Consider the following 57,671-nt stretch of genomic DNA (forward strand, 5'->3'; position numbering starts at 1 on the left):
CAATTCCTGCGTGCGGGTGGGATGGGGCGCAGACCTTGCGCCCTGGGTGTTTGAGCGCGTGCGCCGCGGCGGGGGGCATGGCAGGCTTGGGGGCCCTCACCTTCGAATCGTTGATGCCCGACCCGTCCGTACTCGCCACCTGGGGCCTCCCGGGGCTGTTCCTCATCGCGATGCTTGCGGGCTCCGTGGTGCCAGTGCCGTCGGAGGCGCTGCTGGCCGCGCTCGTCTACGGCGGGACGGCGCCTGTCACCGCCATCGGAGTGGCCACCATGGGCAACGTGCTGGGCGCGCTGTCGCTCTACGTGCTGGGCCGGTGGGTGGCGGGCGGTGGTGGAGGCGCCTTGGGGCGCTGGTACGCGCGGCGCCGTGAGAAGGAAGGGCCGCGCATGCAGCGCGTGGAGGCCTGGACGCGGAAGTGGGGCGCGCCCGCGCTCGTCATGTCCTGGATGCCCGTGGTGGGTGACGCCTTCGTCATCGCCGGCGGAATGCTGGGGGTGCGCCCGCTGCCTTTCGTCTTCTTCGTCACGCTCGGCAAGGGCCTTCGTTATCTCGCCGTCGCCCTGTCCGCCGCCGCCGCGCTGTAGTGCCCGTCCCGGACGGTTTCACCGATGTTTCACGCAACGTGTCTGCGTTTCGCTCGATAAAGGAGACGGGTGAGCATCGCATTCCCCGTGAATCGGGTAGCGTGTGGATGTCTCATCCGACCACTCAACAGCTCCTTGTCAGGGGGCAGGACCGGACATCATGCGTGACGACGCAACTCCTTCAAGCCATGTGCAGTCGAACTGGCGGCGACATGTCGCCGCGCTGTTGCTGGCGGTGCTCGCGGCGTGTGGTGGCGAGGACTTGGCGCTGGAGTCCGTGGGGCTCGACGGCGCGGAAGTCGGGCAGCGGCAGGACGCGCTGGGCGAGGTCCGTCTTCGCCTGCTGGCGGCCAACACATCCAGCGGCAACGGGCAGGACTACGACCCGGGCCACGGCATCCGCATCTTCCAGGGCACGGACGCCGACGTGGTGATGATTCAGGAGTTCAACTACAAGTCGAACTCCGCGGCGGACATCCGTGGCTTCGTGGACACGACGTTTGGCACGCAGTTCCACTACTACCGCGAGGGTGGGGCGCAGATTCCCAACGGCATCATCAGCCGCTACCCCATCATCGCCTCGGGGGAGTGGGATGACCCGTACGTCTCCAACCGCGACTTCGCCTGGGCGCGCATCGACGTGCCGGGCCCGAAGGACCTCTGGGCGGTGAGCGTGCACTTCCTCACCACGGGCAGCAGCAACCGCAACGCGGAGGCCAGCAATCTGGTCAGCCGCATCAAGGCCAACATCCCCGCGGGCGACTACCTCGTCATCGGCGGAGACTTGAACACCGGCAGCCGCAACGAGTCCGCGTTCAGCACGCTGTCCCAGGTGGTGCGCACGGCGGGCCCGCACCCGGCGGACAAGAATGGCAACACCAACACCAACGCGAGCCGCAACGCCCCGTATGACCACGTGCTGGTGGACAGCGACCTGTTCGCGTACCAGACGCCCGTCGTCATCGGTGGCAGCACCTTCACCAACGGCCTGGTGGTGGATACGCGCGTCTACTCGCCGCTGAGCGACATCGCGCCCGCGCTGTCCGGTGACAGCGGGGCCTCTGGCATGCAGCACATGGCCGTCATCAAGGACTTCATCATCCCGGGCGACAGCTCGCCCGGCGACAATGCCTCCGTCACGGTGACGTCGCCCAACGGCGGTGAGAGCTGGGCGGGCGGGAGCGTGCGAAACATCACCTGGACGTCGACCAGCGTCACGAACGTGAAGCTGGAGTACACGCTCAATGGCAGCACCTGGAGCACCCTGGCCGCCAGCACGGCAGCCTCCGCGGGCAGCTACGCGTGGACGGTGCCGTCCAGCGCCACCACCACCGCGCGGGTCCGCGTCAGCGACGCGTCCAACGCGAGCGTCAGCGACCTCAGCAACGCGGCCTTCACCATCACCACGGCGCCGACGGGTGGCACGGGCAAGGTCATCATCAACGAGGTGATGGTCAACGAGCCGGGCTCGAACGTCGTGGGCGAGTTCGTGGAGTTGGTGAACACGGGCACCGGGGCGGTGGACCTGAGTGGGTGGACGGTGTCCGACGCGGCCAGCCTGCGCCACACCTTCCCCAGTGGCACCTCGCTGGCGGCGGGCGGCGTCATCGTGGTGTTCGGCGGCGCGGCGGGCATCCCGGCCGGCACGCCCAACGCGGTGTCCGCCTCCACGGGCACGCTGGGCCTGTCCAACAGCGGTGACACCGTCACCGTGAAGACGGCCACCGGCACGGTGGTGGAGTCCGCGGTGTTGTCCTCCGGTGTGAGTGGCACGGATGGCGTGTCCGCCAACCGCAGCCCGGACCTGGGCGCCACGGCGACCTTCGTGCTGCACACCAGCCTGTCCAGCCTGCAGTCCTCGCCGGGCCGTCGCGTCAACGGCTTGGCGTTCTGAGCCTCCCTGTTTGAAGTGTCGCGGCCCTGCTTCCCGTTCGCGCGGGAAGCGGGGCCGTGTTGTTTGAGCGGAGCCTCAGTGGTTCTCCGGCGGCGTGGGGGACAGGGGCACGCGCGCGCGCGTCTCCGCCGACAGCACGGACGGGCGGATGATGAGGCTCTCGTCGCCGCTGGGACCTCCGGGCGTGGCCGGGTCTCCGGGGCGCGGCGTGGGCCGGCCGTAGTCGCGCTCGTAGATGCGCAGCAGGGCCAGGAAGAAGGCCACGATGAGGGGCCCCAACAGCAGGCCCACCGTGCCAAACGCGGCCAGACCTCCGAGCAGCGCGAAGAAGACGATGGCCGCGTGCTGGTGCATGCCGCGCCTGGCCAGCAGCGGCTTCACGATGTTGTCCACCAGCCCCACCACCACCGTGCCCCAGATGGCGAGGAACAGCGCCGCCCACGGGTGGCCGCTGAAGAACATCAGCGCCGCGGCGACCAGCACCACGATGGCGGCGCCCACGGCGGGGATGAGCGCCATGAAGAACGCCACGCCCGCGAAGAAGAGCGCCGCGGGGACGCGGGCGATGAGGAACCCGACGAGCGCCGCCACCGCCTGCACGCCCGCGGTGGCCACCGACGAGACGAGCACCGCCACGGAGACGCTGCGGAACTCCCGCAGGATTTCATGCGTCTGGCCGCGCCGCAGGGGCGAGACGCTCTCCACCCAGCTCACCAGCCGCGCGCCCTCCGTCAGCAGGAAGAAGAGGGCGATGAGCATCATCACCGTCTGGAACGCGATGGAGCCCGTCGCGGCCACCGCCCCGGTGACGGCCCGCGCCGCTGTGCCGCCCTGCGTGCTCACCTGTTGCTGGAGCGTCTCGTCGAGCTGGGCCTGCTCCAGGGGGATGCGCTCCAGCAGCCCCTCGACCGGGCCTCGCACGGGGCTGGGAATCTTGCCAATCAGTCCTTCCACCCCTTCCCGCTGCACCGTGTCGGAGACGAACTTCACGCCGTCCGACACCTCGGTGACGATGAAGGCCGTGAGACCTCCCAGAGGGAGAAGCAGGGCCAGGATGACGCCCGAGACGATGACCCCCGCCGCCAGGTTGGTGTGTCCGCGGAGCTTCCGGCTCAGCCGCGAGTAGACGCCGTAGAAGGTTCCCGCGAGCACCGCCGCCAGGAAGAAGGCCTTGGCGAACGGGCGGACAACCAGGGCCAGCAGGATGATGGAAAGAATGATGAGGCCAGTGAACACCCGCCGGGCGGTCTGCTCGGTTGCCATACCCGTCAAGGTAGGGCGGCCATCACAGAAGGGTAGGGACGGGCGGCACTTTTGTCTGCCTGCCTGCTGTCTTGCCAAGAAGGCTTGGGCCCGGCCTCAAGGCGGCTAGAGTGGCCGCGCCATGCCGCCCTTCGAATCCACCCAATTCACTGTCTGGCTGCTCCAGGCGCTCTGCGCCGTCTTCCTGGCCATCCTCTTCCTCCAGTCTGGCCTCGACAAGGTCATCGATTGGAAAGGCAACCTGGGCTGGCTCACGGGCCACTTTGCCAAGAGCCCCCTGCGCGGCGTGGTGCCGCTGATGCTGGCCACCGTCACCGTGCTGGAGCTGGCGGCGGGCGCGCTCAGCGCCGCGGGGCTGGTGTCGCTGGTGGCCACGGGCAGCGCGACGCTGGCCTTCTGGGGCGCGCTGCTCTCCGCGGTGTCGCTGGTGGCGCTCTTCTTCGGCCAGCGGATGGCGAAGGACTACGCCGGCGCGGGCGGGCTGGTGCACTACTTCCTGCTGACGCTGGTGGCGGTGTACGTCACCCGCCTGGGCTGAGTCAGAGCACCTTGCGCGTGGGGACCAGGGCGTTGGCGGACAGCAGTCCGGCCACCAGTGCCACGGCCACCATCAGCATGGAGAAGGCCGTGTCCACGCCGGCCACCACGTCCCGCTCCAGCAGGGATGACAGGCTGCGGAAGCCCACGCTTCCAGGCACCAGCAGCATGAGCCCGGGCACCAGCGTGGTGATGGAGGGCTTGTTGCGCAGCCGGGCCAGCGCGTTGCTGCCCATGGCCAGCAGCAGCGCGCCGACAAAGGCACCCAACTGCGCCCCCAGCAGCAGCGAGCCCAGACGGGCCCCCGCGAAGGCGAAGGTGCAGGCTCCGGCAATCCAGCCCCAATCCCTGGGGCGCGCGCGGAAGAGCACGCACACCGCGAAGATGGCCACCAGCAGCATGGGCAGCTGCGTCCAGTCCGGCAGCGCGGGCGGCAGCGGCGCCACGGGCGGCTCGGGCAGCACCACGGACAGCCGGCTGCCCAGGGCCACGCCGAAGCCCAACTGAAGGAAGACGAGCGCCGCCGCCGTGAGCCGTGAGGTGCCGGAGATGAGGTTGCGGGTGGCCAGCTCGTTGATGGCCACCGTCAGGGACAGGCCGGGGAGCAGGACGATGAGGCCCGCCAGCGTGGCCACCTGCGCGGACAGCGGCCCCATCAGGCTCGCGGCCAGCGCGGCGACGGCGGAGGACAGGATGGCGGCCACCGGCTCCAACACCCGGGCCGTGGAGGGCTGCTTCCGGGTGAGCACGTTCAGGGTGCCGATGAGCAGGCTGCTGAACGCGGCCACCGCCATCTCCTTGAGGCCTCCGCCGAACAACCGCCCCGCGGCGCCGCCCGCGAGCGTCCAGCACAGGAGCTGGAGCGCGGGGCCGAAGCGATCGGGCTGCGCGAGGATGGCGTCCACGCGCTGGGCCCCTTCCGTCGGGGGCACCTGACCGTGGATGACGTCGTCCGCCAGCGTGTCCAGCAGCGTCAGCCGTTCCAGGTCCATGTCCCCCGGCTCCACGCGGATGAGCGAGGTGCGCAGGGCCTCCGGCGGTCCGAAGGACGAGAAGATGGACGTGGGGGTGGAGAAGAAGCGCCCCTCCAGTCCGAAGCGCTCCGACACCCGCTGCATCAGCAGCTCCAGGCGATGTGCGGGCGTGCCGTAGCGGTGCAGCGCCTCGCCCAGCCGGATGGTGAAGGCGACGGCGGGGCCCGGCGGCGGGGGATGACTGACGGCGGTGCGGAGTTCAGGAGGGACGGCCACGGCGGCGCACATGGCAGAGGCTCCGGGCTGAGTCAAACGGCAGTGAGGCACACCCCTGGTGCCAGGGGCGCAGCCCGCCTGCCTGGGCCCGGCGCCTCGCACCTTCAACGTCGCGGGTTCGGGTCAGCCTCCTCCTGGGAGTTCCGCCCATCAGCGCGTTTTTCCTGAATCCTCCACGCGGGTCGTTTCGATGTGGCTCGCGCTGACGCTGGAGGTGTCGGACGCTGCCTGATTCGAGCTCCCTGGACCGCCAGGCGCTTGCTGTTCCTCCTCCCGCAGTTCAGCGCGGACCAGGCGGCGTGCCTGCTCGGTGAACTCGGAGAAGCGCGCTCCGAAGCGGTCTCCGTCCCGATGGGGAATCGTGGGTTCCGTTCTGGGTGCTCCCCTCAGGACTTGATGAGCCGGCCGAGTACGAAGCCCGCGGCCACGCACCCCGCGATGAAGAGTCCGGGCCGCTCGCGGACCTGTGTCTGGGCATCCGCGAGCAGCTCTTCGGTGGTTTCGTTCTCCAGCCGGTCGGACGTGCGGCGAAGCAGTCCCGCCGCGCTGCCGAGCAACGGCCGCTCCACTTTCGCCTCGTCCCTGTCCGAGATGCTCTCCAGCGTGGAGACGAGTCCCCGCATTCCCTTGGCCACGTCACCCCGGCGGCTCTCCACCTGGTGGTAGATGCGCTTCTTCGCGGCGCTGCTCAGTTGCTTCGCCTGCTCCTTGCCGGCCTGCGCGATTCCGGATGTACCGGGCTCGTCACGGGCGAGGCGGGAGCCCTCTTTCGAGCGCTGCCCGTACCCGCTGCCTTGGATGCTCCCGTCAATGACGCTTCCCATGCTGACTCCTTCAGGTTTCGAGGGGGAAACTGTCGCGAGGGCTTCACAGGTCATCGTCCCCGCGTGTCTTCGCCTCAGAAGGTAGACATGCTGCATGGCTGGCCTGGACGGAGCCTGGTACGCAGGCAGGGTGGGCGGTGGAGGGCGCGGGCGAAGGTGGGTGGAATGAGAGAGGACGTGGGGAGATGGCGCGGAAGCAGCGGACCCCGAGGTGGCTGGAAGCGGCACGACGGAGGGGGCCGGAGGACGTGCAAGCCTCCGGAAGGTCGGACTGGTTGGCGAGGGCCCTGGGGAAGGCCGGAGTGATGCCTCGCGCCCAGGCGGAAGCGGCCATCCGCGAGGGACGGGTGACGCTCGATGGGCGGGTGGAGCACGAGCCCTTCGCGCCGGTGCGTCCGGGGATGGAAGTGCGGGTGGACGGGCGGGTGCGGCACCTGGAGGCGCCCGTGTTGGCGCTGATGTTCCACAAGCCAGCGGGGCTGGTGGTGCACGGCTCGGACGCGGAAGGCGTGGGCACCGTGTTCGAGTGTCTGCGTGAGCGGCTCACCCATCCGCTGCGCGACTATGAGTGGCTCGCGGTGGGCCGTCTGGACCGGGACACCACGGGGTTGCTGCTCTTCACCAACGACGAGCGTCTGGTCCAACACGGAACATCGCCCGAGCGGCACCTGCCCAAGCGCTACGTGGCGGCCGTGGTGGGGCCGCCACCGGAGGATGCGCTCCGCCGGCTGCGTGAGGGCCTGGTGCTGGAGGACGGCCCGACGCGGCCCGCGGGTGCCCGACTGCGCGCGCCGGACGTGGTGGAGCTCACCCTGACGGAAGGGCGCAACCACCAGGTGAAGCGGATGCTGGCGGCGGTGGGACATCCGGTGCGGACCCTGCACCGCGAGGCCGTGGGCGGCGTGACGCTGGACGTGCCCGAGAGCGCGTGGCGGTTGCTGACGGACGAGGAAGTGTCCCAAGGGTTGTCCTTCTCCGTCGTCTCCTGAGGCCGCGCCCGCCGCGTGTAGACTTCAGGGCCATGGACGATTCCGCGGCCCGTGAGCGTGGCGGCTTCCCCGCTCGGGCCTTCTGTCTCGGTGTCTTCGGCGTCACGGCGGCCTTCAGCCTCTTCTGCCTGGGCGTCGAGTACACACCGGACTCGTTGCACTACCTCTCCGTGGCGCGTGGGCTGCTGTCGGGCTCAGGGCTGTCGGGCACGCTGCTCGCGGTGGACACGGACGTGCCCCGGCCACTGGATTTGTGGCCGCCCCTGTTTCCCATGGCCTGGGCCGCCCTGTGGTAGCTGGGGCCGCAGCTCTGGTGGGTCCATCCTCCCTTCTCACGTGCCCCGTGGTGGCGGATGGCTACCCCGAGCGAGGTTTCCTGACGCGGCAGACACTGGGGGCCTACCTGCTGCGGCACGGCGCCGCCTACGAGCGCTTCTTCTGGTTCGATACCAGACCTCCGCCCGTCGACGCGGCTGCCTTCGAGGCCGTCGAGGTCGCCTCCTTGGAGACGAACGCCTACTGGTCCACCGTGTGGAGCACTGTCTGGGAAATCCGTCCCGTGGACCGCGCGTCTCCCGTGGACGGACGCGAGGCGGTCCACGCGCCGTAGACATCCGCCGCGTGGGCCTCAGCGCTCGCGCGCCGCGACGGCCTCGACGAGGCTCCGGATGTCCTGGGCCAGCGCCAGACTGGTGGGGAGCGGTCGGCCGAGGAGGCTTGGTACACCGGTGGCCACCTGGGCGGAGTTGGTGAAGACGCAGGCGCTCACCTGCGCGAGCTGGGCGAACGAGACAGGCCGCTCCACGATGGGCAGCGTCCCCACTTGTCCGGCCTCCAGAAGCACTTCGCGGATGATGCCGGGGAGACACGGCGCGGACAGCGGCGGCGTGACGAGTACCCCGCCGCACTGGAAGAAGACGTTGGCCGTGGGCAGCTCGCAGACCTCGCCGGCCTCATTGCCGAGCAGGGGCAGGCGCTCCATCAGGCTGTACTGCCGGAAGTAGGCGAGGCCTTTGTGGTTCAGCGTGGGCTCGCCGCGGCGGTATGCCCCCGGCTCCTGGCTGTCCAGGGCCCGTCCCTCGCGGTGCATCCGCTCCAGGTCTGGGGCGTGCTCGCGGAAGGTGAGCAGCACCCGGCCATCACTTGCCGACAACTTGCCCACACCTCGGAACGTGGGGCCCAACGCGGCGTCGGCTCGCAGGCAGCGCTCAATCGCTTCGCGCACCGCGGCTTCAGCGAGGTGCTCCGACGGTGGCGTGCGGACGGCGCCGGGGAAGGCGGCCAGGCTCGCGCGCAGCCGCGCCAGGTGCCGGGCGAGGAACCAGGGCTCGCCGGCCTCGATGCGGAAGGTGGTGAAGAAGCCCGCGCCGAAGAAGAAGCCCTGCGCGAAGTCCCGCAGGGGCAGTTCTTCCCAGCGCCGTACCTCACCGTCCACCGCAACCGTGGAGAACATGGCGGCCTCCCGTGCGCTCAGTGCGCCGGCTCCAGGAAGTTGGCGAGCAGTTGGGGCCCCTGGGGCGTGAGGAACGATTCAGGGTGGAACTGGACGCCTTCCAGGCGCGGCAGCTCGCGGTGCTTGAGGCCCATGATGAGCCCATCCTGCCACGCCGTCACTTCCAGGCACGCTGGCAGGCTCTCCGCGTCCACGACCAGGGAGTGATAACGGGCCGCGGTGAAGGGGGCGGGCAGTCCTCGGAAGACGCCCTGGCCCGAGTGCTGGATGGCCGCCGTCTTGCCGTGCACAGGCACCGGAGCGCGCACCACCTTCGCGCCGAACACCTGGCCCAGGCACTGATGCCCCAAGCACACCCCGAGCACGGGCACCCGCCCGCCCAGGGCCCGGATGACGTCCATGGACACGCCCGCTTCGTGGGGCGTGCAGGGGCCGGGCGAGATGAGGATGTGGTCGGGCCGGAGCGCTTCGACCTGCGCGACAGTGATGGCGTCATTGCGCACCACCTTCAGCTCGGCGCCCTGGGCACCCAGCGCCTGCACGAGGTTGAAGGTGAAGGAATCGAAGTTGTCGATGACGAGAATCATCCCTGCCTCCCCACCGATGCCAGGGCCAGGAGCTGCGAGCGCGCCTTGTTGAGTGTCTCCTTGTATTCCTGTCGGGGCTGCGAGTCGTGGACGATGCCGCCTCCCACCTGCGCGTAGGCCTGGCCGTCCTTCACCACCAGCGTGCGGATGACGATGTTCAAATCCAAATCACCCGTGAAGGACAGGTACCCCAGCGAGCCCGTATAGAGCCCACGCGCATGTGGCTCCAGCTCGGTGATGATTTGCATCGTGCGTATCTTCGGCACGCCCGTAATCGTCCCGCCTGGGAAGAGCGCGCCCACCACGTCCAGCGGCTCCACGCCCGGCGCGAGCTGGCCGACGACCTCCGATTCAATGTGGAGGACGTGGGCGTACTCGACGATGTCCATCAGCTTCGTCACCTCGACCGAGCCATAGGTGCACACCCGGCCCAGGTCGTTGCGCTCCAGGTCCACCAGCATGGCGTGCTCGGCGCGCTCCTTCTCGTTGGTGCGCAGCTCGTGGACGAAGCGCGCTTCCTCTTCGGGCGTGCCCCGTCGGCGCGTTCCGGCGATGGGCCGCGTGGTGGCTCGGCCGTTCTCCACGCGCACCAGTCGCTCCGGTGAGGCGCTGACGACGTGGAACCCGTCACCTTCGAGATAGCTGGCGAAGTGGACGGGGTTGATGGCGGACAGCGTCTCGTAGAGCGCGAGCGGCTCACCGGGAAAGTCCACCTCCAGCCGCTGTGAGAGATTGACCTGATACGTGTCACCGGCGCGGATGTACTCGCGCACGCGCTCGACCGCGTCAAGGTAGGCATCGAGGGTGAAGTTGGAGCGATACGCCGAGGTGGGCCCGTCCATCGCGGGTGGCAGGCGTGGCGCCGTGGGCGTCGCGGTGCGGACGTGGGCCTCCAATGCGTCCAACCTGCGCTCACAGTCCTCCCAATCCGAGCCCGTGGCCACCGCGAGCAATTGGCCCTCGTGGTGGTCCACCGTCAGGAAGGTGTCGATGAATGACAGGTCGATTTCGGGCAGGTGCAGGTCGTCCCGTGGGTGTCGGGGCAGGGACTCGAAACAGTGCGCGGCCTCGTAGCCGAAGAAGCCCACCGCGCCGCCGCAGAAGTGCGGCATTCCGGGATGACGCACGCCACGCCACCGGCGCAGCAGCGAGCGCAGCACCTCTCGCGGCGTGCCCTGCTGGAGCGCGCCATCAATGAAGCACTGTCCTTCTTTCGCGGTGAAGCGCAGGAAGGGCTTCGCGCCGACGAACGAATAGCGCCCCTCGGCGCTGACCCGGGTGCTCTCCAGCAGGAACCGGCTTTCCGCTGGGAGGGCTCGCAGGAGGTCCACGGGACGCAGCGCCCCGAGCGGAAGCCGCCGCACCACAGGCACCTGGTTGTAGCCCTGGGCCACGAATGTCTCGAAGGACGTCCGGTCCGGGAAGCGCGTGGGGGAGGGCGGGCGGCTCATGTCGAGGCGCTTGATACCAGGAACGTTCCGTCCAGTTCGAGTCGTCCATGGCCCCGGACGGGGGGCCCGGTGGAATGAACGCTCCGTGCGGTCAGCGTGAGCCGCGTTCCAGCGTGCGGCGTGCCTCCTTGAGGATTTCGTCCTCGGAGAGCTGGTCGGTGCGAATCGCGGAGCGGTCCGCCTTCAGTTGCTGGACCTTCCCTTCGCGCAGGACATGGAACTGGCCCGGCTTCTGGCCGGGGAGGCGGGTTTCGGCGTCGATGCGGGCCTCGGTGAACATGGGCTTGAGCTTCTTCAGGGCGTTGTCTTCCTTCACCCCGCCGACGAACCAGGTGCGCACGTTCTCCCGGCACTTGTAGTCCAGGTCTCCCGGGCTCTGCGTACCCAGCATGACGCCCACGCCCGCCGAGCGCGCGCGCTTGAGCAGGTTCTCCATCGGCTGCTTCGTCGCGGGCTTGCTCGTCGCGGGCAGATAGATGTCGGCTTCGTCGAAGAGCATGACCGCCTGGAGCCTGGAGGCGGGGTGCTGGCTGGTCCAGCGGTTCGCCTCCTGCAGCAGTTGAGACACCCAGAAGCGGACGCGGCTGAGGTCTCCCAGGTACTTGGTGCTGATGATGCTCAGTCGCGTCTTGCCCGGTGTGCTCGCGGCGCCGAGCCCCAGCAGTTCGCTGAAGTCCAGGCGTTCTCCACCCGTTGCCAGCAGGGGGCGGAGGTCGAGCCGGAGCACTTCGAGGTCCTGGGCGAGCTTGGCGAACGTCTTGGTTGGCAGGCCCCCTGTTTCCTGCCGGAGCGACTCGTCCTGCTCCGCGACGAACTTCTGGACCATCTCCAGAGTCAATTCAGTGCCCGGAGGCCGCTGGACCAACAGGCGCAAGGCCTGCGTGAGCAGCGCCCGGGCTGCCTTGTCATTGGGACTTGTCCTGTATTCGAGCATGCCCGCGATGGCGTCCGCGGCCTGCTGCACACCTTGTTCACGCTCCTCCGGCGACAGGCTTTCAAGGCCGCGTGGAATCACAGGGATGGCCAGCGGCCGTCCGTCGGAGCGGCCCGGCGTGTAGAGCGCGACCTCGACGCGCTCGCGCAGCAGCCGGCGCCGCTCGATGAGGGCGGGGTCGTCCAGATGTTCCTCCCAGGAGAGGTCCCGCGCGTACGCGGCGAGGTCCCCCTTCCGGTCGACGAGGATGGCGGGCACGCCGCGGAGGAGCAGTTGCTCCAGGACGTTGAGCGCCAGCGTCGTCTTGCCGCTTCCCGTGGTGCCCAGGAAGGCGCTGTGGCGGGTCAGCTCGGAGGGGTCCACGGTCACCACCTGGCTGAACACACCTTCCGAGGAGCCAATCCGCAGCGGCCCTGTGAGTGTTTCCGGGGGACGTGGGGAGGGCGTCGGAGCGGCGGGGCTCGCGTTGCCCCTGAATCCGATGGGGAGCTTCATTCCCTGGGGCGGTGTCATGGTGCGGCCCGTCAGCATCGGCGATTCGATGGTGATGTCCTGCAACGGGTCATCCGAAAGGGATTCGGCCCGGCCTTGTCTGGTCCCCTGGCAGACGATGGGCTCGCGGGCGGGGCGCACGCCTCTCGCCTCCAGAGCGCTCGTTTCGGCACGGGCAGGAGGGGTGGACTTCGCTCCCGAGAGGACTTCGGCCGGGACAGGCGTTCCATACGGCAACGTCGGTGGGCTGTTGAACAGCTCCGTCTGTGCCTTGGTTGCGGTGCTCCGGGCGCCGACATTGGCCGTCGGGACACCCGTGCCACCCCTGGGTGTGGTCTTGGACGTCTTGGGCCCGGAGGACGGGGGCGTGGCGTCCGGCTTCTCCAGCCCCAGGATGTCGCTCACGGACTTGAGCCGGGTGATGGGGCGAGCCGTCCGGCTCCATTCCAGGAGGGCGGCTTCACCCGCATGCCTCTCCCGGAAGGTGCGCAGGGCCATGAGGTCCCGAAGCTCCGTGTCTCCGACGACGACCCGGCGTCCGCCCTTGCGGAGCAGCGCGCCCAGTTGCTCGGCGACGACCCCGCCGGGGCGGGCTGGAGGGAAGTCGGTGGTCCGCACCACCACAGGTGTCTTTCCCGAGGCTTTCTTGAGCGCTTCGGTCATCTGCCTGCCGAGGCCGCCGCCACGCGAGTCCCGCTCACACAGCGCGACGAGGAGCTTGCTTCCCTCCGGGTGGACCTGGACGTCCAGCATCTCCTTGTCCTTGGGCTTGACGTCGAAGCGCTTCGCGTCTCCGAGCTCCTTGCCGCCGGCTTCAATGGCCCAGGCCAGCAGCTCCGCGACATGCGCGGGCTCTTCGGGTGGGTCGATTCGCAGGGTGGCGCGGAAGTCCGTCCACAGTTGGTCCATATCCAGCTTGGAGGCTCGCGGCTGCTGCGCCACGGGTGGCGTCGCCACGCCCGGGTCCTGGGGACGTTGCAGCGGGAAGCTGGCGGGCAGCTTGCCGTCCTGGATGGCGCGGTCGCGGTAGCGGCGGCACTCATCCAGGACGTTACGGGGGCGGTGTCCGCCCAGCGCGTCGAAGCCTTTCGCCGGAATGGGCCAGGTCGGGTCCGACGGGGAGACCGTGAAGCCTCGCTGTTCGAACAGGTCTTGAAGTCGCCGCGCCGCGAGGTCCCTGGCCGTTTCGGCCGTCACCGTCCGCTCCAGCGTCACGGGCTCGGGGTCGTTCTCGATGCGATCCACCGTTCCCTGGTTGAGCAGGGGCTTCATCTTCGACCAGTAGTCGGCGAGGCAGCAGAAGACCACGACCGCGCGAGGCACCTTGCTCGCGATGGCCGCCAGGCTGTTCATCGCGCGCCGGAAGGAGTTCTCCATCTGTGGGCGCTGCTCGAAGTCGCTGACGTCCTCGACCTGGTCGACGCAGAGCACGAGCGCCTGGCCCAGGCCGCCCATCAGCCGTCCAAGGTGCTCCACCATCCGCGCCGGCGCATCGTCGGCGGTCCGGGGGATGAGGTTGCCAATGACGCGCTGGTCCGCCTCGGACAGTTTCTCGCAGCGCAGCCAGTGGAAGATGCGGCGGTTGAGCCGAGGGTCTCTTCGATGCAGGTAGATGAGGGCGCGCAGCAGGTCGACTTCCACTTCCCGGAAGCGAGGGTCCAGCAGCAGCTCGTCCGCCACGGCCCGGATGGTGCCGTGCAGCTCCTCATCCTCCAGAATCTTCTCGTCCTGCAGGTGCAGCACGAATGCGCTGTTGCACTGGGCCATGAGCGCGTCCGAGAGGCGCATCAGCCCGCTGTCGTCATCGCCTCCCGCCCGAATGAACGGCTTGTCCAGGGAATCGATGAGGTTGGACAGGATGTAGCGGTCGTACTGGGTCGCATCGACGGTCATCGGCATGTAGCCGACGAAGCCCTTCCGCTGACCATGCGCGAGGTTGCGGAAGGCGCGCACCAGGTGCGTCTTGCCGCTGCCTGATTCACCGAGCAGGAGCAGCAGCTTTCCGGCGCTCGGGGGCGTGTCCGAGGAAGCCTTGTCGAGCAGCCGCTTGAAGGAGCGGCGAGCCGGCGCGTTGAGGGCCTCCACGTCGAACGGGTCCGCCTGCCAGATGTGCTGGCCCTGTTCGACGCTGGTGAAGACCTCGCGAGAGTCATCAAGGAAGATATCGAGGCGGGGGTCGTTGGCCACGGGACGCTCCTGGGTTCGGGCTAGACGACGACGAAGTGGAAGCTGGCGCCGAAGGACCGGACCTCGGATTCGGCGACGTCTTTCGGGTCCATGGCGGACACGAGGTCCGCGCGCGTCAGGGACAACTGGCGGGTTCGGTTGGCCTCCAGGAGCGCCGCGTCGAAGGCCTCACGGGTGCTCCACTCCGGCTGGAGGGCCTTCCACACGTGGGAGATGAAGACCTTGTTCTCGCCGAAGCGGCCCGTGGGAAGGGCGCGGGCGACCGACAGCACGCGCTCGGCGAAGGCGGCCGGAGAGGGAGGGGCGTCTGGACTCGTGGGGGCACGGTCCGCCGGCGCGTCCTCGGAGGCGTCGGCGTCCTGCGCGACAGCCCACCGTCGCATCAGTGACAGGCGCACGGCCTCCGCATCCACGCGGGGGGCGCCAGCCGCACGTGCCGCGAGCTGCTCCACGCCCTTGCGTGGGTCCGTCGTTTTCGCGTCCAGCATCTGCCCGAGCAGGTGGGCCTGCACCGCGCCCAGGGTGAAGGGCCGGTCCGTCTCGACGCCGAGCTGCCGCCACAACAGCCGGTCTCGCGTCTGCGCCAGGGTGAGGCCTTCCTCGGTGTCCAGCCCATGCTGGCGCTGAAGCGCGGCGGCGCGCACGCCGTCGGCACCCTTCATCCGCGCCATCACCGCCTTCGATGGCTGCAGGTCCAAGCTGCGCGCCACCAGGTGCGTGGCCTTCAGCCTCTTCCACGTCAGCCCGCGCGGCGGCTGGTCCAACTGGAGGAAGCGCAGCACCTCTGTCCGGCCCTTGGGCGTCAGCTCCAAGCCGCTGCGCCCGCGCACCGCCACGGTTCCTCCGCCCAGCAGCGCCTCCATGAGCGCCTCGAAGCGGAGCTTCCATTCCGCACGGCTGAGCTGATGCTCCACGAAGGGCCGGAGCGCATCCTCCAACTCCTTGCGCGTACCGCGCCGCTCGCTGCGCGTCATGAGCCAGGACAAGGCAATGCCTGACAGCCGGTGGTCAGCGCTTCCCATTCGATGCGTCCTTCCCGGTGAGCTCACCCCTGCGGGTGGCAATCAACGTGTCGAGGGTTTCAAGAATCTCTTCCAGTCGCGTCACCACGTCGTCCGCGAGGAAGCGGACCACCCAGTAGCCCGAGCACTGGAGCGCAACGTCCTTGCGCCGGTCTCGGCGGAAGCCGTCGGGGCTGCGGAAGTGGAAGTAGCCGTCGATTTCCACAGCCAGCTTCAGCTCCGTGCAGAGCAGGTCCACTTCCAGCCTCCGGCCACCTCCGACCGGGTCCACATGGCCATTGAGGACGAAGAGGCCCCGAGTGGAGGCATGGTCCTGGAGCCGGGCGTGCAGGAACTTCTCCGCCTCGCTCCGGGCGCGGCCATTGGCGTCCCGGTAGGCCGAGGCGATGGTGCGCACCGCCGAGTCGTAGAGCGCGACGACCTGTTCGGACGAGCCTTCCTGCCGGAGCCGGACGCGCGTGGACGCCACCGCGGCCTCGGGGAACTCGCGGGTGTCTTCGTCGAGCTCCGGCTCGGGCAGGTCCAGCCGGCCTTCCCGCAGCATGGCGAGGACGTGGGACTCCTCCCTCCGGAGGTGCTCGGCGAGTGCCTCGGCGGTGAGCACGCAGCCCGTCGTGATCGCGGGGGCCGCGGTGCACAGGGCCGCGGCGGTGCGGAGTGCCCGGAAATCAGAGGCGCCGGCCCGCACGCGCAGGGCCGGCGTGCTTCCGGCGGGGACCAATGCCATCAGCGTTTGGAGGGCCGGCAGCGGCGCGCGCGCAATGGCCTGGCTCACCGCGTCTGGAAGCACACCGGACGGCGGCGGGGCCGGGCTCTCCAGCAGGGCCCGGCACAGCTCCCAGGTGGCGGACTGTCCTTGCGGGGGCGTGAGGCCTTCCAGCAACACGCGCCGCTGGTGCGCCGTCTTGCCTTGGAACTGGAGCGTCCGTGCCGGGTTCTGAGGCTGGGAGCGAACGACGAACACCTCCGCGTCACCCATCAGGTCCCGTTCCCTGGCGAGCGCCGCCGCCCACGCGGAGACGACGGCGCGCACGTCATCCCCGTCCACGACAACGACACTCAAGCCTCGGCCCTGAATCCACTCCGTCCAGACGGACAGCGCCCGCTCCGGCGGCCCGACGAGCGTGCTCAGCGTTGCAATGCCTTGCGCGCGTCTCCGGGCATGCCGGTCCAGTGAGCCGAGAAGCGCTGCATCCAATGGTGGGTGCAAGCCATTTCCCCCGAGGTCGCGCGATGGTCTGCCTTCGCGGAGGGTTGGAAGCCTGCTCCTCTCATGGACTTCGATGCAACCCCCTGGGGTGGTGTGGACAGATGAGAGTGATTGTGCTTGGGCGAGTCAAAAATTGCATCCCGAGGTCTTTCGGACCCCGTGCTTGCAATGTCTGTCGTCTGTGCAACGGCTCACGCCTCTTCCACGCCCAGCGCCGCGCGCAGTTCGGGCATCCGGGCCAGGGGCACCGCGCCGAAGACGAAGCGGTCCGGCCGCACCACGGCCACGTCCGCGCCGTGCTCCCGGAACCACTCGGACAGCCTGCCGGTGTGGTCCTCCACGCTGTCGTCGCCCAGGCCCGGGACACCCGCGGAGCGCACGGTGACGGCGCGCGCCCCCAGGGATTCGGCCAGCTCCCGGGCCACCTCCGTCCCCGGGCTGCCGCCCCGGCTCAGCACGGCGAAGCTGGAGCCCAGGCTGTCATCCAACAGGTGTTCCTCACCGGACGCACGACGCACGCGCGGTTGGGGAAGGTAGCTGCCTTCCGCGGCCTTCCGACCCGAGCGGCGGCCGCCCAGCATCCAGCCTTCCTCGATGGCGGGCGCCGGCTTGAAGCGGAATCCCTCCACGAAGCGGCGCGCGGCCGGAACGGCCTGGAGGCCCCGGAGCACGGTGTCACGTACCCAGGCCATGGGCGTGCTCCGCGCGGTGAACACGGAGCCCAGCCGCGCGGTGGCTTCCAGCAAGGCGCGCACGTGCGGACGGCGCTCCACGGCGTAGGTGTCCAGCAGCGCCTCGGGGGCGCGGCCCTGGAGGACCCACGCCAGCTTCCACGCGAGGTTCGCCGCGTCGCGCAGCCCGGACACCAGGCCCTGACCCATGAAGGGCGGCAACAGGTGGGCCGCGTCTCCCGCCAGGAAGGTGCGGCCCACGCGCCAGCGCTGCGCCACCACCGAATGAAAGCTGTAGAGCTGCGCTCGCTCCACCGTCACCCGGTCTGGATTCACATACGGCCCAATCAGGCGGCGAATCGTGCCGGGCTGCGTCATCTCCTCGCCCGTCTCGCCCAGGCGCAGGCGGAACTCCCAGCGGAACCGCCCCACGGGACCACGCCCGACGAAGCCGGGGCGGACCGGGTCGCAGACGACATGACATTCGGCGGGGGCGTCTTCCTCCGCCACGGTGCCGGAGATGGCAATCCATGGCTCCTGGCCGCCGCGGCCTTCCATGGGGATGCCCAGCAGCGCGCGCACCGTGCTCCGCCCACCGTCACACGCCACCAGGTAGCGGGCGCGCACCCGGTGCCGGACTCCGGATGTGAGGTACCGCACGGTGACGCCCGCGCCGTCCTGTTCCAGTGACTCCACCTCGGTGCCCGTGCGCAGCTCGGCGGCGGGGAAGCGTGAGAGGCCCTCGCGCAGCGCCTTCTCCAGGAGCGGCTGGTGGAAGAACCAGATGGGCGCGTGGCCATAGCCGAGGTCCACCTGGCCCAGTTGGACCTGGGCAATGGGTTGGCCGCGCACGCCGGTGAAGGTGACGTGGCGGCCCTGGCGCAGGTCGGGCTTCAGCGCGTCGAGCAGCCCCGCGGCCTGGTAGATGCGCAGGGCCTCGTCGTCACAGGAGAAGGCCCGGGGTTGGCCATGCGGCGCGGCCTCTCGTTCGAGGACGAGCACGCGCACGCCCTGGAGTCCCAGGAGGTTGGCGGTGAGCACGCCCACCGGCCCGCCTCCCGCGATGACCACATCCACTTCCTCGATGTCGGCCGACATGGACTTCCCCCCGGAAGCAGGTCCGCTGCGGGGAGAAGTCTAACGTCCTTGGCCCCCCGCAGGGAGGATGGGCGAGGATTCGCGGAAGATGCGCAGCGAGTCCGCCACGCTGTGGCGGTATTCGAAGCCCGTGGCGTCCAGGAAGCGGCGGTTGTCCACGACGATGGGGAAGCGCAGGTGGTCCAGCGCGCCCATTGACAGGCGGGGGAGGCCGGCCCGGCCCAGCAGCATCGATAGCAGCGGCGCGGGCAGAGGTACCGCCCTGCGCCCTGTCTCCCGGACGATGACGGACAGCGGAATCGGCGGAGGGCCCGCCACGTTGAAGAGGCCCCGGACCTGCTTCTCCAGCGCCAGCGTCAACGCCGTCACCACGTCTTCCTCCTGGAGGACGTGGAACAGGGGGTCATACCCGAGCACCAGCGGCACGCGACGGCCCTTGAGGAAGGAGGACAGCGTGCCGGTGCCGGGCGCCCCCAGGGTGTAGGGCAGCCGCAGCACGGCCGTCGTCATCTTCGGCAGGCGCCACAGCGCGGTGGCCGCGTACAGGTCGGCGGCCACCAGGTCCGCCAGCTCCGGAATGGCCTCCAGCGCGCGAGGCGGCTCGTCCTCGGAGTGGTACAGCGGCGAGTCCGGCGCCGCGCCGTAGAAGGTGTGCCGCCCCACGAAGAGCACCTGCTTCACGCCATGGGCCGCGCAGTGGTCGAACACCGCCTTGGTGCCGTCAAGGTTGATGCGCCCGCGCTCCTTGCCCGGCACCGTGAAGGCGGTGACGGTGGCCATGTGCACCACGGCTTCGGGACGCCAGCGGCGGAAGACGTCCTCCGCGGCGCGCTTGCGCACATCGCCCCGGTAGACCTGGATGCCGGCCTCTTTGGCCTCGGCCCAGGGGCGGGTGTCGATGCCCGCCACCTGATGCCCGCGCGCGTGCAGGTGCAGCGCGAGCTGGCGGGCAATGCCTCCGGAGATGCCTGGAATCAGCACCCTCATGGCAACAGGTTCCTCCCAATCCGCCGGCTGTGCCGCTGCGCGCGGCCGCGCTCGATGAGCCCCGCGATGCGCTGCTTCACCTTCTCCACATAGCCCTCGATGACGTGGTCCTCTTCGTCCCCCGTGCCATGGAAGACGAGCGGCTCGCCGTAATGGATTTCCAACTGCACCGGCAACGGCAGCGGCAACAGGTAGGGCGTCAACGGGACGTAGGGCACGCCGAGCAGCTTCCCCAGCGTGTACGCGTTGAACACCGTGGGGACGGCCGAGCCGCCGCCCAGGAACGCGAAGGGGATGATGGGCGAGCGCGTCTGCAACGCCAGGCGGACGAAGCCGGTGCCGAAGTCCACCAGCGAGTAGCGCTCGTTGTAGAGCTTGGCCGTGCCGCGCGCGCCCTCGGGGAAGATCATCAGCAGCCGGTCATCCTCCAGCAGGCGCTTGGCGTGCTCGGGCAGCCCGATGAACTGGCCGGTGCGGCTGGCCCACAGCGAGGACACGGGGAAGTTGTGGAGGAAGCGCTCCACCATGCCCTGCGCCAGCCGGGGCGGGTCCATCTCCAACATGGTGGACGTCAGCACCATGGCTCCGTCTACCGCCACGCCGCCGGAGTGGTTGCCCACCAGCATTCCGCGGCCCCGCGGGGGGATGTGCTCCACCCCGTAACAGCGCACGCGGAAGTAGTAGCGGTAGATGGCGCCAAAGACGCGCAGCGCATGTTTCACGTGAGACTTGGAGATGCCGTACGGGTCGACGCCGTATTCGTTGAAAGGCAGTTCCAGCCGGTCCACCCGGGCTTCCAATGAGTCGGTCAGGGCCACGGGGGTCACCGTACCACCCCGACGTGCCCAGCCCCGCCGCTTTCCACACCGGGTTCGTTGGGCACCCGCCGGGTGTTGAGCGATACTCGCCCGCGCGCCCCCCAGCCCCCCATCCATGACACACCAGGACGAGCTCGCCATCGAGGTGAAGGGATTGGTCAAACGTTTCGGCGACGTCACCGCCGTGGACGGAATCGACCTGGACATCCGCCGTGGCGAATGCGTGGGCCTCCTGGGCCCCAACGGCGCGGGCAAGACGACGACCGTGGAAATACTCGAGGGCCTCCAGACGGCCACCTCGGGGGAGGTGCGGCTCCTGGGGTTGCGCTGGGAGACGGACGCGCCGGTGCTGCGGGAGCGCATTGGCATGACGCTCCAGGAGACGCGGCTGGTGGACCAGCTCACGGTGGAGGAGATGGTGCGTTTGTTCACCTCCTTCTACCCACGCCCCCTGGAGGTCGAGGCGCTCATCGGGCTGGTGCAACTGGGCGAGAAGCGCCATGCCCGGGTGGGCAAGCTGTCCGGCGGCCAGAAGCAGCGGCTGGCCTTGGCGCTGGGGCTGGCGGGCGACCCGGACGTGCTCTTCCTGGACGAGCCCACCACCGGGTTGGACCCCCAGTCGCGCCGCGCCTTGTGGGACGTGGTGGCGCAGCTCAAGGCGCGCGGGCGCACCGTGGTGTTGACCACGCATTACATGGATGAGGCCGAGGTGCTGTGCGACCGGCTGGTCATCATCGACCGGGGCCGGGTGATTGCGCGCGGGACGCCGCGGGACATCATCACCACGCTGGGCGCGGAGCAGGTCATCGAACTGGAGGCGGAGCCCTCGCCGGACCTGGAGCGGTTGCGCCCGCTGCCGTCGGTGGTGGCCGCCCAGCGGCACGCCGGCCGCATCACCCTGCGGGTGCGGGAGCTGCACCGGGCGCTGCCGGAGGTGCTGCGCGAGGTGGCGGCGGGGGGCGGCCAGTTGCTGCACCTGTCCACCCGGCGCCCCACGCTGGATGATGTCTTCATCGACATGACGGGCCGCTCCCTGCGCGAGTCCGCGGAAGAGAAGGCGGCCTGATGAACGCCCTGGGCCAGCTGGTGTTGATGCGGCTTCGCATGTTGATGCGGCAGCCGGAGGTGCTGTTCTGGACGTTCATCTTCCCCGTCGTCACCTCGCTGTTCCTGGGGCTGGCGTTCCGGAATGACTCCCTGGGCCCGGTGCGTGTGGCCGTGGCGGAGGGGCCGGGCGCGCCGGCGCTGATGGCGAAGCTGGAGGGCGTGCCGGAGCTGTCCGCCGAGGTCGCGGACGAAGCGTCCGCCCGGCGGCGGCTGGCGCGCGGGCAGCTCTCCCTGGTGCTGCTGCCGGGCGCGGTGCCCGAAGCGCTGGTGGACCCCAGCCAGGCGGAGGGCCGCACCGCGCGGCTCCTGGTGGAGCAGGCGCTCGCCGCGCCGGAAGACGCCGCGCGTCCCGCCGTGGTGAAGGCCACGCCGGTGTCGGAGCCGGGAAACCGCTACGTCGACTTCCTCATCCCCGGCCTGCTGGGCCTGTCGTTGATGTCCAGCAGCCTGTGGGTGGTGGCGGGCTCGCTGGTGGCGATGCGCGGAGGCAAGCTGCTGAAGCGGCTAGCCGCGACGCCCATGCGGCGCTCCCAGTTCTTCGTGTCCTACATGCTGGCGCGCGCGGGGTTCGCGCTGGCGGAGGTCTTCTTCTTCTGTGCCTTCGCGCGCTGGCTCTTCGGCGTGCCGATGTTCGGCAGCTACTTCACATTGACGCTCGTGGGGCTCGCGGGTGCGCTGTGCTTCGCCGCGCTCGGCGTGCTGGTGGCCATCCGGGCGCGGACGGAGGAGGCGGTGGGCGGGCTCGTCAACCTCGTCTCGCTGCCGATGATGTTCGTCTCCGGCGTCTTTTTCGCGTCCGGGAACTTCCCCTCTTGGTTGCAGCCGGTCATCCGCGCCTTGCCGCTCACGGCCATCAATGACTCGCTGCGGGCCGTCATGCTGGAGGGCGCAAGCCTGGCTTCACTGGGTGCGCCCATGTTGGTGCTGGCCGCGTGGACCGTGGTGCCACTGCTGCTGGCTCTTCGTTGGTTCCGCTGGACGTAAAGGAGCGCTGCTTCGTGTCACAGCCCGTTTCCGCGCCGTCCCCCGCCTTCGTTCAGCAGCTCAACTTCCACGCGCGAGATGCCAGCAACGAAGCGGCGGCACTTCAGGCCGCCTTCGCGCTCGGCCTCTTCGGGCACCTTCCGGAGACGGGCTCGGGCGAGCCGGTGTCCTTGGAGGTGCTCGCGAAGCGGGTGGGCGGCACCTGGCGAGGGACGCGCTCCGTCGTCGAGCCGCTGGTCGCGTTGGGCTTCGTCCACTTGGAGGAGGGGCGGGGGTATTCGCTGCCCGCGTCGACCGCGGCCTTTCTCCGGGACGAGGCGTTCACCACGAGGCTGAAGGAGGCGCGGCGGTGGTGGCATCCGTTGGCGCTGCTGTCCCAGGCCGTGCGCGGTGGCGGCCCCGTGGCGTGGGGCGGGGAGTCGTGGGACGTGCTCGGGTGGTACCGTGCGCTGTTCCTGTCGCCCGCGCCATCCACCCCGAGCGCCGAGGCACGGGACTTCCATGACCGCTTCGCCCGCAACCCCGCGCGCACGCTGGCGTTGGTGACAGCCGCGGAGCTGGACGTGCTCGTGAAGCTGGTGCGCGGGCCTGTGCCGCTGGACGTGCTGGCGCGGGAGGTGGGCGCGTCGGCGGAAGCGCTGGAGGTGCTCCTGGGCGCGCTGGCGGCAATGGGCATCGTCCAGGCGCAGGAGGCAGGCTGGGGCTTCACGGAGGCCGCGGGCCGGGCGCTGGACGCCCAGAGCCTTCCGTACTTCCAGCGAGCGCTGCCGGCGACCATGGCCTACTGGGAGGCGCTGGGGCACCTCGACGAGGCGGTGCGCGAGCAGCGCTTCCGGCTGGACTTGCGTGACCCGGAGACTGCGCGGCGCATCTACCAGGAGAATGCTTCACGCATCTCCAGCATCTTCGCCTCGCACCTGCGGCTGAGCCGGCAGGCCGCGACGCTGGTGCGGTCGATGCGGCCATTGGCACAGGCGCGCGTGTTGGACGTCGGCACGGGCTCGGGCGTGTGGGGCGCGGCCTTCGGGTTGGTGGACCCCACCACGCACGTCACGTACCTGGATTCGCCGCACGTGCTGGACGCGGTGCGCCCCCACCTGGCGAAGCTGAAGCTGGAGGCTCGCTCCGAGCTGTGGGCGGGGGACTGCCTCTCGGTGGACTACGGCGAGTCCCGCTACGACGTCATCCTGCTGCCGCAAATCATCCCCGCGCTGCCGCCCTCGGAGCTCCCGAGCTTCTTCGCCCGGCTGGCTCGAGCGCTGCGTCCCGGCGGGCTGCTGCTCATCTCCGGCTACCTGCTGACGGACCGGCGCGACGGCCCGCTGGACGCGCTCTACTTCGCGCTGCGCCGGTACGTGACGAACGAGGGGGACGTGCTGTCCCTGCCGGAGTTCCGCGCGCTGCTGGGGCCGGTGGGCCTCACGGACGCCCGCGGCTTCGACATGCCCATTCAGCAGGTCGTCATCGCTCATCGGGGCGACGTCGCGTGGCCAGACGTCGCTCCCTCCGCCTGATTCCTTTTCGGGAGCATCATGGAACCGCTGCGTACCTTCTTCATGGAGGACTACCTGGAGGGCTCGCGCTTCACCGCGCGCTTCAACCTGGGGGAGTCCGGTGGACGCCCCGTCACCGTGGGCGAGCTGCTCCTCGGCTCGGGCGTCAGCGCCGAGCGCGCCGCCGAGGTGTTCCTCTCCACGCCCTTGAATGACAGCCCCAACTGGGGCCGCGCGGACCTGCGCGACGCGGTGGCGGCCATGCACCCGGGCGCCACGCGGGACAACGTCCTCATCACCACCGGCACCAGCGAGGCGTTGCTGCTGCTGTTCCGTCAGCTCCGCCCGCGCAAGGTGGCCCTGGCGTGGCCGGCGTTCCAGCTCCTCTACGAGCTGCCCCAGCGGCAGGGCGCGGAGGTGGTGCGCTTGCCCGTGAAGTGGGACGCGAACGGCGTGCCGTCCGTGGACGCGGACCTGTGGCTGGAGCGGCTGGAGCGCGAGCAGCCCGACACCGTCATCATCAACAACCCGCACAATCCCAGCGGCCTGGTGCTGACGGCGGAGCTGCTGTCGGCGGTGGAGCGCTGGGCGGAGCGGACGGGCGCCACGGTGGTGGGGGACGAGCACTACCGCTTCCTGTCCTCGGAGACGTCCGTGCTGGGCGCGTCCGTGTACCGGCCGGGCTCGCGGCACTTCGTCACCGGCTCCTTCATCAAGTGCCTGGGCTGCCCGGGGCTGCGCATCGGCTGGACGGTGGGTGACACGGCCATGCTGTCGCGGATGCAGAACGAGAAGAACTACACGACGCACACCGTGAACCCGGTGACGGAGTGGGTGGCGCGCGAGGTGCTGCGGGATTTGGACAGTCCTGCGTTGCGCCGCGCTCGGGAGGACTGGCTGCGCAATCGCGCCACGCTCTCTGCCTTCCTGGAGCGCTCGCGCGGTGTCTATGGCGTCGCGCCCCAGGGCGGGCTCGTCACCTGCATCGGCCTGCGGGAGGCTCGGGACGATGCCACCGCGGAGACGCTGCTCAAGGCCCTGTCGGACGCGGGTGTGTTCGTCCTGCCGCTGAGCGCCATGGAGGCGGGCTCGCCGGACGGAGCGCATCCGCTGGAGCGCGGGCACGGTTTTCGATTGGGGCTGGGCATCGCGCCGGAGCGCTTCTCCGAGGCGCTGGACGCCATCGAGCGCGCCACCGCGCGCTGAGCGCCCGCGCTACCGCGTCAGGGACGAGAAGGCATGCTCGCGCGCGGCATAGTCCGCGTCGCGCAGCAGCAGTTGATGCACGCGCCCCTGGAAGGGCGTGGGCACCGCGGGGAAGAGGTGGTGCGTCAGGTGGTACTCGTCATTGCGCGGGAAGACGAGCCGGTTGAGCCAGCCCCACGCGAAGACGTGATTGCGGGAGCGGTGGAACTCGTCCGCGGAGGAGATGATGCCCGCGTGGTCCACCGCGTCTGACCAGTAGCGGATGACCTGGTAGGCGACGAAGTAGGGGATGACGTAGGCCCGCAGGAACACGTCCCAGCCCACGACGAAGTGCGCCACGGCGAGCAGGCCGCCGATGAAGCTCCAGCGCAGCAGCGTCACCCAGACCGGGTCCTCGCGGTGGAACAACACCGGGCGGATGAAGGCGGGCAGGTGGATGAGCAGCAGGGGACGCAGCAGGTGCGACTTCACGAAGGGCCGGTCCGGGTCCGCGAAGCCGAAGCGGCGGCGCGGCTGGAAGTCCAGGTCCTTCTCCGCGTCACCCAGGTGGAGATGGTGGCTGAAGTGGTCCCTGCGATACGGGTCCAGGGCCGTCAGGTCGAGCACCGCCAGCAGGTGTCCCAGGTTCCGGTTGTGGCGCTTGCCGCGCACGAGCATGCCGTGACACGCCTCGTGGAGCATGTTGCCCACCGCGCGAAAGCGCGTCGCGATGAGGAAGGCCATCAGCGGGTACAGGAGCCAGGCGGCGCGCGGCGCGTGTGGCAGCAGCAACTCGAACGCCGCCGCCATGGCCACGGCCAGGCCCAGGTGCAGCGCCAGGTGGGCCAACGCTCCGGGCACGGAGTGCGCGTGGTAGCCGAGCGCGGCGACCTCTCGTGCGTATTCGGCGCGCAGCCTCGCGGCGACAGACGTCGGGCGCACGCCACGCACGGGCCGGGCGGCCGGGGACGGCAGGGCGTCGCTGTCCTCCTGCGGCGCGGCGCTCACGGGAGACCTTTCGGGGCGAGGGGGGCGGACGGAGGGAACGCTAACCGGGCACCCTTCTCCGGGCAAGGCGAGGGGCCGGAGATGTATCGCGCTGTGTCAGATGTATCGCGCTGTGTCAGACAGAAGGCGGCCGGGGCGGTGGGGCCAGCGCGGTGGGCAGGGCCACGCCGTCTCGCGCGGCGAACACCAGTTCCTGGGTGGGAAGGGGGATGCAGACGGACGTGGTGAGGCCCACGTCCGCGAGCAGCTTCGCGTACTCGGACGCGGACAGCAGGTCGCCCTCGTTCGTCATGAAGCGACGGAAGCCGAAGTAGAGGTGGTCGAGGGGGCCGTCGCGGCGCTCGTTGAGCACGTACTCGGCGATGACGAGGATGCCGTCCGGACGCAGTGCCCGGGCCACGCGCGCGAAGATGTCTGGGACGTCCTTCGGGCTCAGCACGTTGAGCACCTGGGGGAGGATGATGACGTCGAAGTCCGCGGCGCCGAAGTCCTGGGTGAAGAGGTTCCCTGGCCAGAAGCGCGCCCGGTCCGCGACCTCCAGCTTCGCGACGTTGCGGCGCACCTGCTCCAGCACGATGGCCTGGTCGAAGTACGTGACGTGTGTGGAGGACGACGCGCGCGCGAAGGCCGCGCCCCACACGCCCGAGCCGGTGCCGATGTCCAGCACCGCGGCGCCCTCCAGCGGACGCACGCCCGCGAGCGTGGCCGCGGCGCGGCGGCTGAGTTGGAAGTGGGTGGCGAACACGGCGGTGATTTGCTGGGAGTTGTCCGCGTAGAAGCGCCCGCTCACCTCGGGGTCCTTCAGGTCGAGCACGTAGCGCTCATGGCGCACCGTCTCGTCCAGGCGTCCGAGGGCCTCCCAGTACCGCGCGGACACGGACAGCGAGCGCACCAGGTAGGCCAGGGCCTTTCCTTCCAGCAGCGTCTTCGCCTCAGGTGTCAGCGCCCACCCATCCTCCTGGCGCCGCGTCATTCCCAGCACGGCCAGCGCTTCCAGCAGCGCCCCGGGGGCACGCGTGGACGTGGACTCGCCCAGCGCCTGCTCCGTGCGGACGTCCTCGGCGAGCGCCGCCAACAACCCGCTCTGTCCCGCGGCCAGGAGAACCTGGGTACGCAGGCCGCTGCGGGTGAAGCGGTCGAAGAAGTCCTCGTGCGCGGGAGTGGCGAACGGCGTGGGAGCTACCAGCCGCTCGCGCAGGTGGCTGAGGACGTCCCAGCGCTGTCCCTCGAAGTCCACCGGCTCGCCGGACTTCACGGCGTCGGCCAGCAGCCCCATGGGGCCCCACCAGGGGAGCTCGGCTTGAAGCTGCTGGCGGAAGGGCGCGTCGCCCAGGAGGGTGGCGGTGTGGGGCGCGAGGCTGAAGCGGCGCGCGTCGTCCATGCGGACGAAGTCCAGGCACACCAACAGCTCCAGCAGGGAGCGGAGTCCTCGCGCGGAGCAGCCGAGCCGCTCCGCCAGCGTCTCCACTGGCAGTGGTTCGCCACGGCCCTCCACGGTGAGTGCGTCGAAGAGTCCCACCCGGAGCGCTGTCTGGAAGAGGGCGGACTCGTTGGAGGCGTTGCGCGCCCAGAAGTGGAGTGACTGTGCGAGGGAGGCGGGCTCGTGGGGGGCGGCCATGGGCCCTCAGCTTGTTCCCACCCGTCCTCCGGGTGCAACCCGGCTCCCTCGCGGCAGGGCCGGGAGCGGCTCTGATACGCTTGAGACATGGAATCACGCGCGTCGATGGTGCAACTCGTCGAAGAGTTCCTGCGTGCGGAAGCGCGCGTCCGTGACGTCTGGGTGTCGCCCGAGGTGGCCTGGGTGGTGCCTCGGCGCGCGGTGCGAGCGGCTGAACTGGACGCACTGCTTCACGAGCGCCTGGGGCCGGATGTGCCCGCCGTGGCGCTGGTGGACGCGCTGCCCCGGCTCGATTCCGGCGACGTGGATGCGGCGGCGCTGCGCCAGTGCATGCCGCCCGTGCCCGCGAGGCTTCAGGCCCTGGAGGACGCGCTCCGGCAGCAGGGCATCGAGGCGGTGGCGCTCGTGGGGACCCGGCGGGACGAGGAGGTCCACACGCCGCTGGACGCCTTGCTTCCCGCCGCACTGCGACTGAAGTCAGGGGGCGTGGCATCCGTGTCTTCGGCCCGGGCTGCGGCGCGGATGGACGCGGGCGGCCGGCCTTCCCTCATCGATTCAGGACCGCGCAGCATGCCCGCGGGAGCGCCGCGGACGCTCGTCGAGCTGCTCCAGCAGGCCGTGGCGCACGCGCCCGAACATGTCATCACCTTCATCGACGTCCAGGGGCAGCGGGAGACGCTGACGTTCGCCGCGCTCTGGGACGAGGCGCTCCGGCTGTGGGGCGGTCTGCGGGCGCGGGGCGCGAAGGCGGGTGACAGGGTGATGCTCGCGATGGAGCGCCCGGGTGACTTCGTGCGTGGCTTCTGGGCCTGCACGCTCGGCGGCGTCGTGCCGGTGCCGCTGGCGCTGCCGGCGTCGCTGGATCGCTCGCAGCCTGGTGTCGCGCGGCTCATCTCGGTGTCGGAGCGGCTGGGGACGCCGTGGCTGCTCACGGAGGCGAGGGCCACGGCGCCGCTGTCGGAGGCGGGGTTGCGCGCCCTATCGCTGCAATCCCTGTCAGGCGCGGAGCCGGGGCCCCTCGCGGCCGTGGACCCGGAGGCGCCCGCCATCCTCTCCTTCACGTCTGGGAGCACCGGGCGTCCCAAGGGCGTGGTGCTGAAGCACGCCAACCTGATGGCGATGGGCGAGGGGATGGTGGCCGGCGGTTGGTACCTGCCTGGGGACGTGGGCGTGAGCTGGATGCCCTTGGACCACGTGGCGGGGACGAGCTACCCCCACCTGCTCGCGCTGCGCACCCGCACGCCCCATGTACTGGTGGCGCGCGATTACGTCCTGGCGGACGTGCTGCGCTGGCTGGATTTGCTCTCGGAGTTCGGCGGGACGATGAGCTGGGCTCCCAACTTCGCCTACGGCCTGGTGGCGGACCGGCTGGAGCGCGAGGAGCGCCGCGCGTGGCGGCTGGAGCAGGTGCGGGTGCTGGCCTCTGGTGGCGAGTCCGTGCTGCCCGCGACGCTCCGGCGCTTCTCCGAGCCCCTGCGCGACAGCGGACTGCGCGAGGACGCGGTGTGCCCGGCCTGGGGCATGGCGGAGACGTCGTCCTTCTTCTCGATGACGCGGGGCGTGCGGACCCATCCCGTGGAAGCGGCGACGGAGCTGGGACCGCCTCCGGTGGGCGCGGCCCTGCGTGTGGTGGACGACGCCGACGCGGTGGTTCCCGAAGGTCAGGTCGGCCACCTGCAGGCCCGGGGGGCGCAGGTGCTGTCCGGCTACCTGGATGACGCGGAACTCAACGCGCGCTCCTTCACGGCCGATGGCTGGTTTCGCACCGGGGACATGGCCGTGATTCAGGACGGGCAGATGTCCATCGCGGGGCGCCAGAAGGAGGTCCTCATCCTCCACGGCAACAACGTCTACCCGCAGGACATCGAGGAGGTGGTGGAGTCGGTGCCTGGCGTGCTGCCGTCGTACACCGTGGCCTGCCCGACGCGGAGCGGTACGGCACAGACGGATGAACTGGCTGTCTGCTTCGTGCCCACGCCGGATGCGCCGCCGCTAGCGGAGTTGCTGCGGAGCATCCGGGAGAAGGTGGGCAGGGTGCTCGGCTTCCATGTCGCGCACCTGTTGCCCCTGGAGCGCCAGCAGGTGCCGCGCACGGAGCTGGGGAAGCGGGGCCGCACCGAACTGCGGCGCCGTTTCGAGGCGGGCGAGCTGGAGGCCGAGTACCACCGCGCGCTGCGCGTCCTGGGCGGACCCGCCACGATGCCGCCGTGCCTGGCGGTGTCCCGGTGGGTGCCTCGGCCGCTGGCGTCCAGGGCGGGAACGCGCGGTGCCGTGGTCGTCATCGCGGACGAAGCCTTCGCCGAGGCATTGCGCGAACAGGCCGACGGCCGCGAGGTGGTGCGGGTGGCGCCGGAGGCGAGCGGTGAACTCGTTCGTGCCATTGAGGCCCTTGCGGAGCGCCGTGTGCCTTGTGACGACGTGGTGGTGCTGCTGCCGGAGGCGCAGGAGACGCCCGCGGTCCGTGAGTCTTTGCTTCGCGGGGAGGTGGCGGCTGCGGATGTGCGCTTCCAGGACGCTGCCTTCAGAGCGCCTGGCAGAGGCGTGTCCGGGGGCGTTGCTGCACCTGCCCAGGGCACGGCCTCGGACGGCGCGATGCAGGCGGCGCCGGCCGCGCATCTGGCCGCACCTGCCCAGGGCACGGCCTCGGACGGCGCGATGCAGGCGGCGCCGGTCGCGCATCTGGCCGCACCTGCTCAGGGCACGGCCTCGGATGCCGTGCCGCAAGCGGCGGTGGCCTCTCGCATGGCGCCACTGCTTCATGCGCTCCAGTCCCTGTCCAAGCGAGGCGAGGGCGCTCCGGTCGTGCGCGTGCTCGCGGTGCTTCCGGAGCCGGGAGGGGACGACGCGGCTTCGCTGGCCGCCTTGCTGACGCCGGGCCTGCTCTGGAGCGCCGCGGCGGAGGTTCCGGGGCTGGAAGCGCGGGTGGTGTGGACGCCAGCGGACGCATCCGCCACCGCCCATGCTGTCGCCCGCGAACTCGCCTCCCAGGATGCCGCGCGCGAGGTGGCGTGGCGGGAAGGCACGCGGTGGGAGCGCGTCTTCACCCCATGGACGCCGCCACCGCTCGCGGCACCCCAGCGCCTCAAGCGGGGAGGGCTCTATCTGGTAACAGGCGCGCTCGGTGGCCTGGGACGTGAATGGGCACGTCAGCTGCGGCAGGGGCTGGACGCCCGGCTGCTGCTCGTGGGGCGGCGCCCTCATGGTCCCGAGGCAAGGGCGCTGGAGTCCGAGCTGGGCACCGCGAAGTATGTCTCCGTGGACGTCACGAACGAGGTCGCGCTTCGGAATGCCGTGCACGACGCGGAGGCGCACTTCGGTCAGTCGCTCGATGGCGCCTTCCACTTCGCGGGCACGCTGACGCCCGTCGCGTTGGAGCACGAGACGCCGGAGACACTGGTACAAGGCGCCGCCGCACATGCACTGGGCGCGAGGGCCATCGCGACCGTCTTGAAGGACAGGCCCCAAGCCGTCTGCGTCTTCGCGGCGTCGTTGATGGGGACGCTGGGCGCGGGCCGCCACGCGGCCTACTGCGCCGGCACGGCCTTCCTCGAACGGTTCGCCGAGCGGCTGACCGCACAGGGCCGCCACGCGGTGGCGGTATCACTGAGCCAGGTGCGGGAGACGGGGCTCGCGCGCTCACTGGGGGCCGCGCCGCCGGGCTACCGGGTGCTGGAGCCATCCCAGGCCCTGGCCTCCGTGGCCTTGGCGGTGGAGCACGCGCCCGCGCATCTGCTGTCAGGCGTGGTGGGGTCGGCCTGGCCCTGGCGTCAGGCGGGATTGGGCGAAGGGCAGCGCCTGGACACGGCCCATGTCTTCCTGGTGCAGCGGCCGGGAGACATCCCGCCCGTGGGACTCTCCGACGCGGTGCTTCATCCCCTGCCGGAATGGCCCCGCCGAGCGGACGGCGCGGTGGACCGTGATGCCCTGGCCGCCGCCCTCTCGGGGGCGGGGGACGGAGCCGCCGCCGGGCCATTCGAGACGGTGGTGATGGACGCCTTCCACGAGGTCCTCGGGGCCCAGGGCGTGGGCGTCGGTTCTGACTTCTTCACGCTGGGCGGCAGCTCGCTCCAGGCCACCCGGGTGGTGGCGCGCATCAACGAGCGCACCGGCCTGCAACTGCGCGAGGTGGCCCTGTTCGAGCACCCCACGGCCACGGCGCTGGCGGAGCACGTGCGGCGCGTGGTGGACCTGACGCAGTTGGACATCTCGGTGCTCAGCGACGCGCAGGTGGACCTGCTCCTGCGCGTGTTGGAGCCCACGTGAGCGAGGCGGTAGTCCCTCCGTCCCGTCCGTTGTAGCGTCCACCTACCCGGGCATACGTCTTGCCCGGGCATGGCACCGGACCGAGGAGTCTGCGTGACGCTGTGGTCGCTCACCGTTCAAAGTGTGCTGGCCCGCCCCCGAAGCTGGGTGGTGGGGCTGCTGGCGGCAGGCGCGGCGGCGCTGCTGACGCCGGGCGTGTCGTTGATGGGCAGCATCCATGATGGCACGCGGCGAAGTCTCATCGAGAGCGGCGCGGGGGACCTCCAGGTCTACGCCGCCGCCTCCACGGGAACGCCCCAGGTGGTGGTGGGGCCAGGGGGCGTCCCGGACCTGCAGCCCATTCCGGACTACGGCGCCCTGGAGCCTCGGCTGCGCGACCTCCCCGGCATCCAGGAGGTGGTGCCGCTGGAGCTGGGTATGGGCGCCGTGTTCCGTGGCAACGCCCTGGATGAAAAGCTGGCAGTGTTGCGCGAGGCGGCGCGGGCGCCGGCCTCCGAGGACCGGGACGCACGGCTGCGCCGTCTGGGCGAGGACCTGCGGCTGACGCTGGCGCGGGTGGCGCGCAACGCGGATCGCCGGAGCGAGGCCTTCGCGGAAGAGCCCGCCTTCGCCGATGACCTGCGCGTGCTGCGGGACGCGGCCGAGCCCGCCTTCTGGGAGCGGCTCACCGAGGACCCACAGGGCCTGCTGGAGGTGTTGGAGAACCGCGTGGCGCGGCAAGCGGGCGAGGGTGAAGAGCTTCCGGTGGACTACCTGGGCACGGACGTGGCGCGCTTCGCCCGGGCCTTCCCGCGCTTCGAGCTCGTCTCCGGGCAGCTTCCTCCGCCAGGGACGCGGGGCCTCGTCATGGGGCACGCGACGTACGAGCAGCACTTCAAGCACCCCATCGCCGTGCGCATGGACACGCTGCGCCGCGAGCGCGAGCGGGGCCTCACGTTGGCGGAGGACGAGCAGCTCCGAACGCTGGTGGAGCGCAACGTCGCGGAGGTGCCGGACCTGGTGGCTCGCCTGGACATCGAGCGCGCCACGGCGCTCCAGGCCGGACTGGCCCGCGTGCTGGGCGAGCCGGGCGAACTGGAGGCCCTGCTGGCGCGCTTCCTCTCGGTGGACGACGCCAACTTCGACACCCGCTTCGGACAGTTCTACGGGGAGCTGGCGCCCTCGCTGCCGCTGTACCGGCTCAAGCCCGGGGACGTGCTGTCACTGAAGACGCCGCTGGAGAGTGGCACCGCCGTGCCAGTGCGAGTCTTCGGCATCTTCCGCTTCCGGGGCCTGGGCGGCGACGACGGCCGGGTCAACACCATGAGCGTGGTGGACCTCGTCACTGCGCGGCACCTGTCTGGCCGCTTCACCCAGGCACAGCAGGACGAGGCGCGGGCGCTGTTCGAGACCTTTGGCATGGAAGGGGAGGCCATGGCGCCCCCCGAGTCCCTGGACGCCTTCCATCCGCCCGACATCGTGGACGCGGAGGCGCAGACGGCGCACACCGAACAGGCCCCGGTCTTCGAGCGTGCCCGGGCCCTGCCGGAGACCTTCTCCGAGGACGAACTCTCACGCGGCACGGTGTTGCAGGCCGCGGTGGTGCTGGCGCCCGGCGCCTCCGCCGAGGACGTCGCGGCCCGCATGCGCGCGCTGCCCGGTGGTGAAGCCCTGGCCACGGTGGGTTGGCAGGAGGCGGGTGGGCTGCTGGGCGGTCTGGTGGTGATGCTCCAGGCGGTGCTGCTGCTCTTCGCGCTGCTGATGTCCTCCTTCGTCGCGTTGGTCGCCGCTGGAACGCTGCTGCTGCTGGCGCGGGAACGCGTGGCGGAGGTCGGCACGCTGCGCGCGGTGGGAATGCAACGTCGCGAGGTCTTCACCTCGCTGCTGCTGGAAGGGTCGCTGCTGGGCGGTATCGGCAGCGTCCTGGGCGCGGTGCTGGGCGCGGCGCTGCTGTGGCTTGCGACCGGAGACGGCGTGGCGGTGGAAGATGGCTCCCTGCAGTTCTTCCTGGGCGGCCCGGTGCTGCGTCCAGCGCTGTCGCTGGGCGGAACCGTGGCCGTGGTGGTGGCGGTGACAGCCGTGGTGCTGCTGGCGACATTGGTACCGGCGTGGCGAGGCAGCGCGGTGGAGCCCATCGAAGCCATGCGGAAGGGCGAGGGCTGAACCGATGCGCGCACTCCTCCAGATTGCCTTCCGAAACCTCCTGGCCCACCGCGAGCGGGGGCTGTTGCTGCTCATCGTGCTCGCGGGCGCCAGCGCCGTGCTGGTGGGCGTGATGTCCGTGAGCGCGGGCGTCGCCCGGGCGCAGCGCGAGGCGGTACGGACCTTCCTCGCGGGCGACCTCAACGTCGGGGGCTACTTCAAGGAGCATCCCGACTCCATCTTCCCCGTGGTGGGTGACACCTCGCGGGTCCGCTCCGTTCTCCAGCCGCACGTGCCCGCGGAGTGCCAGGTGCGCGAGCGGGGCCGGGGCTCGGCCACCGCGGGCGCTGGGCGGCACCGGGTGCGCTCGTACCTGATGAGCCTGGACGTCGCGGCCGAGGGCAACGCGGGCTTCCGGGTGCGCACCGGTTCGCTGGAAGCCCTCGCGCAGCCACGCACGGTGGCGCTGTCCACGTCGCTGGCGGAGCGGCTCCAGGTGGAGGTGGGCGAGCTGGCCACGCTCTTCGTGCAGATGCCGGGCGGCAAGCGCAACGCGGTGGACGTGGAGGTGGTGGCCCTGCTGGAGCGCGCGGGTGTCCTGGGCGAGTCCGCGGGGTTGCTGGTGTCCAACACGATGCTGCGTGAGCTGTATGGCTTCCGTCCGGACTCGGCCAGCGTGATTCAGCTCCTCTGCGGCGACGGCACGGAGCTGGAGCCCCTGGCGGGGACGCTGCGTGGCGCGCTCCAGAAGGCCGGCTACGAGGTGCTGCCGCCCGCGCACGAGGCCTACGGCGACAAGCTGGGGCCGCTGCTGCGCGAGGGCTGGGCGGGCCAGAAGCTGGACGTGAGCACCTGGGAGGACGAGGCGGCCTTCCTCGACTTCGTGGGCCAGGGCCTGGGGCTGCTGCTGGTGCTGGTCGGCGCGGTGGTGTTCGGCGTGGTGGTGGTGGGGCTCTTCGTCTCGCTCAACGTGTCGGTCCGCGAGCGCACGCGGGAGATTGGAACGCTGCGAGCCATGGGCATGCAGCGCCGCTCGCTGGTGGCCGCCTTCATGCTGGAGGGGCTGCTGGTGGGGTGGGCGGCCTCGCTCGTGGGCGCTGGCATGGCGGCGGGTCTGGGTGTGCTCCTGCGCGACGTGCTGCCAGTGCCGGACGCGCTCTCCACCTTGTTCTTCAGCGGCACGCTGCCGCTGGCGCCCACCCTGGGGCACGTGGTGACCGCGGTGTTCCTGGTGACGCTGGGCGCGGGCCTGGCTTCCATCGTCCCGGCTTTCCGGGCCGCTTCGCTTCCTCCTCGTTCCGCCATGGAGTCCTTGTGATGAACGCACGACGCCCGCTGTCCGTCCTGTTGCTCGGCTGGACCCTGCTGCTTCCGGCGGTGGCGCTCGCGGAGGCCCAGCCCAAGCTGGCGCCCGATGCCCTGCTGCGCCACATCGACGAGAAGATGTCCTTCACCAGCGACTACAAGGGCGTCATCCGCCTCTATGAGACGCGCAAGGACGGCGCCAAGCGGGCCATGGAGGTCCACGTCTACCGGCGCGAGGCCGACAACGACTTGCTCTTCCTCTCCACCAAGCCGCGGCACCTCGCGGGCATGGGGACGCTGCGCATTGGCCGCAACCTGTGGGACTACGAGGCGACGACGGGCTCGTGGCGGCGCAACACCCAGCGCACCAACCTGCTCAACACCTTCACTTGCGAGGCGGACTTCGACCGCTCGCGACTGGCCGAGGACTACGCCGGCAAGGACGAGGGCGACGACACCGTCAACGGCGTGGCGTACCGCAAGCTGCTGCTGACGGCGAAGAACGACCAGGTGACGTTCCCGCTGATGCGCATCTGGGTGGACCCGCAGAACAACATCGTCAAGAAGGTGGGCTACACCGCGTCCGGCCGCACGCTGCGCACCGACATCGTGCGCAGCTACCAGCGCATCAAGGACCCGCTCTCCGGCAAGCATGTCCTCCACTACAAGGAAGTGCTGGAGACGGAGGAGCAGGAAGGCACGCAGATGGTGGTCCGCTACGACGAGGTGGTGTTGGCGCCGCTGGACGCCAACATCTTCACCAAGGCGTGGCTGGAGAGCCGCCTGCGCTGATTAGCCTCCCTGCCGCTTCAGCACCTCCAGGAGGTGGTTCGCCAGCTCCTGGACACAGGGCTGCTGGAGCGTGCCGAAGTGGGAGCTGGCCAGCGGCACCACGTCGAGCTGCTCGCGCGTCAGGTGCCGCTCCCAGCCCAGTGTGTCCCCGTGCAGGGCCCGTGACGGCGCGCTCGTGAAGAGCTGCACCCGGGCGCGCACGGACGGCACCTTCCAGCCCACCACCTGCGGCACCAGCACCTCGCCCAGCACGTGCCAGATGCGGCGCAGGTCGGCGGCGCGCGAGTGGGGGGCCAGCATGCCCAGCTCACGGCCCAGCGCCGTCACCCGCTCCCAGCGCGCGGCGTCGTCCAGCGGGGCCAGCTCCGCCTCCAGCGCGGCGTCCAGGACGCCGAACTCCTCCGCCATGGAGCGCACCGGGTCCTCCGCCGAGCCCTGAGGCCCTTCCACCGCGGGCAGGGCATCCACCAGGGCCAGCAGCTCCACGGTTTCGCCCTGCGCCTCCAGCGCCGCCGCGACGCCCAGCGCCGGGTAGCCGCCGAACGAGTAGCCCGCGAAGCGGTAGGGGCCGTGTGGCTGCACCGCTTGGATGTCCCGCACGTAAGCCTCGATGCGCGCGTCGAAGGTGGCGTGGCCGTGCTTCGACTGCGTCTCGGGGGCCTGGACGCCGTAGCATCGCAGGCCGGGCTCCAGCAGCGGGGTGAGGTTCCGGTAGTAGTGCAGCTCGCCGTCGGCGGGGTGGAACACGAAGAAGGGCGGCGCGGACTTCGGCGTCTGCTTGCCGGACAGGGACACCACGCTGGAGCGCGGAGGGCCCTCGGCCAGCAGCTCGTGCACGGCATCGGCCGTCTCACGGAACACCGGGTACTGGAAGAGCGTGGCCAGGGGGACGGGCACGCCCAGCTCCTCCTCCAGCCGGCTCAGCAGCCGCATCGCGAGGATGGAGTCGCCGCCCACCTGGAAGAAGTCATCACCCGCGCTGACGTCCGTGCGTCCCAGCACCTCGCGCCACAGCCGCTCCATCGCCATCTCCAGCGTGGTGCGGAAGGGCGTCTCCAGGTGCTCTCCCGGAGTCTCCTGCACGGGCGCCACGGCGGGCTGCGCGGACAGGTCCGGCAGCGCCTGCCGGTCCACCTTGCCGTTGGCGTTGATGGGCAGCGCCTCCAGGACGACGAGGGCCGCGGGCACCATGTACGACGGCAGCCGCGCCGCGACGTGCTCACGCAGCGCGTCCGCGCGCACGTCCTTGGGCGGCGCCTGGAGGTACGCCTGGAGCTGCGTCTGTCCGGAGCCGCCGGCGCGCGCCAGCACCACGGCTTCCTCGACGCCTGGGAACTGGCGCAAGCAGGCCTCGATTTCGGCCAGCTCGACGCGGAAGCCTCGAATCTTGATTTGATGGTCCGCGCGGCCGAGGAAGCGCAGCCGCCCGTCCGGCAGCATCCGGGCCAGGTCACCCGTGTGGTACATGCGCGCGCCGGGCTCGGTGGCGAAGGGGTCGGGGATGAAGCGCTCGGCCGTCATGTCCGGAGCGCCCAGGTAGCCCCGAGCCGGCGCTGCGCCGCCGATGTACACGCGCCCTGGCAGCCCTGGCAGCACCGGCTCCAGGTGCTCGTCGAGCAGGTGGATGCGCACGCGAGAGATGGGCCGGCCGATGGGGAAGGTGGCGTCGGTGCCCAGTCCCTCGGCGCCCGGGATGTCACAGGTGGCGGAGGTAATCGTGCACTCGGTGGGGCCGTAGACGTTGAGCCACGGTGCATGGCCACCGCCCACGCGCACCCAGGCTTCATACGTCTCGCGCTTGAGCACGTCGCCACCGGGCGCCAGCAGGCGCAGCCGCGAGGGCACTCGCTGGCCGTGGGACTCCATCTGGCGAATCCACTCCTCGATGTACGTGGGGGGCAGGCTGATGAGGGTGATGTCCGTCTCCTCCAGGTACGGCGTCATGACGTGCGCGGGCACCAGTCCGCTGCGCATCACCACCGTGGCGCCCACCACGAGCGGCGGGTAGAGGTCCTCCGCCGCCGCGTCGAAGCTGAGCGGCGCGAACTGGAGCATCCTGTCGCCCGGGCGCAAGCCGAAGCGCGCGGCCAGGGCGACGTTGTGGTTCACCACGCTGCGGTGCTCCACCATGACGCCCTTGGGCTCGCCGGTGGAGCCGGACGTGAAGACGATGTACGCCACTTGCGAGGCCGAGACGTGCCGGGGTCCGGGCTCCAGGTCCTCGGCGATGTGCGCGGGCTGGGGCGGCACCTCCACGTCGGGCACCAGGCCCGCGTGTGCCTCCAGCGCTTCCGCATCCACCCACAGCCGCTTCACCCCTGAGCGCGTCAGCACCGAGCGCTTGCGAGGCTCCGGCCACCCCGCGTCCAGCGGGACGTAGGCGCCGCCCGCCTTGAGGATGCCCAGCAGCGCGGCCATGCCCTGGTTGGAGGGCTCCATCACCACGCCCACGCGCTCTTCGGGCTGCATGCCCCGGGAGAGCAGGCGCGCGGCCAGCGCGTTGGCGCGGGCGTTGAGCTCCGCGTAGCTCCACGTCGAATCGCCATGGGCCACGGCGGGGGCCTGTGGCGAGCGGCGCACCTGCGCCTCGAAGAGCGTGTGGATGCAGGCGCCCTCTGGAATGTCCTGCGGGCCACCATCCAACGTGGCCAGCACCTGCGCGCGCTGCTGCGAGGACAGCAGGGGCAGCCGGGCAAGAGGCGCGTCCGGTGCGCGAACGGCCTCGGTGAGCAGTTGCTCGAAGGCGCGGGCCATGCGCTGTGCCGTGGCGGAGGTGAAGAGGGCGCTGTCGGTGGCGAGGAAGCCCAGCGTCCCGCCCTCGGGCCGTTCGATGAGGTGCAGCACCACGTCGTAGGCGGGGAAGATGCTCTCGCCGTCCAGGTACGTGGTACCCAGTCCGTTGAAGGACAGGGACGCGGGGCTGTCCAGCAGCAGCAGGGCCTGGGCCAGCGGCGGCGCGGTGCGAGGCGCATCCGGCTGCACCGCGTCCGCGATGCGCTTGAAGGGGACCTCCTGGTTCGCCGTGGCGTGCCCCACCACGTCCCAGGCGCGGCGCAGGAGCGCGCGGAAGGACGGCGTGCCCGCCACCTCGGTGCACAGCGGCAGCACGTTGGCGAAGTAGCCCACCTGCCGCTCGGCGCCCGGTATCACGCGGCCCGAGAAGGGTGACGCGACGACGACGTGCGGCTGCGAGCTGAGGCGGTGCAGCCACAGTTGCATCAACGCGAGCACCGCGGTGAAGGGAGACACGCCCTCGCGCCGGGCCAGCGCGTGGAGCGCCGACATCGCCTCGGAGTCGAGGGACAGGGGCTCCGGCCGCATGTTCGCGTTCAGCGCGGGCGCGCGGCGAGGGAAGTCCAGCGGCAGATCGAGGACGGACGGCGCGTGCGCCAGCGCGGTCTTCCAGGAGGCCACGGCGGCGTCCACCTCGAGCAGGTGCGCGGGGCTCCGCTGCCAGAGCGCGAAGTCCGCATACGTCCGCGCCGTCGGAGGCAGCAGCGGCGTGGCTCCGGCCCAGGCCTGGGCGAGCTCCTCCAGGAAGGCCCCCATTCCGATGCCGTCGTTGACCAGATGGCTCATGGACGCGACGAGCACATGGCGCGTGCGACTGGCGTCCAGCCGTGCCAGCTCGAAGCGGTACAGCGGGCCCTGGTCCACGGCGAAGGGCTCGCGGTCATGCCGGGTGGCGATGGCGCGCGCGGCGTCCAGGGCCTCGGCGGCGGACAGGTGGGACAGGTCTGTCTGGACGAGCACCGGCCGGGTGACGGGATGCTCCTGGGTGAAGACGGCTCCGTGCTCCAGTCGGAAGGTGGTGCGCAGCGTGGCGTTGCGCTCCAGCACGGCCTCCAGGGCGGTCTCCAGACACGCGACGTCCAGCGCGCCGTCGAGCACCAGCGCAGCGACGACGACGAAGGGCGGCGCCTCCGGGAGCTGCATCGCGTACCAGAGGCGCTCCTGCACCAGCGACGCGGGGATGCGCTCCGGCCGTGCCTGGGGCATGGACTCCACACGCTCCGAGACCTTGGGGGACGCATCGATACGGGCCGCGAGCGCCGCCAGCGTGGGCGTGGCGAACAGCGTGGCCACGGGCAGCTCGACGCCCAACCGCTCCCGGACACGCGAAGCGAGCTGGACGGACAACAGCGAGTGGCCTCCGAGTTCGAAGAAGTCGTCCCGGGCACCCACGCGCTGCACGCCCAGCAGCTCCTCCCAGAGCTGAGCCAGGGCGTGCTCGGTGGGCGTGGACGGCGAAACGAAGTCCTCGTCCGAAGCCGCGGGGGCTTCCGGCGCGGGCAGTGCTTCCCGGTCCACCTTGCCATTGGCCGTCAGCGGAAGCCGAGCCAGCGCGACGAGCGCGGAGGGCACCATGTGTGCGGGCAGCCGCTGTGCCAGTGATGCGCGCAGGGGCTCCGTCTCTGGCACCGCGTCGTGGCCGGTGACGTAGCCCACCAGCCGGGGGCCCGTGGTGCCGTCCTCACGGAGGACCACCACCGCGGCAGCGACACCCGGCAGCTCGATGAGCGCGGCTTCCACCTCGCCCGGCTCCACGCGGTGGCCACGCACCTTCACCTGGAAGTCCACGCGGCCCAGGTACTCCAGCACGTCCGACGGCCGCAGCCGCACCCGGTCGCCGGTGCGGTACATCCGCGCGCCCGGAACGGAGGAGAACGGGTCCGGCACGAAGCGCTCGGCGGTGAGCTCAGGCCGGCGCCAATACCCACGCGCGACGCCTTCACCTCCGATGTAGAGCTCGCCAGGGACACCCGCCGGCACCGGCCGGAGGGCGGCGTCCAGGACATAGAGTTGCGTGTTGGCGATGGGACGGCCAATGGGCACCGCGCCTTCCACCGGCGTGTCTGCCTCCACGGTGTGGACGCAGCAGCCCACCACCGTCTCCGTGGGGCCGTACTCGTTGATGAGCCGCGTGCCCGGTGCGTGCTGCCGCCAGGGCTCCACGGTGGCGGAGGTGAGCGCCTCGCCACCGATGACGAAGGCGCGGGTATGGCCCGCGCGCGCCTCGGGCGGAAGCTGCGCGGCCAGCATCTGCAAGTGGGCAGGCGTCAGCTTCACCAGGCTGAAGTCCGCGCTCGTGCGGAGCGCGGTGGCCAGGCCTTCCACGCCGTCCTCTTCCGGAACGAGCGTCACGGGCCTGCCCGCGGTGAGCGGCAGCAGCAGGCTGGTGACAGTGAGGTCGAAGGCCAGTGAGGAATGAACGGGGGCGCCCGCGCCGTCGTCGACGGCATACGCCTTCCGGGCCCAGTGCAGGTAGTTCACCACGCCCCGGTGCTCCACCATGACGCCCTTGGGGCGCCCGGTGCTGCCGGAGGTGTAGATGAGGTAGGCGAGGTCCTCCGCTGAAGCGACGGATTCGAGCGGCGCGTCCGACTCACGCCCGGCGGTGTGTTCCCATTCGGAGTCCAGGCACAGCATGAGTGCCTGCGAGACGGGCAGCGTGTCCGCCACCGCGTCCTCGGTGACGAGCACGGGCGCGCCGGTGTCCTCCAGCAGGAAGCTCAGCCGGGCGGGAGGCTGGGACGCATCCATCGGAACATAGGCGCCTCCCGCCTTCAGCACGCCGAGCACCGCTACGACCATGTCCACGGAACGGCGGAGGCACAGGCCCACCAGCGTCTGGCTTCGGACGCCCATCCGTCGCAGGTACCGCGCGAGCTGGTTGGCACGTGCATCCAGCTGGCCGTAGGTCATCACGTCCCCGTCGTGCAGGACGGCGGGGGCATCCGGCGCGCGCGCGGCCTGGGCCTCGAACAGCGCGTGGACGGTGTGCTCGCGCGGGAAGTCCGCGCCAGTGTCGTTCCACGTCCGGAGCAGGTGTTCTCGCTCACTCGAGGGCAGCAGCTCCAGCGCGGACACCGCGGTGTCCGGCGCTTCCAGCGCGTGCTGGAGCAACCGGACGTAATGTCCGATGAGCCGCTGTGCGGTGGTGGGCTCGAACAGCTCGGTGCCGTAGCGCAGCGCCAGGGTGTAGCCGGTGGGGGATTCAGCGACCCACAGCGACAGGTCGAACGGACTGGTGAGCAGCTCCGGCTGGAGCGGCCGGGCGCGCAGGTTCGGGAAGGCGTCCGCCAGCGTGCGGTCCGCGCGCACCAGGTCGAACATCACCTGGAACAGCGGCGAGTGCCCGGCGGAGCGCTCCACGCCCAACGCCTGGACGACCCGGTCCAGCGGGACGTCCTGGTGCGCCAGCGCTTCCAGCGTGGTGGCGCGCACGCCGGCCACCAGCGAGGTGAAGGACGCATCCGGCGCCACGGGCGTGCGCAGCGCCACGGTGTTGAGCATCAGCCCGACCACACCCTCCAGCGCTGGATGCGTGCGCCCGGAGACAGGCGTGCCGACGCAGAAGTCCTCCTGGCCGGAGTAGCGGTGGAGCAGCGCCGAGAACGCGGACAGCAGCACCATGTACGGCGTTGCCTGGTGCTCGCGGCAGAAGGACTGGAGCGCGCGCACCGTGTCGGCGGACAGGGCGTGGCCCTGGGTGATGGCGCCGGTGAGCAGTGGCGATGCGGGCCGAGGCTTGTCCGGGGTGAGCCGCAGCAGGCCGGGCACGCCTTCGAGCTTCTGCTTCCAGTAGGTGAGCTGGGCCTCGTCCCGTTCCCGGGCAGGAGGGGTGCGCAGCCACGCGGCGATGTCCGCATGCTCCAGCCGGGGCGTCGGCAGCGTGGGCGTGCGGCGTTGATGGAACGCCGCGTAGGCTTCGCCCAGCTCGCGCACCAGGACGTCCAGCGACAGCCCGTCCACCACGAGGTGATGGAAGGCGAGCAGCAGGACGTGCTGCTCCGGCGCCGTGCGCAGCAGCCGGAAACGATAGAGCGGGCCGCGCGCCAGGTCGAAGGATGCGTGAACCGCGTCCCGGGCCCACTGCGCCGCGGACGGCGCTTCTTCCACCTCCAGGACGCGCGGAGGCACGGGGCACAGCACGGGCGTCGGAAGGCCGTCGCGCGCCGGAACGGCGAGCCGCAGCACCGGATGCCTCGTCACCAGCCAGCGCAAGGCGTCTTCCATCGCCGCCGCGTCCAGAGGACCGTCCAGCTCCACCGCCTCCGCGAGGTGATAGGCGCTGGTGCCCGGATGGAGCTGCTGCACGAACCACAGCCGCTCCTGCGTGGGAGAGAGGACCAACGCGGCGTCCGCTGGACGCGGCACGGGCGCGGGGAGCGGGGCCGCGCCGTCACGCCGCGTCTCCAACTCGCGCGCGAGGCCCGCGACGGTGGGCTCGGTGAAGAACGCCTGGAGTGGGAACTCCACGTCGAACGCCTGTCGCACTCGCGCCACCAGCCGCGTGGCGGCCAGCGAGTGACCTCCGATGTGGAAGAAGTCGTCCTCGCGCCGCACCTGCGGCAGGCCCAGCACCTGGCAGAACAGCAGGGCGAGCAGCTCCTCGACGGCGCCACGGGGACGCGCTTCGGGCGCGGCCTCCGGCTCGATGTCCGGGATGGGCAGGGCCGCCAGTGCCTTGCGGTCCACCTTGCCACTGGTCGTCATCGGCAGGGCGGTCAGCACCGTGAAGCGTGAGGGCACCAGCGCCTCGGGCAGCGCGCGCGACAGTCCTTCGCGGAGCCGGGACTCGACGCCGGCAGCCGTGCCTTCCAGAACGAGGAACGCCTCCAGGCGTGCATCTCGCTGAGTGCCGCGCACCACCACCGATGCCTGCCTCACACCGGGCTGGCGCAGGAGGGCGGCCTCCACTTCCTCCAGCTCCACGCGGACGCCGCGCACCTTCACCTGGAAGTCGGTGCGGCCCAGGAAGCCGAGCGAGCCATCACCGTTCCACCGCACCCGGTCACCCGTGCGGTACAGGCGGCCACCCTCCCTGCCGGAGAAGGCGTCTGGGATGAAGCGCTCGGCGGTGAGGTCCGGCCGGTCGCGGTAGCCACGGCCCAGGCAGGTACCGCCGATGTAGAGCTCGCCGGGGACTCCCGGCGGCACCGGGGCGCCGTTCGCATCCAGGACATACAGCCGGCACCGGTCCAGCGGACGGCCCAGGCGCACGGGACGGTCGGGCAGCGTGATTTCCGCCGCGACGTTGATGCTCGTCTCCGTGGGGCCATAGGTGTTGACCAGCCGCGTGTCGGTGAGCGCGAGCTGCCGCACCAACGGGTCTGGCAGCACCTCGCCGCCAGTCACGAGCACCTTGAGCGAGCGGAACGCCTCCGCCGCACCGGGCTCCTCCAGCGCCGTGGCCAGCGAGGACGGCGTGATGACGACGTGGGTGATGCCGTGGCCGAGGATGTCGCGGCCCAGGCCCAGGGGGCCCACTTCGCGCAACACGGTGCGCGCGCCACGGGTGATGCTGAAGAGCAGCTCCTCCAGGTGGATGTCGAAGGACAGGCTTCCCGACGACGCCCAGCAATCTCCCGGCTGTGTGGCGTAGTACGTGTCGAACGCCGCGAAGCAGTGGACGACGTTGCGGTGGGTGAGCTCCACGCCCTTGGGCTCGCCTGTGGAGCCGGACGTATAGAGCAGATAGGCGAGGTGCTCGGCGCGCGGGGGGCGGGGGACGGCCACCACGTCTCCACGCACGTCGGGCGATACGAGGGGAACCCCAGGCTCCACGCCCGCGAAGAGTCCCGGGCGGCTGACAACGAGCCGTGCACGGGCCTGGCGCAGCAGCGCCGCGCGGCGAGCCGCTGGATGCGACGCTTCCAGGGGGAGGCAGCCCGCGCCACTGATGAAGATGGCGACCAGGGACACCACTGCGTCCAGCGAGCGCTCCAGGCACAGGCCCACCACGGCTTCGGGTCCCGCGCCCTCGGCGGTCAGGTGTGCCGCGAGCCTCGATGCCCGGGTGTGCAGCTCCCGGAACGTGAGCGTACCTTCCGGCGCCACTACTGCTGGCGCGTCTGGCGTGCGAGCCACCTGGGCCTCGATGAGGGACACGATGGTCCCCTCCGAGTCGAAGGGGCGCTCGGTGGCGTTGAAGCCTTGGAGCACCTGCTCGCGTTCGGTGGCGGAGAGCAGGGACAACTCACCCACGGACGTGCGAGGCGCGGTCACCGCGTGGGCCAGGAGCTGCACGTAGTGGTTGCGCAGTCGCTCCACGGTGCCGGGCTCGAACAGGTCGGTGCTGTACTGGAAGTAGACCTCGAAGCCCTCGCCCACCTCGATGGCGGTGAGGAAGAGGTCGACCTCGCACGTCCACGTTTCGATGGGGACGCGCCGTGCACCCAGGGCATGGAAGCCACTGGCGGCGGACAGCTCGGTGCGGTGCAGGTCGAACATCACCTGCACGAGCGGCGCGTGTCCCGGGCTGCGCTCCACGCCCACGGCGCGCACCAGTTGCTCGAAGGGCACGTCCTGATGAGAGAGCGCGTCCAGCGTGGTGGCGCGGACCTGGGCAAGGAGCGAGGCGAAGGAGGTGGACGCGTCCACCTGCGTGCGCAGAGGCACGGTGTTGGCGAGCAGACCCACGACGCCTTCGAGTGAAGGATGGGTGCGGCCGGAGACAGGCGTGCCGACGCAGAAGTCGTCCTGCTGGGAGTAGCGGTACAGCAGCGCGGCGAACGCGGCGTACAGCACCATGAACGGCGTGACCTGCTGTTGCCGGCACAACGCTCGCAGGCTCTCGGAGAGAGACGGTGGCAGCGGGTGGTAGCCGGTGTTGTCGCCCCGCTGCGTGAGGACTGCGGGGCGCGGCTTGTCGGTGGGGAGCTGAAGCAGCTCCGGCGCATCGGAGAGCCGCTGCTTCCAGTAGTCGAGCTGAGCCGTGTCGCGAGCGCGGACAGGCTCGGAGCGCTGCCAACTGGCTACGTCCGCGTAGTGCAGCGCGACCGGGGCCAGCGTGGGCGCATGGCCCTGCTGGAAGGCGGCATACGCCTCGCCCAGTTCGCGCATGAGCAGGCCCGCGGACAGCGCGTCGCTGACCAGATGGTGGAACACGACGACCAGCACATGCCGCGCTTGCTCGGCTTCGAGCAGCAGGAATCGATACAGCGGACCGTGCTCCACATCGAACGGCCGATTGCCTTCTTCCGTCAGGCGCCGCGCCTGACGGGCCTGGGCATCCGCACCCGGTGCCAGGGGCTCCACCTGGAGCACGCTGGCGGGGACCGGGGACACGCTCGCCTGCGGCTGACCCTGTCGTGAGGACACGGTGGTGCGCAGCACCGGATGGCGCTCCAGCAGCCACCGCGCCGCCGCATCCAGCGCGGCCACGTCCACCGAGCCCGTCCACTCCGCGGCCTGTCCGACGACATGCGCTCTGGAGTCCGGCTGGAGCTGATGGATGAACCAGAGGCGCTCCTGGGCCTGGGAGAGCGAAGGAGCCGAGTCAGAAGGCGTCGGAGGAGGAAGCGAGGAGGCGTCGCGCTGAAGCGAAGCGACTTCCAGCGCGAGGCCCGCGACGGAAGGGGAGGTGAAGAGGGAGGAGAGGGGGAGCTGAACGCCCAGGGCGTGGCGGACGCGGGCCACCAGCCGGGTGGCGGAGAGCGAATGGCCACCGAGGTGGAAGAAGCTGGCCTCCCGCTCGATGCGCTCGAGGCCGAGGACCTGGCAGAAGAGCTGAGCAAGCAGCTCCTCCAGGGGCCCGCGAGGAGGCCCACCTTCGGAGAGGGCCGGGGCGTCGTCGAGAGGAATCGCGGAGAGGGCCTTGCGGTCGAGCTTTCCGGTGGAGGTGAGCGGAAGCTGGGCGCGAAGGACCCAGCGAGAGGGAAGCATGAAGGCCGGGAGGAGACGAGCGAGGGCGGCCTGAAGGGAGTGGACGTCGGCGTCGGGAGAAGCGGGGACGACCCAGGCGGCGAGCCAGGAGTCGGAGGGCCCGCGTCGCTGGACGGTGACGGCGGCGGAGCGGACGCCAGGGAGCGAGGCGAGGGCGGCTTCGACTTCGCCCAACTCGATGCGCATGCCGCGCACCTTCACCTGGAAGTCGACGCGACCCAGGAAGCCCAGTGTTCCGTCGGCATTCCAGCGGCCCCGGTCTCCCGTCCGGTAGAGGCGGGCGCCCGGCATGGTGCTGAAGGGATGCGGGATGAAGCGCTCGGCGGTGAGGTCCGCGCGTCCCACGTAGCCGCGACCGACGCCCGTTCCGCCGATGTAGAGCTCACCCGGAACACCCGGAGGCAGCGGCTGGAGCGCGTCGTCCAGGACGTACACCTCCATGTTGGCCTTGGGCGTGCCGATGGGCGTGCTGGCGCTCGCGGGCGGTGCGTGCATGCGCCAGAGGGTGGCGGTGTCCGCACACTCGGCGGGGCCGTAGGCGTTGACCAGTGGCAGGCCGGGGTGGCGCTCGAACCACGCACGGCAGGTCGAAGGCGGAAGGGCTTCGCCAATGGTGAGCATCTGGCGAAGGGCGGGCAGCGGCGCCTCTCCAGGCTCCTCCAGCAGGGCCTGGAGCAGCGAGGGCACCAGCTCCACGGTGGTGGCCCCCGCTTGCTGCAAGGCCGCGATGAGCCGGGCGGGCTCACGCACCACGTCGTCATCCACGACGTAGGTCGTCCCTCCGGCGGCCAGCGCTCCCAACATCTGCCAGATGGAGATGTCAAAGGAGAGCGGCGCCGTCTGCGCGAGCACGTCGGACGCGCCAAGTTGCAGCGAGTGCTGCATGCCCAGCAGGTGGTTGAGCATGCCGCGGTGGTCCACCATGACGCCCTTGGGCGTGCCAGTGGATCCGGAGGTGAAGAGGACGTAGGCCAGCGAGTCCGGCGTCGTGAAGGAAGGCAACGGCGCGTCAGACTCGGCGTCCAGGTTCTGGAGCGTCAGCACGCGCGGCCGATGCTCGGGCGGTATCTCCGCGAGCACCTCGGTGAGCAGCGCCTCGACGGGGCCCAGGGGAAGGACGAAGGGCGCGCGGCTCTCCAGCAGCAGCCGTGCGAGGCGCGCCGCGGGCAGTTGCGCGTCCAGCGGGAGGTAGGCGGCGCCGGCCTTGTGCAGCGACAGCAGAGCGCGAACGGTGGCCTCGGAGCGGCGGCCGAGGACGGCCACCACGGACTCGTGCCCAACGCCCTGGGCGCGCAGCGTGCGCGCGGCGCGAAGACTCAGGGCCTCCAGTTGCGCGTAGGTCCACTGCGCGTCGGCGGAGGCAAGCGCCAGCCGTTCGGGCGTGTTGCGTGCATGGGCGCTGATGCGCTCAGGCAGGCAGGTGTCCAGGTCGAAAGCCAGCGGCGCGGGACGGGCGTGGCGAAGCACCAGCGCCTGCTCGTCGGACGACAGCAAGGACAGCCGCGACAGCGGCAGATGCGGTTCGGCCAGCGCCTGGGTGAGCAGACGCTGATAGTGCTCCATCATCCGTCGAGCGGTCTCCGGCTCGAACAGCTCGCCGCTGTAGCGGAGGAAGAGCTCGAAGCTCCCTGCCTGCTCGATGACGCTCAACGCGAGGTCGAACGGGCTGGCGCGAATGTCGACGGGAACCGGGCGCGCATCCAGCCCCGCGAATGCATCCGCGAGCGAACCCTGCACCCGGTGCAGGTCGAACATCACCTGGTACAGGGGCGCATGACTGAGGCTGCGCTCCACGCCGAGCGCATGGACCAGTTGCTCGAAGGGCACGTCCTGATGCGAGAGCGCATCGAGCGTGGTGGTGCGGACCTGGGCAAGGAGCGAAGCGAAGGAGGTGGACGCATCCACCTGGGTGCGCAGAGGCACGGTGTTGGCGAGCAGACCCACGACACCTTCGAGTGAAGGGTGGGTGCGGCCGGAGACGGGCGTGCCGACGCAGAAGTCATCCTGCTGGGAGTAGCGGTACAGCAGCGCGGCGAACGCGGCGTACAGCACCATGAACGGCGTGGCTTCGTGTTCACGGCAGGCGCGCTGCACGGTGTCCGTCAGCGCGGCAGGCAGTGCCTGGGTCCCCGTGGAGGCGCCCTGGTGCGTGAGGACGGCGGGGCGCGGCTTGTCGGTGGGCAGCTGGAGCAGCTCCGGCGTGCCGGAGAGCCGCTGCTTCCAGTAGTCGAGCTGGGCCGTGTCGCGCGCATGGACAGGCTCGGAGCGCTGCCAACTGGCCACGTCCGCGTAGTGCAGCACCACCGGGGCCAGCGTGGGCGCATGACCCTGCTGGAAGGCGGCATACGCCTCGCCCAGTTCGCGCAGCAGGATGTCCAGCGAGAGGCCGTCCACCACCAGGTGATGGAACACGGCCAGCAGCACGTGCCGGTCCTCTCCTACGTCGAGCAGCAGAAAGCGGTACAGCGGTCCCTGCTCAAGAGAGAAGGGCCGCCACGACTCCTGCTGAAGCCGAAGCTCCAGGGCCTCGGGGGCCGCGCGCAGGGCTTCCACTTGAAGCACACGCGCGGGAATGGAGGATACCTCGACGCGCGCCTGTCCCTGCTGTGACACCACGGTGGTGCGCAGCACCGGATGGCGTTCCAGCAGCCATCGCACCGCCGCATCCAGCGCGTCGGCGCTCACCGTGCCGCGAAGCTCGACGGCCTGGGGGATGTGGTAGGCGCCCGAGCCCGGCTGGAGCTGATGGATGAACCAGAGGCGCTCCTGGGCCTGGGAGAGCGAAGGCGCCGAGTCAGAAGGCGTCGGAGGCGGAAGCGAGGAGGCGTCGCGCTGAAGCGAAGCGACTTCCAGCGCGAGGCCCGCGACGGAAGGGGAGGTGAAGAGGGAGGAAAGGGGGAGCTGGACGCCCAGGGCGTGGCGGACGCGGGCCACCAGCCGGGTGGCGGAGAGCGAATGGCCACCGAGGTGGAAGAAGCTGGCCTCCCGCTCGATGCGCTCGAGGCCGAGGACCTGGCAGAAGAGCTGAGCAAGCAGCTCCTCCAGGGGCCCGCGAGGAGGCCCACCTTCGGAGAGGGCCGGGGCGTCGTCGAGAGGAATTGCGGAGAGGGCCTTGCGGTCGAGCTTGCCGGTGGAGGTGAGCGGAAGCTGGGCGCGAAGGACCCAGCGAGAGGGAAGCATGAAGGCCGGGAGGAGACGAGCGAGGGCGGCCTGAAGAGAGTGGACGTCGGCGTCGGGAGAAGCGGGGACGACCCAGGCGGCGAGCCAGGAGTCGGAGGGCCCGCGTCGCTGGACGGTGACGGCGGCGGAGCGGACGCCAGGGAGCGAGGCGAGGGCGGCTTCGACTTCGCCCAACTCGATGCGCATGCCGCGCACCTTCACCTGGAGGTCGGCGCGAGAGACGAACTGGAGCACGCCGTCCGGCAACCAGCGCCCCAGGTCTCCCGAGCGGTAGAGGCGCGCGCCCGGCGTGGCGCTGAAAGGGTGCGGAACGAAGCGCTCGGCGGTGAGGTCCGCGCGTCCCACGTACCCACGGGCCACGCCCAGGCCGCCCAGGTACAACTCGCCCACGACGCCGACCGGAACAGGCTGGAGGGCGTCGTCCAGCACGTACACCTCCATGTTGGCCTTGGGCGTGCCAATGGGGGTGAAGCTGCCTTCAGGGGCCTCGTTGATGAAGTGGAGGCTGGCGACGTCCGAGCTCTCCGTCGGGCCGTAGGCGTCCGCCATCCGGCAGCCCGGGCAGCGCTCCAGCCAGGTCCGGCACAGCGCGGGCGGCACGGGCTCGCCGCCGAGCACCACCCAGCGCATGTCCGGGAAGTCCTGCTCCGGACGAGCGCCCTCCAGGATGGCCTGGAGGACGGAGGGCACCATCTCCATGACGGTGGCGCGGCTCTGCTCCAGCGCGTCGGCGAGCCGGGGCGGATCCCTCATCACGTCGTCTTCGATGAGGTACGTGGTGCCGCCACCGGGCAGCGCGCCCAACATCTGCCAGATGGAGATGTCGAAGCTGAGCGCGGCAATCTGGGCCACGACGTCATACCCGTCCAGGCCCAGCGCCTCGCGCATGCCCAGCAGGTGGTTGAGCATGCCGCGGTGGTCCACCATGACGCCCTTGGGCGTGCCGGTGGAGCCGGAGGTGAAGAGGACGTAGGCCAGCGAGTCCGGCGTGGCACGCGGCGGAAGCCGCTCCGCGCTCTGTGGCTCGAGTCCCTCCAGCGACAGCACCCGAGGCCGCCGGGCTTCGGGCACGCCCGCGAGCACCTCCGACAGCAAGGCCTCGTCCGTGCCCAGCGGAAGCACGAACGGCGCGCGGCTCTCCTCCAGGAGTCGGGCCAGCCGAGCCGCGGGGAGCTGTGCGTCCAGCGGGAGGTACGCGCCGCCCGCCTTGTGAATCGACAGCAGCGCGCGCACGGTGGCTTCGCTGCGGCGCCCGAGCACGGCCACAACGGACTCCATCCCGACACCCTGGGCCACCAGCCGTCGCGCGGCGCGGTTGGTGTGGGCTTCCAGCTCCGCATAGGTCCACCGAGCGCTGGAGGACGCCAGGGCCACCTGGTCCGGCGTGCGCGCGGCCTGGCCGGAGAAGTGCTCGGGGAAGGCGGCTTCCAACGGGAAGGGCCGGCGCGGCGGGTTCGAATCCGCCAGCACGCGGGCGCGCTCCGCATCAGGCAGCAGCGACAGCGCATCCACGCGCGTGTCCGGCGCGCGCAGCGCATGCGTGAGGAGCTGGAGGTAGTGGCCCAGCATCCGCCGCACCGTGGCGGCCTCGAAGAGGTCGGTGCTGTAGCGGGCGAACAGCTCGAAGCCGGACGCGCTCTCGAAGAGCGTGACGTGCAGGTCGAACTCGCACGCGCCCGTGTCCATGGGGAGGTCGCGGGCCTCCGGGAAGGCGCCCGCCAGGGAATGCTCCACGCGGTACAGGTCGAACATCACCTGGAACAGCGGGGAGTGGCTGAGGCTCCGCTCCACGCCCAGGGCCTGCACCAACCGCTCGAAGGGAAGGGCCTGGTGGCCCAGCGCATCCAGCGTGGTGGCGCGAACCTGGTCGAGCAGCGCGGTGAAGGCATCCGCCGCGGTGACGCGCGTGCGCAGCACCACCGTGTTGACGAACAGGCCGACCAGCCCCTCCAGGGACGGATGCGTGCGCCCGGAGACGGGCGTGCCAACGCAGAAGTCGTCCTGCCGCGAGTACCGGTACAGCAGCGCCGCGAAGGCCGCGTACAGCGTCATGAACGGCGACACCTGCCGTTCCCGGCTGAAGGCGCGCAGCGCGCCCGTGAGCGAGGAGGGGAGGGCGATGCGCTCCGTCAGCGCCCCCCGGTCCGAACGCCGCACGGGCCGAGGCTTGTCGGTGGGCAGCTCCAGCCCCTGCACGGCGCCTTCGAGCTGCCGCTTCCAGAAGGCCATCAGCTCCGGTTCATTCGCGGCGGCGTCAGGCGTGTGCTGCCAGGCGGCGGCATCCGCGTACTCCAGCGGGAGCGCCGTCAGCGCGGGGACTTGACCCCGGGCGTGCGCGGCATGAAGCACACCCAGCTCGCGCATCAACACGTTGATGGACGCGCCGTCGGTGACCAGGTGGTGGAACACCAGGACCAGCACCTGCCGCTGGCTGGAGAGGTTCAGCAGCCGGAAGCGGTACAGCGGCCCCTGTTCCAGGTCGAACGGCCGGGAGGCTTCTTCGCGCAGCCTGCGCGACAGCCAGGCCTCGCTCGCGCCCGTCGCATCCTCCACGTCGAGGACGCGCTCGGGCAGGTCCAGGTAGCGCACCTGGGGACGGCCGCCCTCGGCGGGGAAGCGGGCTCGCAGCAGGGGATGGCGCGACAGCAGGGCTCGCAGCGCCGCGTCGAGCGCGTCCGCGTCCACGGGGGACTCCAGCATCGCGGCCCACGGCACGACGTAGGTCGCGGTGTCCGGGCGGAGCTGGTGCAGGAACCACATGCGCTCCTGCGCGGGCGACAGCACGTCGGCCGTCCCCGCCGGGCGGCGCGAGGGGCCCACCACGTTCCGCTGTGGCGAGGAGGGCGCGGCGCTCCCCGTGCCGGGGTTCTTGCGCTGCTCCAGCAACTTGCGCAATTGCTCGCGCTTCGCGGCGGCGAGGGAGTCGGAGTCGGATCGCGAGGTCATGAAGTCGGATTCCGGAAGGCCCGGTGGGCTAGATGCGAACGTAGAGGCTCACGCCCGCGCGGAAGACGCCCAGCCCCGAACCGGGAGCGGTGGGGTCCGCGGGGATGCTCTCGAAGCGGAACTCGCTGCCACGCTCGCCGTAGGGCACCTCGACGAAGGTCTGGACGAAGATGTCCCGGATGTCGAAGGGCGAGGAGTTGAAGGCCAGCCGTGACAGGTACGACGCATCCTGCACGTTGGCGATGGTGGTGAAGATGAGCGACAGCTGGGACACGCCGCGCCGGCCGATGTTGACCTGCCCCAGGGCGTAGTAGCGGCCATGGAAGAGCGGCCGGAAGTCCCCCTGCGAACTCAGCCAGGGCAGGAAGGCGCGGTCGTCGTAGCCCAGCGGGTTGTGGAAGCCCTCCACCCGGATGACGGCGCGGTAGAGCTCGGCGAAGTTGAACGTGGCCGAAACGCCCGCGCTGACCAGCAGCTTGCGTCCCTCCAGCGTGCGCTCCACGAAGCTGTCGCCATCGCGGGCCCAGAGCCGCGTGTTGCCGTCGCCCACCCAGGCCACCTCGGCGTTGAAGTCCAGCAGGCCCAGCGCCATCGTCGCGTCCAGGCCGTACCGGGGCCGGCGCGACTGGTCGAACACCGCCGTCGCGGCGATTTCGCCCGTGCCCACCGCCATCTCCGCGCGCACGCCACCGCCGTAGCGCACCCGCCGGAGGTCCTCGCTGACGTCCTCCACGTTGGCGGTACCCAGGAGCGACAGGTTGGCGGCCATGGCCTCCCACGGCACCGTGAGGCGGACCATGTCGACGCCCGTGCGCAGGTCGAAGATGTTGAGCGGATCCGGGTTGGGCGCCTGCAGGAAGTCGGTCGGGTTCCAGATTTGCGAGCTGCCCCAGCGAATCTCCTGGCGCCCGGCGGTGACGAACAGCCGCTGCGCGACGTCGAACTTCAGCCACATCTGGCCCAGCACGGCGGCGGGTCCGTTCGCCTCCGTGGACAGCGGGTCATACGCCAGCCGGCCCATCATGAAGCCGCGCACGTGCTTCGACGGCGTCGCGTCCAGGTAGATGTCCGCGAGCGCGGGCAGGACGGGCTGGTACGTCGTCTTCCCCTGGGAGCGCAGCCCCGTCAGCTCCGCGCGCTGGAAGTAGATGCCGCCCACCGCGAGCACGTCCTGCTGACGCTCCTGCGCCGTCTCATGCCAGGGGTCCGCGGCCTCGCCTTCCGGGCCCTGCCAGCCCTCCACGATGGCGCCCGATGGACCGGCCGGCCGAGGCGCCGGAGCGGCAGCGGGAGCGTCCAGCAGGTCCTCGAAACCTTCGGGCGCACTGGCCCCGCCCGGGTCCACGGCGGCGGTGGCGAGCCCGGAGGCGGAGTCCGTGTCGGGTGGCAGCGTCCCCGTGGCGGGCGCCGCCCTCGGGACATCCAGCGCCGCCGCCGCGGCCGGCACGGTGGTGCCTTCACTCCCGGCCGAAGCCGTGGCGCCTCGTGCCGGGGTTGGGCTCGCGGAGGCCAGGGGCTCGCTGTAGCGCATCGACTTCACGCGCCGCTGCTTGTCGAGGAGCACGCTCAGCCCGCGCGCGCGGTAGTGCCACCAGCGCTGGCGCGCGGGCGCGGCTTCCTCCTCGTGACAGTCCGGGCCTCCCTCCGAGGTCTTCGCCGCGCCACACGCGGGGCCGTACAGCGCGACGAGCCCCGCCAGCGTCGGCGGCTTCGTGGGCACCACCTCGACGCGGCGCAGCACGCCCTGCCGGGCGTCGAAGTGGAAGCGCGTGCTCCGGGTGCCTCCCGGCGCGGCCTTGCGCTGGTACGTCAGCACCACAGCGCCGTCCTCATGGACCTGCCGGGTGGGCGGGCCAAAGGAGAGCAGGACCTGCTGGAGCGTCGTCGTGCCCGGTTCCGTGCCGTTCCAGGGCTCGGCGGACGCGTCAAGACTCCAGAGCAGGATGGCCGCGGCCAGGGCTCGAACGGGCAAGGGGGGCATCATCACGGGGGCCCCCTGAGCGTATACGAGTCTCAATCAGCGATACATGTGTCGAAAATTTCTTAAGAAAGGGGACTCCGGATTGACAGGCCCCCCAGACAGCCGGACACAATCGCGCCCCCACCCCCCGACTCAGGAGGCCTCATGGCTCCGGAAGAGACCCTGTCCGCAGCGCCCGCCCACTCCGAGCCCGCCACTTCCGAGGCGGCGCACAACGAGGTCTCCGCCGCGCCCGAGAAGCTGGATGAGATCGAGGAGATCGACTTCCTGCTCGAGGAGATCGAGAGCAAGATTGCTCCGCTCGCGCTGGCTTGAGGGTCGTGCGTTCCTACGTTGACGCCTTCGCTCCGTACTGGCACCCGGTCGCCTTCTCCAGCGAGCTGACGGCCGTTCCACTCCCCGTGCATCTGCTGGGGACGGAGCTGGTGCTGTGGCGGACGGGCTCGGGCGTGGCCGTGACGCACCGGCGATGTGCACACCGGGGCGCCGACCTCAGCCTGGGCATCGTCACCCCGGAGGGGCTGCGCTGCGGCTTCCATGGCTGGACCTACGGCTCGGACGGACGCTGTGTGCGGGTGCCGTCACAGCCCGCCGCGCCCATTCCCGCCCGGGCACGCGTCTCCGCCTTCCAGGCCACGGAGCGGTACGGCCTCGTCTGGGTCTGCCTGTCCCCGGAGCCCGCCGCGCCGCTGCCGGAGTGGCCGGAGCTGGAGGACGGTACCCTGGCCACCGTGACGTTGCCGGTGCTGGATTGGGACGTCGCCGCGGGCCGGATGATTGAGGTCGTCCTGGACGTGGCGCACCTGTCCTTCGTGCACGAAGGCACCTTCGGCAACCCGGAGCAGCCGGAAGTGCCTCCCTATGAGGTGGAGCGGCGCGCCACCGGCGTCGGCGCGCGCATCGTCTATCCGGCGCTGGCTCCGGCGACGGATGGCATGCCGCCCCGGGTGGATCGCACCACGCTCACCTACGACGTGACGCTGCCCTTCGCCGCGAAGCTGGCCTTCAAGCCCACGCTCTTCTACGTCCACACCGTCTACGCCATCGCCTCTCCGCTCTCCGAGGAGAAGATGCGGTGCTTCTACTTCGCCTCGTACCACCCCCGGCTGCGCAACCACTTCCCGGACATGTTCGTGAAGAGTGAGCTGGCCATCCTGGAGCAGGACCGGCGCACGCTGGAGGGCGTGCGTCCCCGGGCCCAGCCCCTGGACTTCGCCAGTGAGGTCCACACGCCCGCGGACCGCCTGCCCATCGAATACCGCCGGGGTGTCATCGCCCTGCGGCTGGGCAAGCCCGTGGACGGACCCGCCCCGGAATGAGGACCCACACCCCCATGCGCTCCCATCTTCTGTTCCTGCTGCTGGCGCTGAGCGCCTGTCAGCGCAACGAATCGCCGCCGCCACCCGCGAAGGCTCCGGCCGCATCCGCGCCGGCACCTCGTGCTCCTGCCGCCCCGCCCGTCACCGCGTCCGCGGACGCGGCGAAGCTGGAGCGGGGCCGGTACCTCGTGGAGAACGTGCTCGCCTGTGGCTCCTGCCACACGCCGCGCGACTGGGCTCGGTATGGAGGCCCCGCCTCCGGGCCCGCGCTCTCCGGCGCCTGCTGGGACGACGCGGCCTGGGAGCTGCCCGGTCGCGTCTGCGCGCCCAACATCACCTCCGACCCCGAGCACGGCATCGGCCGCTGGACGGACGAGGAGCTGATGCGCGCGCTGCGCGATGGCACCGGGCGCGATGGGAAGACGCTCTTCCCGCTCATGCCGTTCCTCCTCTACCGCGAGCTGTCGGACGCGGACGCCCATGCCGTGATTGCCTGGCTGCGTCAGGCCCCGGCCACCCCGCGCGCTTCGGCCCGCTCGGTCATCCCGGACGAGGTGTACGCGCAGTACAAGGACATGGCCGCGCCCATGAAGACGGCCGTGCCGGAGCCCGCCGCGGATGACATCTCTCGCGGTCGCTACCTGGCCACCATGGCGCAGTGCGCCGCGTGTCACGCGGGCATGGACGAGGCGGGCACGCCCTTCGCGGGAGGACGTCCGCTGCCCACGCCGCACGGCCCGGAAGTCGTATCCAATCTCACGCCGCATGCACGCGGACTGGGCGCCGTGGACGAAGCGGCCTTCGTCGCCCGCTTCACCGCCTTCAAGGACCTGGCACCCGCGCCCGCGCGGGCGGGCCAGGTGAACAAGCTCACCATGCCCTGGGGCTTCTTCGCCGGACTGGCGGAGGCGGACCTCAAGGCCCTCTACCGTTACCTGCGCACAGTGCCCGCCGTGGCTCCCGCCGCGCCGTCCGCGTCTGGCAAATGACCCATTCTGGCGCCACCTGGGAGCGTCCGGTAGACTCCCAGCGCGTCCCCTGAAAGCCCATCGTTGCGCGCCCTTCCCCCAGGGTCGCGCGTGACGCGTGCCCCCATGAAATCTCTTTTCAAGCGACTGCTCCTGTCCGTGCTGGTGTGCTCCGCCGGCTGCGACGTCTTCAACATCGGCGACGCCGAAGGGACCCGTGGCCGCGGCGCGAGGGCGTTCGACCCGTATTCGAGCTCGGCCTCCGGCGCCATCTCCCTGTCCCTGCTGTACTTCAATGGCTGCGCCATCCTGCCCACCGGTGAGCCAGTGTCGGCCGGCTCGCTGGACCTGCCGGACTATCCGGCCACCTGCGAGGCCATGAACCGGATGGGCCAGCAGGTGCCGCCCTCGGCGCGGTTCGAGGTGACGCCGGGCGTCAGCTACTTCATCCGCGAGTTCACCGCGGTGGACGCCGTCAC

The 57,671-nt window shown here is 70.7% G+C and carries 34 protein-coding genes (1 of these 34 running past the window's edge); 18 read left to right on the forward strand and 16 right to left on the reverse strand.

Annotated elements, in window-relative coordinates; all coding sequences use genetic code 11:
- The first annotated feature begins 113 nt into the window (after positions 1-113).
- Positions 114-584: a YqaA family protein gene (locus tag FMP39_RS12490; protein WP_141590185.1), complete on the forward strand. Its 471-nt coding sequence runs from the start codon at positions 114-116 to the stop codon at positions 582-584.
- A gap of 160 nt (positions 585-744) precedes the next feature.
- Positions 745-2,478, forward strand: coding sequence for a lamin tail domain-containing protein (locus FMP39_RS12495; protein WP_228557930.1), 1,734 nt, complete (start codon positions 745-747; stop codon positions 2,476-2,478).
- A gap of 75 nt (positions 2,479-2,553) precedes the next feature.
- Here the strand turns inward: FMP39_RS12495 and FMP39_RS12500 are convergent, their stop codons facing one another.
- Positions 2,554-3,741 carry an AI-2E family transporter gene (locus tag FMP39_RS12500; RefSeq protein ID WP_141590134.1) on the reverse strand — a complete coding sequence of 396 codons (1,188 nt, stop codon included), beginning with the start codon at positions 3,739-3,741 and terminating at the stop codon, positions 2,554-2,556.
- 121 nt (positions 3,742-3,862) lie between these two features.
- Here FMP39_RS12500 and FMP39_RS12505 point away from each other — a divergent pair, with 121 nt between their 5' ends.
- A complete protein-coding gene (locus FMP39_RS12505; protein WP_090484245.1) occupies positions 3,863-4,279 on the forward strand; it encodes a DoxX family protein in 417 nt (138 codons plus the stop codon).
- 1 nt (position 4,280) lies between these two features.
- Here the strand turns inward: FMP39_RS12505 and FMP39_RS12510 are convergent, their stop codons facing one another.
- Both FMP39_RS12510 and FMP39_RS12515 read right to left on the reverse strand, forming a co-directional pair.
- Positions 4,281-5,540, reverse strand: coding sequence for a threonine/serine exporter family protein (locus FMP39_RS12510; RefSeq protein ID WP_141590135.1), 1,260 nt, complete (start codon positions 5,538-5,540; stop codon positions 4,281-4,283).
- A 374-nt stretch (positions 5,541-5,914) separates the two neighbouring features.
- Positions 5,915-6,352, reverse strand: coding sequence for a hypothetical protein (locus FMP39_RS12515; RefSeq protein ID WP_141590136.1), 438 nt, complete (start codon positions 6,350-6,352; stop codon positions 5,915-5,917).
- Between the two features lie 185 nt (positions 6,353-6,537).
- Between FMP39_RS12515 and FMP39_RS12520 the strand changes: the two genes are divergently transcribed.
- From FMP39_RS12520 to FMP39_RS37935, 3 genes are read left to right on the forward strand one after another with little or no spacing between them, the layout of a single operon-like run.
- Positions 6,538-7,341, forward strand: a complete 804-nt coding sequence (locus FMP39_RS12520) for a pseudouridine synthase (RefSeq protein ID WP_141590137.1) — start codon at positions 6,538-6,540, stop codon at positions 7,339-7,341.
- 32 nt (positions 7,342-7,373) lie between these two features.
- Positions 7,374-7,637: a hypothetical protein gene (locus FMP39_RS37930; protein ID WP_228557932.1), complete on the forward strand. Its 264-nt coding sequence runs from the start codon at positions 7,374-7,376 to the stop codon at positions 7,635-7,637.
- A gap of 17 nt (positions 7,638-7,654) precedes the next feature.
- Entirely contained in the window at positions 7,655-7,951 is a 297-nt protein-coding gene (locus FMP39_RS37935; protein ID WP_228557933.1) for a hypothetical protein, read from the forward strand.
- Between the two features lie 18 nt (positions 7,952-7,969).
- On the opposite strand, the gene FMP39_RS12530 is transcribed toward FMP39_RS37935, so the two are convergent.
- The 9 genes from FMP39_RS12530 to FMP39_RS12570 form a co-directional block, all read right to left on the reverse strand.
- Complete coding sequence (locus FMP39_RS12530) at positions 7,970-8,794, reverse strand: aminotransferase class IV (protein WP_141590138.1); 825 nt, start codon at positions 8,792-8,794, stop codon at positions 7,970-7,972.
- Positions 8,795-8,811: 17 nt separating this feature from the next.
- Positions 8,812-9,381 carry an aminodeoxychorismate/anthranilate synthase component II gene (locus tag FMP39_RS12535; protein WP_141590139.1) on the reverse strand — a complete coding sequence of 190 codons (570 nt, stop codon included), beginning with the start codon at positions 9,379-9,381 and terminating at the stop codon, positions 8,812-8,814.
- The gene (locus FMP39_RS12540) at positions 9,378-10,832 is read right to left on the reverse strand and encodes an anthranilate synthase component I family protein (protein WP_141590140.1); all 1,455 of its coding nucleotides are present in this window, start codon (positions 10,830-10,832) and stop codon (positions 9,378-9,380) included. The genes FMP39_RS12535 and FMP39_RS12540 overlap by 4 nt, the downstream gene beginning before the upstream one ends.
- A 91-nt stretch (positions 10,833-10,923) precedes the next feature.
- Positions 10,924-14,445, reverse strand: a complete 3,522-nt coding sequence (locus FMP39_RS12545) for an ATP-binding protein (protein ID WP_141590141.1) — start codon at positions 14,443-14,445, stop codon at positions 10,924-10,926.
- A gap of 20 nt (positions 14,446-14,465) precedes the next feature.
- Positions 14,466-15,467: a hypothetical protein gene (locus tag FMP39_RS12550; RefSeq protein ID WP_141590142.1), complete on the reverse strand. Its 1,002-nt coding sequence runs from the start codon at positions 15,465-15,467 to the stop codon at positions 14,466-14,468.
- Positions 15,454-16,677: a DUF559 domain-containing protein gene (locus FMP39_RS12555; protein WP_141590143.1), complete on the reverse strand. Its 1,224-nt coding sequence runs from the start codon at positions 16,675-16,677 to the stop codon at positions 15,454-15,456. Before FMP39_RS12555 ends, FMP39_RS12550 begins: the two co-directional genes overlap by 14 nt.
- A 191-nt stretch (positions 16,678-16,868) precedes the next feature.
- Positions 16,869-18,446: a bifunctional 3-(3-hydroxy-phenyl)propionate/3-hydroxycinnamic acid hydroxylase gene (locus FMP39_RS12560; RefSeq protein WP_141590144.1), complete on the reverse strand. Its 1,578-nt coding sequence runs from the start codon at positions 18,444-18,446 to the stop codon at positions 16,869-16,871.
- Positions 18,447-18,485: 39 nt separating this feature from the next.
- Positions 18,486-19,433 (reverse strand): SDR family oxidoreductase, encoded by a 948-nt coding sequence (locus FMP39_RS12565; protein WP_090484221.1) that lies wholly within the window; start codon positions 19,431-19,433, stop codon positions 18,486-18,488.
- Positions 19,430-20,260: a lysophospholipid acyltransferase family protein gene (locus FMP39_RS12570; protein WP_228557935.1), complete on the reverse strand. Its 831-nt coding sequence runs from the start codon at positions 20,258-20,260 to the stop codon at positions 19,430-19,432. The genes FMP39_RS12565 and FMP39_RS12570 overlap by 4 nt, the downstream gene beginning before the upstream one ends.
- A gap of 106 nt (positions 20,261-20,366) precedes the next feature.
- Between FMP39_RS12570 and FMP39_RS12575 the strand changes: the two genes are divergently transcribed.
- The 4 genes from FMP39_RS12575 to FMP39_RS12590 are packed head-to-tail and all read left to right on the forward strand — an operon-like array spanning position 20,367 to position 25,041.
- Positions 20,367-21,317: an ABC transporter ATP-binding protein gene (locus FMP39_RS12575; protein WP_090484217.1), complete on the forward strand. Its 951-nt coding sequence runs from the start codon at positions 20,367-20,369 to the stop codon at positions 21,315-21,317.
- Positions 21,317-22,342: an ABC transporter permease gene (locus FMP39_RS12580; RefSeq protein WP_141590146.1), complete on the forward strand. Its 1,026-nt coding sequence runs from the start codon at positions 21,317-21,319 to the stop codon at positions 22,340-22,342. The genes FMP39_RS12575 and FMP39_RS12580 overlap by 1 nt, the downstream gene beginning before the upstream one ends.
- Positions 22,343-22,356: 14 nt before the next feature.
- Entirely contained in the window at positions 22,357-23,856 is a 1,500-nt protein-coding gene (locus FMP39_RS12585) for a class I SAM-dependent methyltransferase (protein ID WP_141590147.1), read from the forward strand.
- 18 nt (positions 23,857-23,874) lie between these two features.
- Positions 23,875-25,041, forward strand: a complete 1,167-nt coding sequence (locus tag FMP39_RS12590; RefSeq protein WP_141590148.1) for a pyridoxal phosphate-dependent aminotransferase — start codon at positions 23,875-23,877, stop codon at positions 25,039-25,041.
- 9 nt (positions 25,042-25,050) lie between these two features.
- Here FMP39_RS12590 and FMP39_RS12595 read toward each other — a convergent pair whose 3' ends face one another.
- Positions 25,051-26,028 carry a fatty acid desaturase gene (locus FMP39_RS12595; protein ID WP_141590149.1) on the reverse strand — a complete coding sequence of 326 codons (978 nt, stop codon included), beginning with the start codon at positions 26,026-26,028 and terminating at the stop codon, positions 25,051-25,053.
- Positions 26,029-26,143: 115 nt separating this feature from the next.
- A complete protein-coding gene (locus FMP39_RS12600; protein ID WP_141590150.1) occupies positions 26,144-27,646 on the reverse strand; it encodes a class I SAM-dependent methyltransferase in 1,503 nt (500 codons plus the stop codon).
- An 87-nt stretch (positions 27,647-27,733) separates the two neighbouring features.
- Between FMP39_RS12600 and FMP39_RS12605 the strand changes: the two genes are divergently transcribed.
- The 4 genes from FMP39_RS12605 to FMP39_RS12620 all read left to right on the forward strand — a co-directional run bounded on the left by FMP39_RS12605 (position 27,734) and on the right by FMP39_RS12620 (position 36,127).
- Positions 27,734-31,909, forward strand: coding sequence for an SDR family NAD(P)-dependent oxidoreductase (locus tag FMP39_RS12605; protein WP_228557936.1), 4,176 nt, complete (start codon positions 27,734-27,736; stop codon positions 31,907-31,909).
- 93 nt (positions 31,910-32,002) lie between these two features.
- Complete coding sequence (locus FMP39_RS12610) at positions 32,003-34,051, forward strand: FtsX-like permease family protein (RefSeq protein ID WP_228557937.1); 2,049 nt, start codon at positions 32,003-32,005, stop codon at positions 34,049-34,051.
- A gap of 4 nt (positions 34,052-34,055) precedes the next feature.
- Positions 34,056-35,348: an ABC transporter permease gene (locus FMP39_RS12615; protein ID WP_141590152.1), complete on the forward strand. Its 1,293-nt coding sequence runs from the start codon at positions 34,056-34,058 to the stop codon at positions 35,346-35,348.
- A complete protein-coding gene (locus FMP39_RS12620) occupies positions 35,348-36,127 on the forward strand; it encodes an outer membrane lipoprotein-sorting protein (protein WP_228557938.1) in 780 nt (259 codons plus the stop codon). The genes FMP39_RS12615 and FMP39_RS12620 overlap by 1 nt, the downstream gene beginning before the upstream one ends.
- Here FMP39_RS12620 and FMP39_RS12625 read toward each other — a convergent pair whose 3' ends face one another.
- Both FMP39_RS12625 and FMP39_RS12630 read right to left on the reverse strand, forming a co-directional pair.
- Positions 36,128-52,924, reverse strand: coding sequence for a non-ribosomal peptide synthetase (locus FMP39_RS12625; RefSeq protein WP_141590153.1), 16,797 nt, complete (start codon positions 52,922-52,924; stop codon positions 36,128-36,130).
- Between the two features lie 28 nt (positions 52,925-52,952).
- Positions 52,953-54,908 carry a hypothetical protein gene (locus tag FMP39_RS12630; RefSeq protein WP_228557939.1) on the reverse strand — a complete coding sequence of 652 codons (1,956 nt, stop codon included), beginning with the start codon at positions 54,906-54,908 and terminating at the stop codon, positions 52,953-52,955.
- Positions 54,909-55,049: 141 nt separating this feature from the next.
- Here FMP39_RS12630 and FMP39_RS12635 point away from each other — a divergent pair, with 141 nt between their 5' ends.
- The 4 genes from FMP39_RS12635 to FMP39_RS12650 all read left to right on the forward strand — a co-directional run.
- Complete coding sequence (locus tag FMP39_RS12635) at positions 55,050-55,220, forward strand: Xan family putative trans-acting RiPP leader peptide (RefSeq protein WP_141590155.1); 171 nt, start codon at positions 55,050-55,052, stop codon at positions 55,218-55,220.
- A gap of 5 nt (positions 55,221-55,225) precedes the next feature.
- Positions 55,226-56,224, forward strand: coding sequence for an aromatic ring-hydroxylating dioxygenase subunit alpha (locus FMP39_RS12640; protein WP_141590156.1), 999 nt, complete (start codon positions 55,226-55,228; stop codon positions 56,222-56,224).
- Between the two features lie 14 nt (positions 56,225-56,238).
- Positions 56,239-57,213, forward strand: coding sequence for a c-type cytochrome (locus FMP39_RS12645; protein WP_141590157.1), 975 nt, complete (start codon positions 56,239-56,241; stop codon positions 57,211-57,213).
- 105 nt (positions 57,214-57,318) lie between these two features.
- Positions 57,319-57,671: the 5' portion of a hypothetical protein gene (locus tag FMP39_RS12650; RefSeq protein ID WP_228557940.1), read on the forward strand. Its footprint extends 1,531 nt past the window's final position; the window shows 353 of its 1,884 coding nt (coding positions 1-353); its start codon is at positions 57,319-57,321; its stop codon lies beyond the right edge, outside the window.

Origin of the sequence: Myxococcus sp. AB056, from assembly GCF_006547365.1 — a bacterium.
GTDB classification, from domain to species: domain Bacteria; phylum Myxococcota; class Myxococcia; order Myxococcales; family Myxococcaceae; genus Myxococcus; species Myxococcus virescens.

Coding starts and splice junctions, on each gene's coding strand:
- FMP39_RS12490 (WP_141590185.1), top strand. CDS start 114: ATGCCCGACCCGTCCGTACTCGCCACCTGGGGCCTCCCGGGGCTGTTC.
- FMP39_RS12495 (WP_228557930.1), top strand. CDS start 745: ATGCGTGACGACGCAACTCCTTCAAGCCATGTGCAGTCGAACTGGCGG.
- FMP39_RS12500 (WP_141590134.1), bottom strand. CDS start 3,741: ATGGCAACCGAGCAGACCGCCCGGCGGGTGTTCACTGGCCTCATCATT.
- FMP39_RS12505 (WP_090484245.1), top strand. CDS start 3,863: ATGCCGCCCTTCGAATCCACCCAATTCACTGTCTGGCTGCTCCAGGCG.
- FMP39_RS12510 (WP_141590135.1), bottom strand. CDS start 5,540: ATGTGCGCCGCCGTGGCCGTCCCTCCTGAACTCCGCACCGCCGTCAGT.
- FMP39_RS12515 (WP_141590136.1), bottom strand. CDS start 6,352: ATGGGAAGCGTCATTGACGGGAGCATCCAAGGCAGCGGGTACGGGCAG.
- FMP39_RS12520 (WP_141590137.1), top strand. CDS start 6,538: ATGGCGCGGAAGCAGCGGACCCCGAGGTGGCTGGAAGCGGCACGACGG.
- FMP39_RS37930 (WP_228557932.1), top strand. CDS start 7,374: ATGGACGATTCCGCGGCCCGTGAGCGTGGCGGCTTCCCCGCTCGGGCC.
- FMP39_RS12530 (WP_141590138.1), bottom strand. CDS start 8,794: ATGTTCTCCACGGTTGCGGTGGACGGTGAGGTACGGCGCTGGGAAGAA.
- FMP39_RS12535 (WP_141590139.1), bottom strand. CDS start 9,381: ATGATTCTCGTCATCGACAACTTCGATTCCTTCACCTTCAACCTCGTG.
- FMP39_RS12540 (WP_141590140.1), bottom strand. CDS start 10,832: ATGAGCCGCCCGCCCTCCCCCACGCGCTTCCCGGACCGGACGTCCTTC.
- FMP39_RS12550 (WP_141590142.1), bottom strand. CDS start 15,467: ATGGGAAGCGCTGACCACCGGCTGTCAGGCATTGCCTTGTCCTGGCTC.
- FMP39_RS12560 (WP_141590144.1), bottom strand. CDS start 18,446: ATGTCGGCCGACATCGAGGAAGTGGATGTGGTCATCGCGGGAGGCGGG.
- FMP39_RS12565 (WP_090484221.1), bottom strand. CDS start 19,433: ATGAGGGTGCTGATTCCAGGCATCTCCGGAGGCATTGCCCGCCAGCTC.
- FMP39_RS12575 (WP_090484217.1), top strand. CDS start 20,367: ATGACACACCAGGACGAGCTCGCCATCGAGGTGAAGGGATTGGTCAAA.
- FMP39_RS12580 (WP_141590146.1), top strand. CDS start 21,317: ATGAACGCCCTGGGCCAGCTGGTGTTGATGCGGCTTCGCATGTTGATG.
- FMP39_RS12590 (WP_141590148.1), top strand. CDS start 23,875: ATGGAACCGCTGCGTACCTTCTTCATGGAGGACTACCTGGAGGGCTCG.
- FMP39_RS12600 (WP_141590150.1), bottom strand. CDS start 27,646: ATGGCCGCCCCCCACGAGCCCGCCTCCCTCGCACAGTCACTCCACTTC.
- FMP39_RS12605 (WP_228557936.1), top strand. CDS start 27,734: ATGGAATCACGCGCGTCGATGGTGCAACTCGTCGAAGAGTTCCTGCGT.
- FMP39_RS12615 (WP_141590152.1), top strand. CDS start 34,056: ATGCGCGCACTCCTCCAGATTGCCTTCCGAAACCTCCTGGCCCACCGC.
- FMP39_RS12620 (WP_228557938.1), top strand. CDS start 35,348: ATGAACGCACGACGCCCGCTGTCCGTCCTGTTGCTCGGCTGGACCCTG.
- FMP39_RS12625 (WP_141590153.1), bottom strand. CDS start 52,924: ATGACCTCGCGATCCGACTCCGACTCCCTCGCCGCCGCGAAGCGCGAG.
- FMP39_RS12630 (WP_228557939.1), bottom strand. CDS start 54,908: ATGATGCCCCCCTTGCCCGTTCGAGCCCTGGCCGCGGCCATCCTGCTC.
- FMP39_RS12635 (WP_141590155.1), top strand. CDS start 55,050: ATGGCTCCGGAAGAGACCCTGTCCGCAGCGCCCGCCCACTCCGAGCCC.
- FMP39_RS12645 (WP_141590157.1), top strand. CDS start 56,239: ATGCGCTCCCATCTTCTGTTCCTGCTGCTGGCGCTGAGCGCCTGTCAG.